Origin of the sequence: Nocardia sp. NPDC059154 (assembly GCF_042755705.1) — a bacterium.
Taxonomy (GTDB): domain Bacteria; phylum Actinomycetota; class Actinomycetes; order Mycobacteriales; family Mycobacteriaceae; genus Nocardia.
In genome coordinates this window covers 135,868-183,744 of sequence record NZ_JBHZCS010000002.1, presented here as the reverse complement: position 1 = coordinate 183,744, position 47,877 = coordinate 135,868, and the positions used below count along the sequence as shown (strand labels likewise).

The 47,877-nt window shown below is 63.2% G+C and carries 93 protein-coding genes and 8 tRNA genes (2 of these 101 cut by a window edge); 7 read left to right on the top strand and 94 right to left on the bottom strand.

The features are described 5' to 3' along the window. The 25 genes from ACFXN1_RS02895 to ACFXN1_RS02775 all read right to left on the bottom strand — a co-directional run. Positions 1-318, bottom strand: partial view of a hypothetical protein gene (locus ACFXN1_RS02895; protein WP_379436086.1) — the 5' portion only. Its footprint begins 66 nt before the window's first position; the window shows 318 of its 384 coding nt (coding positions 1-318); its start codon is at positions 316-318; the stop codon falls past the left edge of the window. Between the two features lie 24 nt (positions 319-342). Continuing rightward, entirely contained in the window at positions 343-519 is a 177-nt protein-coding gene (locus tag ACFXN1_RS02890) for a hypothetical protein (protein ID WP_379436087.1), read from the bottom strand. Positions 520-616: 97 nt separating this feature from the next. Next, positions 617-1,531, bottom strand: a complete 915-nt coding sequence (locus ACFXN1_RS02885; RefSeq protein ID WP_379400279.1) for an IPT/TIG domain-containing protein — start codon at positions 1,529-1,531, stop codon at positions 617-619. A gap of 84 nt (positions 1,532-1,615) precedes the next feature. After that, the gene (locus ACFXN1_RS02880; RefSeq protein ID WP_379436089.1) at positions 1,616-1,993 is read right to left on the bottom strand and encodes a hypothetical protein; all 378 of its coding nucleotides are present in this window, start codon (positions 1,991-1,993) and stop codon (positions 1,616-1,618) included. Then, positions 1,993-2,286: a hypothetical protein gene (locus ACFXN1_RS02875; RefSeq protein ID WP_379400281.1), complete on the bottom strand. Its 294-nt coding sequence runs from the start codon at positions 2,284-2,286 to the stop codon at positions 1,993-1,995. Before ACFXN1_RS02875 ends, ACFXN1_RS02880 begins: the two co-directional genes overlap by 1 nt. Then, positions 2,270-2,608, bottom strand: coding sequence for a hypothetical protein (locus ACFXN1_RS02870; protein WP_379436090.1), 339 nt, complete (start codon positions 2,606-2,608; stop codon positions 2,270-2,272). The genes ACFXN1_RS02875 and ACFXN1_RS02870 overlap by 17 nt, the downstream gene beginning before the upstream one ends. A gap of 32 nt (positions 2,609-2,640) precedes the next feature. Beyond that, complete coding sequence (locus ACFXN1_RS02865; RefSeq protein ID WP_379436092.1) at positions 2,641-3,060, bottom strand: hypothetical protein; 420 nt, start codon at positions 3,058-3,060, stop codon at positions 2,641-2,643. Between the two features lie 3 nt (positions 3,061-3,063). Continuing rightward, positions 3,064-3,345 (bottom strand): hypothetical protein, encoded by a 282-nt coding sequence (locus tag ACFXN1_RS02860; RefSeq protein WP_379436093.1) that lies wholly within the window; start codon positions 3,343-3,345, stop codon positions 3,064-3,066. Between the two features lie 76 nt (positions 3,346-3,421). Continuing rightward, positions 3,422-4,342 carry a P22 phage major capsid protein family protein gene (locus ACFXN1_RS02855; RefSeq protein WP_379400285.1) on the bottom strand — a complete coding sequence of 307 codons (921 nt, stop codon included), beginning with the start codon at positions 4,340-4,342 and terminating at the stop codon, positions 3,422-3,424. A gap of 20 nt (positions 4,343-4,362) precedes the next feature. Continuing rightward, positions 4,363-5,106 carry a hypothetical protein gene (locus ACFXN1_RS02850; protein WP_379436095.1) on the bottom strand — a complete coding sequence of 248 codons (744 nt, stop codon included), beginning with the start codon at positions 5,104-5,106 and terminating at the stop codon, positions 4,363-4,365. A gap of 142 nt (positions 5,107-5,248) precedes the next feature. Beyond that, positions 5,249-5,320 (bottom strand) — tRNA-Gln (locus ACFXN1_RS02845). A gap of 6 nt (positions 5,321-5,326) precedes the next feature. After that, the gene (locus tag ACFXN1_RS02840; RefSeq protein WP_379436096.1) at positions 5,327-6,307 is read right to left on the bottom strand and encodes a phage minor capsid protein; all 981 of its coding nucleotides are present in this window, start codon (positions 6,305-6,307) and stop codon (positions 5,327-5,329) included. An 11-nt stretch (positions 6,308-6,318) separates the two neighbouring features. Then, the gene (locus ACFXN1_RS02835; protein ID WP_379436270.1) at positions 6,319-7,917 is read right to left on the bottom strand and encodes a phage portal protein; all 1,599 of its coding nucleotides are present in this window, start codon (positions 7,915-7,917) and stop codon (positions 6,319-6,321) included. Between the two features lie 60 nt (positions 7,918-7,977). Then, positions 7,978-9,183: a hypothetical protein gene (locus ACFXN1_RS02830; protein ID WP_379436098.1), complete on the bottom strand. Its 1,206-nt coding sequence runs from the start codon at positions 9,181-9,183 to the stop codon at positions 7,978-7,980. Further along, the gene (locus ACFXN1_RS02825; RefSeq protein ID WP_379400289.1) at positions 9,180-9,431 is read right to left on the bottom strand and encodes a hypothetical protein; all 252 of its coding nucleotides are present in this window, start codon (positions 9,429-9,431) and stop codon (positions 9,180-9,182) included. Before ACFXN1_RS02825 ends, ACFXN1_RS02830 begins: the two co-directional genes overlap by 4 nt. A 70-nt stretch (positions 9,432-9,501) precedes the next feature. Next, positions 9,502-10,830 carry a PBSX family phage terminase large subunit gene (locus ACFXN1_RS02820; RefSeq protein ID WP_379400290.1) on the bottom strand — a complete coding sequence of 443 codons (1,329 nt, stop codon included), beginning with the start codon at positions 10,828-10,830 and terminating at the stop codon, positions 9,502-9,504. After that, positions 10,827-11,315 carry a helix-turn-helix domain-containing protein gene (locus ACFXN1_RS02815; RefSeq protein ID WP_379436100.1) on the bottom strand — a complete coding sequence of 163 codons (489 nt, stop codon included), beginning with the start codon at positions 11,313-11,315 and terminating at the stop codon, positions 10,827-10,829. The genes ACFXN1_RS02820 and ACFXN1_RS02815 overlap by 4 nt, the downstream gene beginning before the upstream one ends. Positions 11,316-11,361: 46 nt before the next feature. Continuing rightward, a complete protein-coding gene (locus ACFXN1_RS02810; RefSeq protein WP_379400292.1) occupies positions 11,362-11,535 on the bottom strand; it encodes a hypothetical protein in 174 nt (57 codons plus the stop codon). Between the two features lie 26 nt (positions 11,536-11,561). Further along, positions 11,562-12,299, bottom strand: a complete 738-nt coding sequence (locus ACFXN1_RS02805) for a hypothetical protein (protein WP_379436102.1) — start codon at positions 12,297-12,299, stop codon at positions 11,562-11,564. A gap of 77 nt (positions 12,300-12,376) precedes the next feature. Further along, entirely contained in the window at positions 12,377-12,673 is a 297-nt protein-coding gene (locus ACFXN1_RS02800; RefSeq protein WP_379436104.1) for a hypothetical protein, read from the bottom strand. After that, positions 12,670-12,834, bottom strand: coding sequence for a hypothetical protein (locus tag ACFXN1_RS02795; protein ID WP_379436106.1), 165 nt, complete (start codon positions 12,832-12,834; stop codon positions 12,670-12,672). Before ACFXN1_RS02795 ends, ACFXN1_RS02800 begins: the two co-directional genes overlap by 4 nt. Then, positions 12,831-13,076, bottom strand: coding sequence for a glutaredoxin domain-containing protein (locus ACFXN1_RS02790; RefSeq protein ID WP_379436108.1), 246 nt, complete (start codon positions 13,074-13,076; stop codon positions 12,831-12,833). Before ACFXN1_RS02790 ends, ACFXN1_RS02795 begins: the two co-directional genes overlap by 4 nt. Beyond that, positions 13,076-13,222, bottom strand: coding sequence for a hypothetical protein (locus ACFXN1_RS02785; protein WP_379436109.1), 147 nt, complete (start codon positions 13,220-13,222; stop codon positions 13,076-13,078). The genes ACFXN1_RS02790 and ACFXN1_RS02785 overlap by 1 nt, the downstream gene beginning before the upstream one ends. A gap of 389 nt (positions 13,223-13,611) precedes the next feature. Beyond that, the gene (locus ACFXN1_RS02780; RefSeq protein ID WP_379436111.1) at positions 13,612-14,154 is read right to left on the bottom strand and encodes a hypothetical protein; all 543 of its coding nucleotides are present in this window, start codon (positions 14,152-14,154) and stop codon (positions 13,612-13,614) included. Further along, positions 14,151-14,387 carry a hypothetical protein gene (locus ACFXN1_RS02775; protein ID WP_379436112.1) on the bottom strand — a complete coding sequence of 79 codons (237 nt, stop codon included), beginning with the start codon at positions 14,385-14,387 and terminating at the stop codon, positions 14,151-14,153. Before ACFXN1_RS02775 ends, ACFXN1_RS02780 begins: the two co-directional genes overlap by 4 nt. A 122-nt stretch (positions 14,388-14,509) precedes the next feature. On the opposite strand from ACFXN1_RS02775, the gene ACFXN1_RS02770 reads away from it, so the two are divergent. Then, entirely contained in the window at positions 14,510-15,031 is a 522-nt protein-coding gene (locus ACFXN1_RS02770; protein ID WP_379436114.1) for a hypothetical protein, read from the top strand. Positions 15,032-15,086: 55 nt separating this feature from the next. Here ACFXN1_RS02770 and ACFXN1_RS02765 read toward each other — a convergent pair whose 3' ends face one another. From ACFXN1_RS02765 to ACFXN1_RS02460, 62 genes are all read right to left on the bottom strand, one after another. Continuing rightward, on the bottom strand, positions 15,087-15,296 hold the full coding sequence (locus ACFXN1_RS02765; RefSeq protein WP_379436116.1) for a hypothetical protein: 210 nt from the start codon (positions 15,294-15,296) through the stop codon (positions 15,087-15,089). A gap of 263 nt (positions 15,297-15,559) precedes the next feature. Continuing rightward, positions 15,560-15,910, bottom strand: coding sequence for a hypothetical protein (locus ACFXN1_RS02760; protein ID WP_379436117.1), 351 nt, complete (start codon positions 15,908-15,910; stop codon positions 15,560-15,562). 110 nt (positions 15,911-16,020) lie between these two features. Continuing rightward, positions 16,021-16,254: a hypothetical protein gene (locus tag ACFXN1_RS02755; RefSeq protein WP_379436119.1), complete on the bottom strand. Its 234-nt coding sequence runs from the start codon at positions 16,252-16,254 to the stop codon at positions 16,021-16,023. 29 nt (positions 16,255-16,283) lie between these two features. Further along, positions 16,284-16,472 (bottom strand): hypothetical protein, encoded by a 189-nt coding sequence (locus ACFXN1_RS02750; protein ID WP_379436120.1) that lies wholly within the window; start codon positions 16,470-16,472, stop codon positions 16,284-16,286. Between the two features lie 160 nt (positions 16,473-16,632). Then, positions 16,633-16,706: transfer RNA gene (locus ACFXN1_RS02745), tRNA-Phe, on the bottom strand. 235 nt (positions 16,707-16,941) lie between these two features. Continuing rightward, positions 16,942-17,014: transfer RNA gene (locus ACFXN1_RS02740), tRNA-Glu, on the bottom strand. Between the two features lie 5 nt (positions 17,015-17,019). Then, positions 17,020-17,101: transfer RNA gene (locus ACFXN1_RS02735), tRNA-Leu, on the bottom strand. Positions 17,102-17,106: 5 nt separating this feature from the next. After that, positions 17,107-17,180, bottom strand: a tRNA-Leu gene (locus tag ACFXN1_RS02730). 86 nt (positions 17,181-17,266) lie between these two features. After that, positions 17,267-17,339, bottom strand: a tRNA-Met gene (locus ACFXN1_RS02725). Between the two features lie 209 nt (positions 17,340-17,548). Further along, positions 17,549-17,620 (bottom strand) — tRNA-Trp (locus ACFXN1_RS02720). A gap of 467 nt (positions 17,621-18,087) precedes the next feature. Further along, positions 18,088-18,158, bottom strand: a tRNA-Leu gene (locus ACFXN1_RS02715). A gap of 132 nt (positions 18,159-18,290) precedes the next feature. Then, complete coding sequence (locus ACFXN1_RS02710) at positions 18,291-18,998, bottom strand: tRNA(His) guanylyltransferase Thg1 family protein (protein WP_379436122.1); 708 nt, start codon at positions 18,996-18,998, stop codon at positions 18,291-18,293. Next, positions 18,995-19,513 carry a hypothetical protein gene (locus tag ACFXN1_RS02705; RefSeq protein WP_379436123.1) on the bottom strand — a complete coding sequence of 173 codons (519 nt, stop codon included), beginning with the start codon at positions 19,511-19,513 and terminating at the stop codon, positions 18,995-18,997. Before ACFXN1_RS02705 ends, ACFXN1_RS02710 begins: the two co-directional genes overlap by 4 nt. Further along, positions 19,510-19,773, bottom strand: a complete 264-nt coding sequence (locus tag ACFXN1_RS02700; RefSeq protein ID WP_379436125.1) for a hypothetical protein — start codon at positions 19,771-19,773, stop codon at positions 19,510-19,512. The genes ACFXN1_RS02705 and ACFXN1_RS02700 overlap by 4 nt, the downstream gene beginning before the upstream one ends. Beyond that, positions 19,770-20,384: a hypothetical protein gene (locus ACFXN1_RS02695; protein WP_379436126.1), complete on the bottom strand. Its 615-nt coding sequence runs from the start codon at positions 20,382-20,384 to the stop codon at positions 19,770-19,772. The genes ACFXN1_RS02700 and ACFXN1_RS02695 overlap by 4 nt, the downstream gene beginning before the upstream one ends. Beyond that, positions 20,385-20,654: a hypothetical protein gene (locus ACFXN1_RS02690; RefSeq protein WP_379436128.1), complete on the bottom strand. Its 270-nt coding sequence runs from the start codon at positions 20,652-20,654 to the stop codon at positions 20,385-20,387. Further along, positions 20,654-21,643: a DUF5131 family protein gene (locus ACFXN1_RS02685; protein ID WP_379436272.1), complete on the bottom strand. Its 990-nt coding sequence runs from the start codon at positions 21,641-21,643 to the stop codon at positions 20,654-20,656. The genes ACFXN1_RS02690 and ACFXN1_RS02685 overlap by 1 nt, the downstream gene beginning before the upstream one ends. A 5-nt stretch (positions 21,644-21,648) precedes the next feature. Then, entirely contained in the window at positions 21,649-22,599 is a 951-nt protein-coding gene (locus ACFXN1_RS02680; protein ID WP_379436129.1) for an AAA family ATPase, read from the bottom strand. After that, complete coding sequence (locus tag ACFXN1_RS02675; protein ID WP_379436131.1) at positions 22,596-22,937, bottom strand: hypothetical protein; 342 nt, start codon at positions 22,935-22,937, stop codon at positions 22,596-22,598. The genes ACFXN1_RS02680 and ACFXN1_RS02675 overlap by 4 nt, the downstream gene beginning before the upstream one ends. Continuing rightward, on the bottom strand, positions 22,934-24,031 hold the full coding sequence (locus ACFXN1_RS02670) for an RNA ligase (RefSeq protein ID WP_379436132.1): 1,098 nt from the start codon (positions 24,029-24,031) through the stop codon (positions 22,934-22,936). The genes ACFXN1_RS02675 and ACFXN1_RS02670 overlap by 4 nt, the downstream gene beginning before the upstream one ends. A 48-nt stretch (positions 24,032-24,079) precedes the next feature. Further along, a complete protein-coding gene (locus tag ACFXN1_RS02665) occupies positions 24,080-24,835 on the bottom strand; it encodes a metallophosphoesterase (RefSeq protein ID WP_379436134.1) in 756 nt (251 codons plus the stop codon). Beyond that, the gene (locus tag ACFXN1_RS02660; RefSeq protein WP_379436136.1) at positions 24,832-25,203 is read right to left on the bottom strand and encodes a cyclic-phosphate processing receiver domain-containing protein; all 372 of its coding nucleotides are present in this window, start codon (positions 25,201-25,203) and stop codon (positions 24,832-24,834) included. Before ACFXN1_RS02660 ends, ACFXN1_RS02665 begins: the two co-directional genes overlap by 4 nt. 150 nt (positions 25,204-25,353) lie before the next feature. Further along, positions 25,354-25,518, bottom strand: a complete 165-nt coding sequence (locus ACFXN1_RS02655; protein WP_379436137.1) for a hypothetical protein — start codon at positions 25,516-25,518, stop codon at positions 25,354-25,356. Then, positions 25,515-25,814, bottom strand: a complete 300-nt coding sequence (locus tag ACFXN1_RS02650) for a hypothetical protein (RefSeq protein WP_379436139.1) — start codon at positions 25,812-25,814, stop codon at positions 25,515-25,517. Before ACFXN1_RS02650 ends, ACFXN1_RS02655 begins: the two co-directional genes overlap by 4 nt. Next, positions 25,811-25,963 carry a hypothetical protein gene (locus ACFXN1_RS02645; protein ID WP_379436140.1) on the bottom strand — a complete coding sequence of 51 codons (153 nt, stop codon included), beginning with the start codon at positions 25,961-25,963 and terminating at the stop codon, positions 25,811-25,813. The genes ACFXN1_RS02650 and ACFXN1_RS02645 overlap by 4 nt, the downstream gene beginning before the upstream one ends. A 240-nt stretch (positions 25,964-26,203) precedes the next feature. After that, a complete protein-coding gene (locus tag ACFXN1_RS02640; RefSeq protein WP_379436143.1) occupies positions 26,204-26,620 on the bottom strand; it encodes a hypothetical protein in 417 nt (138 codons plus the stop codon). Next, on the bottom strand, positions 26,620-28,290 hold the full coding sequence (locus ACFXN1_RS02635; RefSeq protein WP_379436145.1) for a TROVE domain-containing protein: 1,671 nt from the start codon (positions 28,288-28,290) through the stop codon (positions 26,620-26,622). Before ACFXN1_RS02635 ends, ACFXN1_RS02640 begins: the two co-directional genes overlap by 1 nt. Continuing rightward, on the bottom strand, positions 28,287-28,511 hold the full coding sequence (locus ACFXN1_RS02630) for a helix-turn-helix domain-containing protein (RefSeq protein WP_379436146.1): 225 nt from the start codon (positions 28,509-28,511) through the stop codon (positions 28,287-28,289). The genes ACFXN1_RS02635 and ACFXN1_RS02630 overlap by 4 nt, the downstream gene beginning before the upstream one ends. Positions 28,512-29,285: 774 nt before the next feature. Then, positions 29,286-29,942: a hypothetical protein gene (locus tag ACFXN1_RS02625; protein ID WP_379436148.1), complete on the bottom strand. Its 657-nt coding sequence runs from the start codon at positions 29,940-29,942 to the stop codon at positions 29,286-29,288. Next, positions 29,939-30,451: a hypothetical protein gene (locus ACFXN1_RS02620; protein WP_379436149.1), complete on the bottom strand. Its 513-nt coding sequence runs from the start codon at positions 30,449-30,451 to the stop codon at positions 29,939-29,941. Before ACFXN1_RS02620 ends, ACFXN1_RS02625 begins: the two co-directional genes overlap by 4 nt. A 43-nt stretch (positions 30,452-30,494) precedes the next feature. Further along, complete coding sequence (locus ACFXN1_RS02615; protein WP_379400318.1) at positions 30,495-30,710, bottom strand: hypothetical protein; 216 nt, start codon at positions 30,708-30,710, stop codon at positions 30,495-30,497. A 268-nt stretch (positions 30,711-30,978) separates the two neighbouring features. Continuing rightward, on the bottom strand, positions 30,979-31,113 hold the full coding sequence (locus ACFXN1_RS02610; protein ID WP_379436151.1) for a hypothetical protein: 135 nt from the start codon (positions 31,111-31,113) through the stop codon (positions 30,979-30,981). Between the two features lie 97 nt (positions 31,114-31,210). Further along, positions 31,211-31,756, bottom strand: coding sequence for a hypothetical protein (locus tag ACFXN1_RS02605; protein ID WP_379436152.1), 546 nt, complete (start codon positions 31,754-31,756; stop codon positions 31,211-31,213). 23 nt (positions 31,757-31,779) lie between these two features. Beyond that, positions 31,780-32,247, bottom strand: a complete 468-nt coding sequence (locus ACFXN1_RS02600; RefSeq protein ID WP_379436154.1) for a hypothetical protein — start codon at positions 32,245-32,247, stop codon at positions 31,780-31,782. Further along, a complete protein-coding gene (locus tag ACFXN1_RS02595; RefSeq protein WP_379436156.1) occupies positions 32,240-33,163 on the bottom strand; it encodes a DNA polymerase beta superfamily protein in 924 nt (307 codons plus the stop codon). The genes ACFXN1_RS02600 and ACFXN1_RS02595 overlap by 8 nt, the downstream gene beginning before the upstream one ends. Further along, entirely contained in the window at positions 33,160-33,408 is a 249-nt protein-coding gene (locus ACFXN1_RS02590) for a hypothetical protein (RefSeq protein ID WP_379436157.1), read from the bottom strand. Before ACFXN1_RS02590 ends, ACFXN1_RS02595 begins: the two co-directional genes overlap by 4 nt. A 254-nt stretch (positions 33,409-33,662) precedes the next feature. Continuing rightward, complete coding sequence (locus tag ACFXN1_RS02585; RefSeq protein WP_379436159.1) at positions 33,663-33,884, bottom strand: hypothetical protein; 222 nt, start codon at positions 33,882-33,884, stop codon at positions 33,663-33,665. Next, the gene (locus ACFXN1_RS02580; RefSeq protein WP_379436160.1) at positions 33,881-34,165 is read right to left on the bottom strand and encodes a hypothetical protein; all 285 of its coding nucleotides are present in this window, start codon (positions 34,163-34,165) and stop codon (positions 33,881-33,883) included. The genes ACFXN1_RS02585 and ACFXN1_RS02580 overlap by 4 nt, the downstream gene beginning before the upstream one ends. Then, complete coding sequence (locus ACFXN1_RS02575; protein WP_379436162.1) at positions 34,155-34,727, bottom strand: hypothetical protein; 573 nt, start codon at positions 34,725-34,727, stop codon at positions 34,155-34,157. The genes ACFXN1_RS02580 and ACFXN1_RS02575 overlap by 11 nt, the downstream gene beginning before the upstream one ends. After that, complete coding sequence (locus tag ACFXN1_RS02570) at positions 34,712-34,972, bottom strand: hypothetical protein (protein ID WP_379436164.1); 261 nt, start codon at positions 34,970-34,972, stop codon at positions 34,712-34,714. Before ACFXN1_RS02570 ends, ACFXN1_RS02575 begins: the two co-directional genes overlap by 16 nt. After that, a complete protein-coding gene (locus ACFXN1_RS02565) occupies positions 34,969-35,250 on the bottom strand; it encodes a hypothetical protein (RefSeq protein ID WP_379436165.1) in 282 nt (93 codons plus the stop codon). Before ACFXN1_RS02565 ends, ACFXN1_RS02570 begins: the two co-directional genes overlap by 4 nt. Continuing rightward, positions 35,250-35,573 carry a hypothetical protein gene (locus ACFXN1_RS02560; RefSeq protein ID WP_379436167.1) on the bottom strand — a complete coding sequence of 108 codons (324 nt, stop codon included), beginning with the start codon at positions 35,571-35,573 and terminating at the stop codon, positions 35,250-35,252. The genes ACFXN1_RS02565 and ACFXN1_RS02560 overlap by 1 nt, the downstream gene beginning before the upstream one ends. Next, complete coding sequence (locus ACFXN1_RS02555; RefSeq protein WP_379436169.1) at positions 35,566-35,907, bottom strand: hypothetical protein; 342 nt, start codon at positions 35,905-35,907, stop codon at positions 35,566-35,568. The genes ACFXN1_RS02560 and ACFXN1_RS02555 overlap by 8 nt, the downstream gene beginning before the upstream one ends. Then, the gene (locus ACFXN1_RS02550; RefSeq protein ID WP_379436170.1) at positions 35,907-36,101 is read right to left on the bottom strand and encodes a hypothetical protein; all 195 of its coding nucleotides are present in this window, start codon (positions 36,099-36,101) and stop codon (positions 35,907-35,909) included. The genes ACFXN1_RS02555 and ACFXN1_RS02550 overlap by 1 nt, the downstream gene beginning before the upstream one ends. Further along, the gene (locus tag ACFXN1_RS02545; RefSeq protein ID WP_379436172.1) at positions 36,098-36,352 is read right to left on the bottom strand and encodes a hypothetical protein; all 255 of its coding nucleotides are present in this window, start codon (positions 36,350-36,352) and stop codon (positions 36,098-36,100) included. Before ACFXN1_RS02545 ends, ACFXN1_RS02550 begins: the two co-directional genes overlap by 4 nt. Further along, positions 36,349-36,474 carry a hypothetical protein gene (locus ACFXN1_RS02540; RefSeq protein WP_379436174.1) on the bottom strand — a complete coding sequence of 42 codons (126 nt, stop codon included), beginning with the start codon at positions 36,472-36,474 and terminating at the stop codon, positions 36,349-36,351. Before ACFXN1_RS02540 ends, ACFXN1_RS02545 begins: the two co-directional genes overlap by 4 nt. Further along, complete coding sequence (locus tag ACFXN1_RS02535; protein ID WP_379436176.1) at positions 36,467-36,967, bottom strand: DUF4326 domain-containing protein; 501 nt, start codon at positions 36,965-36,967, stop codon at positions 36,467-36,469. The genes ACFXN1_RS02540 and ACFXN1_RS02535 overlap by 8 nt, the downstream gene beginning before the upstream one ends. Continuing rightward, positions 36,960-37,295 (bottom strand): hypothetical protein, encoded by a 336-nt coding sequence (locus ACFXN1_RS02530; protein WP_379436177.1) that lies wholly within the window; start codon positions 37,293-37,295, stop codon positions 36,960-36,962. The genes ACFXN1_RS02535 and ACFXN1_RS02530 overlap by 8 nt, the downstream gene beginning before the upstream one ends. Continuing rightward, positions 37,288-37,890: a hypothetical protein gene (locus tag ACFXN1_RS02525; protein ID WP_379436179.1), complete on the bottom strand. Its 603-nt coding sequence runs from the start codon at positions 37,888-37,890 to the stop codon at positions 37,288-37,290. The genes ACFXN1_RS02530 and ACFXN1_RS02525 overlap by 8 nt, the downstream gene beginning before the upstream one ends. Continuing rightward, positions 37,883-38,194 (bottom strand): glutaredoxin family protein, encoded by a 312-nt coding sequence (locus ACFXN1_RS02520; protein WP_379436180.1) that lies wholly within the window; start codon positions 38,192-38,194, stop codon positions 37,883-37,885. Before ACFXN1_RS02520 ends, ACFXN1_RS02525 begins: the two co-directional genes overlap by 8 nt. After that, positions 38,191-38,379 (bottom strand): hypothetical protein, encoded by a 189-nt coding sequence (locus ACFXN1_RS02515; RefSeq protein ID WP_379463472.1) that lies wholly within the window; start codon positions 38,377-38,379, stop codon positions 38,191-38,193. The genes ACFXN1_RS02520 and ACFXN1_RS02515 overlap by 4 nt, the downstream gene beginning before the upstream one ends. A 138-nt stretch (positions 38,380-38,517) precedes the next feature. Further along, a complete protein-coding gene (locus ACFXN1_RS02510) occupies positions 38,518-38,817 on the bottom strand; it encodes a WhiB family transcriptional regulator (RefSeq protein ID WP_379436183.1) in 300 nt (99 codons plus the stop codon). Further along, on the bottom strand, positions 38,814-38,993 hold the full coding sequence (locus tag ACFXN1_RS02505; protein WP_379436185.1) for a hypothetical protein: 180 nt from the start codon (positions 38,991-38,993) through the stop codon (positions 38,814-38,816). The genes ACFXN1_RS02510 and ACFXN1_RS02505 overlap by 4 nt, the downstream gene beginning before the upstream one ends. A gap of 121 nt (positions 38,994-39,114) precedes the next feature. Continuing rightward, the gene (locus ACFXN1_RS02500; protein ID WP_379436187.1) at positions 39,115-39,375 is read right to left on the bottom strand and encodes a hypothetical protein; all 261 of its coding nucleotides are present in this window, start codon (positions 39,373-39,375) and stop codon (positions 39,115-39,117) included. After that, positions 39,372-39,707 (bottom strand): hypothetical protein, encoded by a 336-nt coding sequence (locus ACFXN1_RS02495; protein ID WP_379436188.1) that lies wholly within the window; start codon positions 39,705-39,707, stop codon positions 39,372-39,374. Before ACFXN1_RS02495 ends, ACFXN1_RS02500 begins: the two co-directional genes overlap by 4 nt. Positions 39,708-39,879: 172 nt before the next feature. Beyond that, on the bottom strand, positions 39,880-40,044 hold the full coding sequence (locus tag ACFXN1_RS02490; RefSeq protein ID WP_379436190.1) for a hypothetical protein: 165 nt from the start codon (positions 40,042-40,044) through the stop codon (positions 39,880-39,882). Continuing rightward, a complete protein-coding gene (locus tag ACFXN1_RS02485) occupies positions 40,041-40,934 on the bottom strand; it encodes a hypothetical protein (protein ID WP_379436191.1) in 894 nt (297 codons plus the stop codon). Before ACFXN1_RS02485 ends, ACFXN1_RS02490 begins: the two co-directional genes overlap by 4 nt. 3 nt (positions 40,935-40,937) lie before the next feature. Then, entirely contained in the window at positions 40,938-41,120 is a 183-nt protein-coding gene (locus tag ACFXN1_RS02480) for a hypothetical protein (RefSeq protein WP_379436192.1), read from the bottom strand. After that, on the bottom strand, positions 41,117-41,473 hold the full coding sequence (locus tag ACFXN1_RS02475; protein WP_379436194.1) for a hypothetical protein: 357 nt from the start codon (positions 41,471-41,473) through the stop codon (positions 41,117-41,119). The genes ACFXN1_RS02480 and ACFXN1_RS02475 overlap by 4 nt, the downstream gene beginning before the upstream one ends. Then, the gene (locus ACFXN1_RS02470) at positions 41,470-41,847 is read right to left on the bottom strand and encodes a hypothetical protein (RefSeq protein ID WP_379436195.1); all 378 of its coding nucleotides are present in this window, start codon (positions 41,845-41,847) and stop codon (positions 41,470-41,472) included. Before ACFXN1_RS02470 ends, ACFXN1_RS02475 begins: the two co-directional genes overlap by 4 nt. Next, positions 41,844-42,188, bottom strand: coding sequence for a hypothetical protein (locus ACFXN1_RS02465; RefSeq protein WP_379436197.1), 345 nt, complete (start codon positions 42,186-42,188; stop codon positions 41,844-41,846). The genes ACFXN1_RS02470 and ACFXN1_RS02465 overlap by 4 nt, the downstream gene beginning before the upstream one ends. Continuing rightward, the gene (locus ACFXN1_RS02460) at positions 42,185-42,340 is read right to left on the bottom strand and encodes a hypothetical protein (RefSeq protein ID WP_379436198.1); all 156 of its coding nucleotides are present in this window, start codon (positions 42,338-42,340) and stop codon (positions 42,185-42,187) included. The genes ACFXN1_RS02465 and ACFXN1_RS02460 overlap by 4 nt, the downstream gene beginning before the upstream one ends. Before the next feature lie 245 nt (positions 42,341-42,585). Here ACFXN1_RS02460 and ACFXN1_RS02455 point away from each other — a divergent pair, with 245 nt between their 5' ends. From ACFXN1_RS02455 to ACFXN1_RS02430, 6 genes are all read left to right on the top strand, one after another. Then, positions 42,586-42,843, top strand: a complete 258-nt coding sequence (locus ACFXN1_RS02455; RefSeq protein WP_379436200.1) for a hypothetical protein — start codon at positions 42,586-42,588, stop codon at positions 42,841-42,843. Positions 42,844-42,967: 124 nt separating this feature from the next. Beyond that, positions 42,968-43,117 carry a hypothetical protein gene (locus ACFXN1_RS02450; protein ID WP_379436201.1) on the top strand — a complete coding sequence of 50 codons (150 nt, stop codon included), beginning with the start codon at positions 42,968-42,970 and terminating at the stop codon, positions 43,115-43,117. Beyond that, positions 43,114-43,377: a hypothetical protein gene (locus ACFXN1_RS02445; protein ID WP_379436203.1), complete on the top strand. Its 264-nt coding sequence runs from the start codon at positions 43,114-43,116 to the stop codon at positions 43,375-43,377. Before ACFXN1_RS02450 ends, ACFXN1_RS02445 begins: the two co-directional genes overlap by 4 nt. Before the next feature lie 125 nt (positions 43,378-43,502). Beyond that, positions 43,503-43,664 (top strand): hypothetical protein, encoded by a 162-nt coding sequence (locus tag ACFXN1_RS02440; RefSeq protein ID WP_379436204.1) that lies wholly within the window; start codon positions 43,503-43,505, stop codon positions 43,662-43,664. Next, positions 43,661-43,891 carry a hypothetical protein gene (locus ACFXN1_RS02435; protein WP_379436206.1) on the top strand — a complete coding sequence of 77 codons (231 nt, stop codon included), beginning with the start codon at positions 43,661-43,663 and terminating at the stop codon, positions 43,889-43,891. Before ACFXN1_RS02440 ends, ACFXN1_RS02435 begins: the two co-directional genes overlap by 4 nt. A gap of 143 nt (positions 43,892-44,034) precedes the next feature. Further along, positions 44,035-44,637 (top strand): hypothetical protein, encoded by a 603-nt coding sequence (locus ACFXN1_RS02430; protein WP_379436207.1) that lies wholly within the window; start codon positions 44,035-44,037, stop codon positions 44,635-44,637. A 173-nt stretch (positions 44,638-44,810) separates the two neighbouring features. On the opposite strand, the gene ACFXN1_RS02425 is transcribed toward ACFXN1_RS02430, so the two are convergent. The 7 genes from ACFXN1_RS02425 to ACFXN1_RS02395 all read right to left on the bottom strand — a co-directional run. Next, positions 44,811-45,437: a hypothetical protein gene (locus tag ACFXN1_RS02425; RefSeq protein WP_379436209.1), complete on the bottom strand. Its 627-nt coding sequence runs from the start codon at positions 45,435-45,437 to the stop codon at positions 44,811-44,813. 72 nt (positions 45,438-45,509) lie between these two features. Next, positions 45,510-45,992, bottom strand: coding sequence for a hypothetical protein (locus ACFXN1_RS02420; RefSeq protein WP_379436210.1), 483 nt, complete (start codon positions 45,990-45,992; stop codon positions 45,510-45,512). Then, on the bottom strand, positions 45,974-46,270 hold the full coding sequence (locus ACFXN1_RS02415; protein ID WP_379436212.1) for a hypothetical protein: 297 nt from the start codon (positions 46,268-46,270) through the stop codon (positions 45,974-45,976). The genes ACFXN1_RS02420 and ACFXN1_RS02415 overlap by 19 nt, the downstream gene beginning before the upstream one ends. 32 nt (positions 46,271-46,302) lie before the next feature. Further along, complete coding sequence (locus tag ACFXN1_RS02410; RefSeq protein WP_379436213.1) at positions 46,303-46,638, bottom strand: hypothetical protein; 336 nt, start codon at positions 46,636-46,638, stop codon at positions 46,303-46,305. Continuing rightward, positions 46,620-46,985: a hypothetical protein gene (locus tag ACFXN1_RS02405; protein ID WP_379436215.1), complete on the bottom strand. Its 366-nt coding sequence runs from the start codon at positions 46,983-46,985 to the stop codon at positions 46,620-46,622. Before ACFXN1_RS02405 ends, ACFXN1_RS02410 begins: the two co-directional genes overlap by 19 nt. Then, complete coding sequence (locus ACFXN1_RS02400; RefSeq protein WP_379436216.1) at positions 46,982-47,767, bottom strand: VWA domain-containing protein; 786 nt, start codon at positions 47,765-47,767, stop codon at positions 46,982-46,984. The genes ACFXN1_RS02405 and ACFXN1_RS02400 overlap by 4 nt, the downstream gene beginning before the upstream one ends. A gap of 61 nt (positions 47,768-47,828) precedes the next feature. Continuing rightward, positions 47,829-47,877, bottom strand: partial view of an HIT domain-containing protein gene (locus ACFXN1_RS02395; protein ID WP_379436218.1) — the 3' portion only. 575 nt of this gene lie beyond the right edge of the window; 49 of the gene's 624 nt are visible here — the last part of the coding sequence; the start codon falls outside the window, past its right edge; its stop codon occupies positions 47,829-47,831.

The window sequence follows — 47,877 nt, the reverse complement described above, 5'->3', positions numbered from 1 at the left end:
GTCGTTGACGAGGGTGAACATGAGCTCGATCGGCTCGTCCTTGATCTCTGCCCACACCGCATCGAATGCGTCACCGCAGATCGCGGCCATTAGGCGTCGCAGATCAGACACGTTGGCGTCGCCGCTGGAGTCGATCATTTCCGCGATGGCGGTGACGCGTTCGACGGTGTCGGGTGCGGTGATCAGGATCGGCGGGTCGACAGCGTCGAACGCGTAGGGCGACTTGGCCTTGTGGATCTTGCGGGCCTGATCACGCAGGGTCGCAAATCGCGACTTCTTGACGGCTGCGCGCGGTGCGGTCTTTCTGGCGGTGGCCATGTTTCGTCTCCTGGCGGGAAGGGGTTACTTGGCGGTGGGCTTCTTCTCGGCCGGAGCGGGACGCTCAACGGCCGAGCGGGGCACCGGCTTGGGTTCCGGGATTTGGTAGCCCTGGTTCAGCAGCTGCTCACGCTCGGTCGCGGAGCCAACGAGGCAGTCGCGGCCATCGGGCGCGACCATGCGAACGGGTTCGAATGCCATGGGTTCTCCTGGCTTGAATTCCCGGCGGCAGAGGAGGTTTGGGCCTGCCCCGCGCGCGGCCAGGAACACGCGCGGGGCGGCTGTCAAAGAACGCCGGTTAGGCGTAGGTGACCGCGAACGGTGCCGAAGCGCCGGTGGCGTTGGTGACGACGATGTTCTGCGAGCCCGCGGTCTTGGCAGGGGTGTTGATCGCGAGGGTGAGGTCGTCGATGACGGTGAAGTCGGTCGCGTTGGTGCTGCCGACCGTGACCGCCGTGGTGCCCGTGAAGTGCTGGCCGCGCAGGACAACGCTCTCTCCACCAGCGGTCGCAAGCGACCCGGCAGGCAGGTAGGAGCTGATGACCGGGACCGAGGCGGTGGCGGTGAAGCCCATCTTGGCCAGCAGCGGCCCGACGCCAGGGCCGCACAATACGTTCTTCACGCTGTAGCCGAGAGTCGAATCGATCTTCGCGTGCAAGGTGATGTTGTACTCGAGAGCCTTTTCCTGCGACCAGGACTGCTCGCCGACCTCGGTGACCGTGGCGCGCGGCAGAATCCGCAGGTAGTAGATGGCCTTGGTGCCGCTGCCGTCGATCATGCCGAGAATGACTCGGTTGTAGCGGGTTTCAGGCGATGTCGGGTCGTTCCACTGCAGTTCGTTGGTGGTCGCGTCTGCGGTGTTGTTCGACAGATCAATGCCCGAATACAGTTCGAGGGTCCGCTTGCGGGTCTCGATGAGCGTCATGGACACGCTCAGATTGCGGGTCAGGATGTCGGTACGAGGCGGCTCGAGCGCACCCCACGCCTCGACATCGGAGCTCTTGACATCCGGCTTGAACGACGGCGGATTGTCCTTGCCGATCATGCCCAACGAGGTGAAATCAGTCAGCGCCTGGAAATCGGCGGACACGCCGGAGGTGAAACTAGCAGGGATGGTGGCGTTTTCGTCGCCGATCAACGCGAAGCCCTTATTGGGCCGGCGGATCAGCTCGGGACGCCATTCAGCGATCTGCTCGAAAGTGACAGCAGTCATGAAGAGGGTTCCTTGGTTCAGCCACACCCAGAAACCCGGTGCCGCAGGGCATTCCGGGTGGTGTGGGAGGAAGAAGAGTTGCGCCTACGCGCGGGGCCGCCGGTAGGAGAGCTGCACGGTGGCGGTGACGCCGCGAGCGTCGCGACGGAAAGGCGGGATGTACTGGCCGCCGGTCTTTTCGCTGGCGGTGTCGATCAGGAATCCGCCGGGTTCGGTGTTGCCTGCGAAGCGGATACGTTCCAAGACGGCAGTTTTCAGGATCTTCGACGCGGCTCGGTCGTTGTCGATGCACTCGACATCGACAACCGGGCTGTCCATGATCTCGTCGGCTGCTCCCCCGACCCTGGTCACATAGATGTAGGGCGGCGGGATCTCATCCGATTCGAAAGTAACGACGGGCGCGATGTCGCCGAGCAAAGCCTTCAGCACTTCGTCGAACTCGGGAAATGGGGGCAAGCTCATCAATCACTCACATCATCAATGAAGTCGTGCATGACGTGTTCGGGTCGGTTCCAGCGGGTACCGTGCTCACGGAAACGCGCGTAATAGCCTGAGGCGTAGACGATTCCGGTGAGAATGCCTTCGTCGGGGATCACGCCCGCTTCCACGTGGGTGGCATTGAACCCGGTCCTCCACCGCGAACGGAGTGCCCACCGGTCCGCGCCCTGCTCCGCGACCTCTTGGAGGAATGCTCGTAGTTCGTCGCTATCGACCAGGATGCGTTCGAGGTCGAAATCATCACTGTCGTACTCCATGAGCGCCGTCCTTCGCGATGCGGAATCGCTTGCCGGACGCCCAGCCGGTGAACCCGTTCGGGGTGACAGTGACCGTTCCATCGATGGCGAATTCGTCCGTGTATCCGGGGACTTCGATCCTGTCCGTGGCGAGGACGTCGTCGCTGACCGGTGCAGTGACCTGGCCGAGCATGGTGAGGATCTCCCCCGACTCGTTGTCTTCGGTGATTTTGAGCCACTTCAGGTCACACGGCCCGATCTGATGGCGGGCGACAGCCGCGTCGGCGTAATCGCCTTCCCAGTTCCGGGCATTGGCGGTACCGCGGCGAACCACGGTCAGCATGACTCCATGCGGGTACTTGGGTGTCGCGTAGTTCACCATGTCTGCGGCCTCGTAGAAGCCATGCCCGCCTCGCGGAGAATGTCGAGCGCCTGGGTCGACAAGCGCGACAGCGACGCCGAGATCTCCGCCGCGGACGGGCCGTCCGCGTAAGTGACAGCGCCACCATCTGCGGTCTGCGCCTTGATCGCGATCTGACGACCTGCCGTGCCAGCGTCGGGGTCGATGCCAGCGCGTTTCCACATCGCTGCATGCGCGCACGTCGCGTCACACATGACCTCGATGATGTCGGGGTCGGTGGGCAGTCCACTGGGGTCCACGTGGTAGAGATCGCAGCGAGTTGCCTTGCGCACCAACCTTGATGCCGCGCGGATGAGGCGTAGCGCTTCAGCGGTCTCCGGCGGTTCGTCCAGCCAGCCGTCCATCAGATCGTCCGGAGTGGCGTAGACGAGCATCGGCTAGTTCGCCGCCTTGGAGGCAGCCTTCTTAGCTGGGGCCTTCGTCGCCGGTACAGGCGCAGACTCCGGAGCCGGGGCATCATCGGCCTGTGGGCTCGAATTCTCCTGCGGCGTTTCCGGGTTCACGTCAGGCACCACCTCCACAGGCTTGGGCCGCTTGGCCTCCGCCTCCTGCTCGGTGATCTGACGCCAGTACGCCCACTCCATCAGGTCGGGTCGCGGCACGTCGGATTCGACCAGGAGGTCTTGGTCAGTGCCTAGATAGTCGTAGAAATACGACACAGAGATACTCCAAAAGAATTGGGGGCAAGTCGATCTCCCCCGCCAGCCGATCGATGACCGGCCGGCGGGGTGACGATCAGGAGGCGAGGGCGCCGCGCAGCAGGACGCCGCGGTTGGCGTCGAGGACCTTGGCGCCGAACAGGATGTCCAAGCTGATGACGTCCGACTTCAGCTGCATGTCGTACTGCTTGACCAGACGCAGCGACAGACCCTTGTAGGACTCGATGGCCGCCCAGGTGTTGTCCGAAGGCAGAGCCAGGGTCGCCGACGCGAAAGCAGTCGAGGTCCGGTGGTACGCCAGGCCGACCTCGGTGGTGGGCTGACCGGTGGTCGGCGAGCCCGCAGGCTGCACGATGTTCTGGGTCATGTACGGGTCGAAGCCCATGAGGCGACGGCCCAGGTAGCCCTCACGCAGCACGTCGGTGGAACCGCTGTTCTGCACGAACTTCAGCCAGTCGGTGTTGTTCCACGCAGCTTCGGCGGTCGGGCCGATCACGGTGGAGCGCTCGGTGGCGGGAACCGACTGCAGGTTGAGCAGTCGCTTGGCCTCGATCAGAACCTCGGGCTTGTTCCACTCGGTGCCGGTACCGGTACCGGCGACCTGGGTGAAGCCTGCCTTCATCTTGGCGATGATGGCCTGGTCGACTGCCTGGGCGAGCGCCTCCGACGCGGGACCGAGGAACTGGGTGTCGAAGTCCTCGACGCGCAGGGTCAGATCCTGGGAGGTGATCGCGAACGACACGTCCTTGTGGGTGTCCAGGGTGACGTCCACGCTGGTTTCCGTGGCGTTCTGAACGGTGATCGACGGGGAGGCCGGATCGAAAGTGTTGGCCACGAAGGTCGCCGGCTTGCGGATCTTGACCGTCGAGCCGATCTTGCGGCCGGTCCATTCCTGCGACACATCGGTGTACACGGTCGGGACCATGCACAGCTGTGCGTACAGGTTCGCGAGGACCTGGCGCGCGATGATGCTGGGGGTGAGAAGGGTATTAGCCATGGAGAGGTGGCTCCAAAGAATTAGGACCGTTCACGGGCACGACGCTCGCGCGCCTCCCGGATCAGGTCGTCAACGGATTTCGGCGAACCGGGCTTGGGGGCCGCGTTACCGCCGGTGAGATCTCCGCCGCTTCGGGGAGCCGCCGCCTGGGCGGGCGCCTTTTTGAGCTTCGGATTGGAATCGACTGCGGCCTTCACGATTTCGGCCACCTGGGCTGCGAAATCGTCGGCAGTCGTGTCGAGCTTCTCGATTGCGCGTTCGATCTTGCGGGAATCGAGAATTTGTTCGAGGTCGCCATCGACAGCCTTGGCAGCGTCAGAGATGGCGTCCTTGCGCGCGTAGTTGCGCAGCTTTTCGGCGTAGGAGTCGCGTTCGGCAGCGAAGTCCGCTGCCTGCTTCTCCGCGGCCTTGAGCAGCTCAGCGGGGTCGGGTTCGGCCGGATCGAGACCGAGGGTTTCGCGAAGCTTCTCCACGAGTTCAGTGGTGGCCTTCTTCGCGGCTTCCTGAGCTGCGGTTTCAGCCTTCTCGTTGCCCTTGACGCGGTTGGCGGCGGCCTCCTTGCGGAGCTTGTCCACCTCGCGGTTCAGGCGCGCGATCTCGGGATCGGGTTCGATGGTCTTGCTGGTGTCGGCCTCGGTTTCGGTGCCCTGTACATCGGCACCGGTGTCCGTGGTCGAACCCTCCGAAGTGGTTTCCGTCGAATCGGAAACGACCTCAGCGTCGTGTTCAGTTGTGGTTTCCTGGGCGTCGGCTTCGTCAGCCATGAATGTGCCTCCTGGACACGCAGAAACGCCGCACGGCAACCTGGCCGGATACGGCGTTGAAATGACGAAACCCCCAGGGCCACAGGCCGGAACTGGGGGTCGTGAAGCCGCTAAACGCGGCGGAGATTCAATTGAGAATCGGATCGCTCGCCAGGATTCGAACCTGGACTAACTGAACCAAGGTCAGTCGTGCTGCCAATTACACAACGAGCGAAGAAGTTTAAGCGCGGGTGGCAAATCCGATGCGTTGCAGAATCCGGTTCCTGCGGCGTTCGCTGTTCGTGTTCTTGCGTCGGGTGCGTTCGGCTTCTGACAGCTTGACAGCGCCGGGCGGGTTCGGATTGTCGGCGGTCCACACGCGGATCGTGTGCCGGCAATTGCGGTGGAACAGCCCGCCCGCGCGCGCCTCCGCGAGCGAGCACTTCACCGTCACCTTGACTGGTCGGTCGAGGCTGTCGCGGAAGGTCACAGTGCCTGCGGTGGCGCCGCTGATCGAGAGCACGGCTCCCTCGTAGGGCCTACACAATGTGCAGGCGCCAGGCACGTCCGACACGATCACCAGGTCGTGACCGCTGGCGGTCACGTGTGCGCAGTAGCCGTCGACTTCCGCGTGGGTGACAGCCGATCGGACAACCATTTCCGCATAGGAGACGAATTCGTAACGCCGGCCCTTCGCATCGACTTGGCCGTCGAAACCGCGGCGTGCGTTGCGGGCGAGAACTTCTCGTAGAAGCTGCTCGAGGGTTGTGTCGTCGGTGCCTCGCGGATGCCGGGAAACCTCGTCCACGGTGCGACGGTATATCGCCTCTGCCGACACGGGGACCTGCTGATGGACCTTGGTGAGAGACGCGATGACCCGGTCCGCGAGGCGCTGCGCTTCCGACTCGTCGATGGCCGTGACCGGGGGGTGCTGTGGCCGCAGATCAGCGCGTGCTTCGCGCGCACCACGTCGGAATGCCGCCAGGAGTATCCCGATGACGATCACAGCGGCCTGCGCTCCGAGCCCGACCACGATGCGTGTAAGTCCACGGCGAAACGTAGGCAGCTTCAGCAGCATTCGCACAGCCCACGGCATTCGACCGTTCCAGCGTTCTCCGAAAAGGGTGCGTGCGATGAGCTTCCATATCTCCCGCTCCGCAGTGAGATACAGGCGGGTGATTGCACCGACCTGCCCGTCACCGTAGGAAGGTGTCAATGGCATCAGGCCGCCTCCTACAACCCGTCCGCCTGGTCGGCCTGATTGGAGGTTTGGGGATCAGGGTGAGTCCCGAAGTCGCCAGGCGTGTCAACGACGGCGTTCTCCAAGGCGTTCTCTTCCTGGATCCGCTTGACCTCGTCGGCCACCTCGTCATTGCTCCAGTTCGGGTTGAACATTCGCACAGCGGTCTCCGTGGAAATCGCCTTAGCGGCACGGAGATTCGAGATCGCGGTCGACAGAGACACAGGATCCTGGTCAACGCGCACCGGGAACTTCATCTCAGGATCCGCAGTGAGCCCATAGTTGTGGCCCTGGCCGTAGACCACGGCGTCCAGCTGCAGGGCAGTGGTCGCCAGCGGCTGCATCGCAGCCTGCCAATACAGGATCTTGCGATTGCGGGTCTCGTTCGACTTGTTCTTGCGCGCAGACACTTCCGTCGCGGTCATCGCCGCAGCGTCAGAGTCGTCGAAATCAGCAGCCGAGTACCCGCAGGCGCGCAAGATCTCTTTGAGAAGCTTCTCGCACGTCTTCGCGTGCTCCTCCACACGGATCTGGAACTGCTGCGCCTGGACGAGCTGCTTGGATACACCGTCGTTGAGTTCCATCTGATCGGACGGGACCCCGGTGAAGATATGCTGCTCCGGATCGAAAGCGGCGCCCTTGCCAGGGCCCTGGTCTGCAAGCAAATCTTGAGCCACGAACAGGCGGCCCTTGGCAATGTCCAAATCGCGCATCCAGCTCGACCAGGCTTCGTCGAGGCTGTCGAACAGTGGCTCGACACCTTCGAAATCGCTGCGACCCAGCGCGCTCAGCTGCGGCGTGTTTCGCCACTTCCGCGCAGGCTTCACGTTCGGCACATAGGCGGCGGTCAAACCTTCGACGCCCGTATCTATTCCGGCTTCCTCATCAACCAGGTCGGCGGCCCAGGCCGTGGCGTCGAGGGAGTCCAGCGGCATCAGGCGACCGATCGACCCGTCATCTCCGACATAGAGCGCGTGCTCGATGCGGCCGGGTGAGTGATGCTCGAGGTGCCGCCAGGTGCCGGACTTGTCCTTGCCGACAATGCTCCAGAAGGTGACCTCTTGCAGATCCCCGTACCGCCAAATCGGTATAGCGCTGTCCGGGGCGACAGCGGACAACTTGACCTTGTCCGATACGCCTTGGTCCCACCAGAGCCGGATGAAGACGCCACCCAACGCCGCCTGGATCTCAGCCGCCTCCAAGAAGGTCGCGACAGTTCCCGCGTCATCAAGCAGATCGTTCAGCCGATCCTGAGCGCCTTCTAGGTCGCTCGCGTCGCCTTCGCTAAACAGCCAGCTCGGCGGCTGCCCGAATAGCAGATCCGCCGAAGTAGTGGCGATATCCGCCGGGGCCGGCACATGCAAACGCTTGGTGTCCTGCAAGACTGGGCGGCCCCACCACAAGCGGCTGAGCATCCCGACCACGCCGCCCCGCAGCTGCGAGGGCCGCGGCGCGGGGATCAAATAGTTGGGGTTGCTGTAGATCGATTGCAGGGCGATCGTGTCGCCGCTCCACCATGAGCTGTAGACGCCGTAGTCGTCGTAGGCGGTGTCGTGCGGCTTGGGAGGCCATACCCCCGCATAGTCGGGCATCGCCACAGGGCGCCTCCAAGGAATGGGTTAGCGCGCGGAATCTGCTGCGGCGCTGTGAAGTTAGAAAACGTTGAGGTTCGACCAGCCTCGCTGGTGGTGTTCACCGACGAGCAGGCCGAGCATGCCGGCGGGTGACCACACACCGAACTGGTTGAGCATGTACTCGGAGGACCGCTCAGCTTCGAGGGCGGGGCAGCCGAAGAGGGTCCGCCCTTCGAATTCCTGGCAGTAGAAGTGGTGATAGTGCGCGGTGAAGAACAGCGAGGTTGTGCCGAGCTCTTCAGTGCGGCCTAGGATTTGGCGCTCGATGGCGTTGCGGGTTCGGACTTCGGTTGAGGATCCGCGACCCTTCTCGATGTATCCGTGGGAGAAGTAGCAGTCGACGCCGGAGAGGTTGAGCGTCACCGCGGGGTCACCAGAGCCGATGTGCCAGTCGATGTGCGGGCCGACGCCGTGGGCTTCGAGCTCGTCGAACAGCTTCTTGACCTGCCGAGCGATGTGCGTCGATGCGTTGTCGCCCTGCGAGGTGACGGGCTCCTTGCTGCCGTTGCGAGTCCATTCGCCGTGATTGCTGATCACCGAGGACACCGTCACGGGCAGGCCAATTCGAGCGGCCTCTTTGATCGTCCATACCCGCAGGTCGAAGTCCAGCTCAAGCTGTCGAGACTGGTTCAACTCGATCGTGTGGGGCTGGTTGCCGTAATTGTTGCAGACACCTTCGGTCTCATCGCCCATGAAAGCGACGTGAATCCCAGTGATGTCGTGTTCGGCTCGAAGTGCTTTGGCAGCGACTAGGTGTGCGCGTACTCCGAATCGCCAGTTGTGCACGGCCTGCTCGGTGCCCTTCTTCCCAAGTTGCGGATCCGCGACGAGAAGCACGTAAGTGCCACCGCCCGAGGCGGGTTCAGCGGCGGGAAGGGGGTTCGAGACCAGCTCGTGCCGCCACATGTCCACGATGGCGGGCGAGATGTCGGTGGATCGTCGACGGCGGAATCGGGCGCTGTAGGAGTACAGCTGCACCAGGTCGCGTCTGCCGTCTTCGAGTGCCTTGGACTGCTGCCACGTCGACATGCGGACGGTGTCGTCGACGACCTCGAACTCGTCCGCGTTCAGGTTGAAGAGCGCGAAGACCGTTGTCCAGTCGTCATTGATCGGTGAATCGACAACGACGTTGTTGACTGTCGCTCCGTCGCTGGTGACGTCGATCGAACCCTTGTTGATCGGCTCACGAGCCGGATCAGATGCGAGTGCGTCTGCCAGGCTCACGCGGCGTGCTCCAACTTGAAGCAGGAGCAGCGTTGCCGGAAGTGCTGCCGGAAACGGGTTTCCGCGGCGCCGCATCCGTTACGGACGGCCAGGCCATGAAGATGGGAGACAGGCTTGCCAGCAGCGAGAAACTCGACGATGGCTGCTCGGTCCCGGTCGTCCAGTGTTTCGATCCAAGCACCGGTCTTGCAGAATTGCTTCTGATTTGCTTCGAGTGCTGCTTCGCGCATGTCGTCAGCGAGGGACACGTGGTTCTCTCCTCGTTTCGGTTCATGCACAGTGTATTTGCGGACGCAAACCCGCCAATTTCGCTGTTTGCTATGCCGCGTCCAGATCGGGGTCCTGGAGCTGGCGGCCAGGTAGCGTACCCAGTTTGATGTGCCGGCGCCATTTACGTTCGGCAGTGACAAGTAGATACCGGGTGGCGTCGATGCCGTGATCGTTCAGTTTGATCACTTGGTCTTTGCCCTCGGCGCTGACCTTCCCATCCCAAACGTATGCCGGGATCTCTTTCAGCAGCTCCGGACAGCGGTCAGTGAACTTCAGCCGGCCCGCACCGATCAGGGCGATCATCGTGCGGATCCCGTAGGTGACATCCTTGTTGGCTTTGAGCGAACTGAGACCGTCTTGTTTGAGCTGCACGCGGAAGTCCGCGGCTGAGGAGTCGACAACGACCGATCCGGTCAGACGAGGCGGGTTGTCGGGGTCGTCGCTGGGATGGTGGGCGGTGTCGATCCAGTCCCGAATACCTTGCGACAGCTGGACGTTGGACCATCGCACGGATTCGTTCGACGCCTTATACCGCCATTCGTCCATGCAGTACAGGACGTCGTCAACGCCGTGGCCGATCATCACCGCATGGGTGGGATTGGTTGTGCCATGGTCGACTCCGATGCCGAGAATCCACCGCATCTGCGGCAGATCCTCCCATGCGACCACATGTAGGTCGGGATCGAAACTGTCGAACACCGCACCTTCGGCTGCCACCCATTCACCGCGGATGAACCGCTTGTAGAACACTCCGGTGAATTCGGCCTTCTTGCGTGCGATGTAGTCGGCACCGAGCTGGGGGTTGTCGTCCATGTAGAACTGGAAGACCTTGACGTCCATCCCAGGCTCGCCCGCGCGGTCCATGAACTTCTTCTTCAAATAGTGCTCCGGGTTGTCCGGGTTCGTCGTCGCCAGACAGCGGGCTCCGGGCTCAGACAAGCGGCCCTGCAACTGTGTCCAGAAGTTCTCCGGAATCAGGGTCGCTTCGTCGACCATCGCCAAATACGCGGTGGAGCCTCGAATTTTCGCTTCTGCCGCTTCGTCGTTGGCGCCGACGAGGTGCACGACGCGGCCCAGAATGACCGCGGTGCTCGAGCCTCGCGTGTGGTGCACTTCCTTGGCGAGCAGCCCGTAGAGCTTCTCGTTGCGCATCACCTCGAGGATGTTGCGCTCGATCGTCTGCAACGTCCGCCCGATGATCAGGATGAGCGCGCCTTCCGGGGCGGACTCGACGGCGATGAAGAACGCGAGGATGGAGGCGATTGTCTTTCCGGAGCGGATTGCGCCGGTCCAGATCGTGATCGACGCTGTCTCGCATCCGACGATGGATGCGATCTGTTTGCGCGACATGGGGATAGGCAGTTCTGCCAGGTTCACGCAGCATCGGCCTCGTCGGATTCAGCGGCCTCACTGTCGGCAGCCTCGTGCGCCGAGTGGAGGGCGTGCAATACGTCGACCAGTTGGCCGACCATCGACTTGGCTTCCCCGCTGACGTTGCCCTTGGCGTCCGCCACGGCTTTGAGTTCAGCAGCCTTGTAGCTGCCGGTAAGCCGGGCGCGTTGGTCGATGATCGCGAGGGCGCGGTCGATCTTCCAGGTGTCGCCGTGGGTCGCGTCTTTCCAGATGCCTACCCACATCGCGTCGAGGCGGGACAGCTCGATCTGCAGGTATTCGTCGGCCTTCTCGCGGGTGATGTCGGCGAGCGCGTGCTGGATGTAGTCGGAAATGGTCGACTTGTGCAGCCCCATTTCCTCAGCGATTTGAGTTTGATTCAGCCCGGACAGGCGCAGTTCGAGCGCGCGTTTGCGGCGCTGCTGAACGTCGTGCACTTCTTCGACAGGCTTGGTTTTCTTACGTGCCATTCGGCGGAACCTCCAGGATGCGCGGCGGCTCCTGGCCGGTCCGCGATCAGGTGGTGGGAACGGCTGCCACCTGGGCAAGCCGGGAAACAGGCACGATCAGGGCGTGCCCGTTGGTGAGTGACGTGATGAGCGCACGTCCACGCTCGATGCGGGTGATGCGGTAACGGCCGCGGCCGTCGAAGGTCACCAGGTCGTTGGATCCAAGCACTTCGTGGCGCATTGGCCGTCACCAATCATCAGAACGAGTTAGGCGGCAAAGCCTTTGGCGGCTTCCCACGTCTTGAACGCCGCCACCAGGGCAGCGTCAGCAGCATCGGAGGGAGCCGGCGTGGGCGCTGGTACGGGGCTGGGCGCCACGGTCGGGAATGGGCCGGGCTGCCCGGTCAGCGCCTGGTAGTTCGCGTTGAGGCTGGCACCGTCGATCGCAGCGGGTGAAACACCCTGTGCAGTCAACCAATCCAGGTCAAGAACCGTCCAGACCTCATCGAAGTAGCGTTGGAAGAAGTCGACACTGAGCTTCTGGGTCTTGCCCCACGTGACGCAGGTGAAGCTCGAAGCGTCGTAGGCGCCGATCGGGACGCAATGGCCGCCCTCGACGCGGGACCGAGGGACCACAGTCCACGGCTTGCCCGCGTTGAACTGATCCATCGCGCTGGCAGGGAAATTCATGCCCGTGTAGACGGCACCGAAAAGGCTGATACAGGCGCGGATCGTAGCCAAGTCGGTGGCCTTGATCTGCGCGTACGCGGCGATCTTGTTGCCGCCGACACCGGTTGTGTGCCAGTACTTCAGGGCGTCCTGGAGGGTGGCGCCGACGTCGGTGGACGGCTGGCCAGGTCGGTATCCGGAGATGGCCTCGTACATGGCGAGCACATCACTGTCAGCGACGGGCGCGTCCTGGTGCTGCCCGTACCAGTTGATTTGCTGGGCGACGTGTCCGGCGCCGGCCGCAGTGCAATCGCCCAGGCTGTCGTTCAGCGACACGGGCCAGGACGGCACCTTGGACAGCCAGTCCGCAGCCGCGGGTGGGGTGTAGCCGCGCAGGTGGTCTGAGGTGATGATCAGGCGTGCGGGGCGTGGGTCGTGTGGGAGACGACCGAACGCAAAAGTCTGAGGCAAGACGTTGAGACTCTCAGGAGAATGGTGAACGGATCAACCTGGCGGGGTAGGAGATTCGCGAGGTGAAGAGCGGTGACCGCGATCGCGGTTCGGGTCATGACCGGTCTGCGTTGGATCGCGCGGTCGACACCTTCGGATAGCAGTTCACCGGGTGGCGCGATCAGTTCTGCGCCGACCACAGCCGCCCCGACAGCAAGCCAGAGGTCACCGGATTTGATCCGGGCGCGGAAGGTGCTCATCCGTCCTCCGTGTCGTCCTCGGGGATAAGCACGATGGGCTGCATCGGATTCTGAGAGATCGCCGACCAGAGAGCGGTGACCAGATCGGTGGCTGAGACTTGGACCGGTTCGGGTGTCTCGATGTGGAGTTCGAACCAGAGAAACTTCAGTCGAAATTTCATGGGAACTCCGTGCCATCGGCAACTGCCTTGGTGAGCTTGTCCGGCGAGTAACCTGTCCAATGGGTTTCTCCCGCAACAACAACCGGGGCCTGCGAGTAGCCGAGACTGCGAATGTAGTCGAGAGCGTCGTCGTCCTCGGTGACGTCGACCTTCCGGTAATCGGCGCCGAGCGCGTCGAGCTTGCGAATGGTTGCCTTGCACGGCTGGCAGTTCGGGCGGCTGTAGACAGTGATCTCCGGCATCAGGCGTCGCCCAACTCCTCATTCAGTTGTTCGATGCGTCCGTGCGCGCGAGTAGCTTCGGCGGCGAGCGCGTCCAACGCCCGCTTGACTTCGTGCTGCGCGTCCACTATCCGTCCGACGGCCTCCGCGATTGGATCTTCGATCATTGGAAGCCTCCGGGCGTTGCTGCTGGATATTGTTTGAGGCCCGCCGCGGCGCGGGGTAGCGGGCCGGCGCGGCGGGCTGGTCGCGGCGCCGAGGGCTGCCTGCGACCCGCCACCTAGAAACCCTGCCCCGCCGTGATGCGGGTGGCCCCTTGCCGAATGGGGCACGAGGGTGGTGGCGAAATCTGTTAAGCTTTTGGCTGAACGCCCCAGTGATAATTCGCCTCTGCGTTACGCAAGCGAACTCGCCTCTACTGCGCCTCTGTCAAAAAGGCACGCGAGATACGCGCACTGGGGCTTCGCCATTTCTTGCGGTAGGTGTTCTCTGGGCAGCACCGCCACTACCACTGCGTTACCTCGATGCACGAGGTCGCACTACGCGTATCGCGCAGTTAAGACTTGTTGCGCTGGTCGGAGAAGTCAGACCAGCTGACAGTGATCGAATTGATTTCGCCTGGGGCGCCGACGACGGCGATCGCGGTCGCAGGTTGATACACCAGCTCGGAGAGCATCAATGACGACCGCTGTCCGTTCTCGTCCACTGTGAGGTGGACGTTCTCCCCACGATCAACGAAGGCATCGAGGATGTGCTTCATGGCAGGGTGGTCGGTCGCCAGTTCGGTCCAGGATTCGCCCTCGGCGAACGTGTGAATCAGGTTGAAATCCTTGTCCCACAAACGGCGAATCGCCTGCTGGGGCTTGATCTCGTGCCCGATCTTCACGACGCGGGCGAAGAGGGTAAGCGTCACCTTGACTGGCTCTTCTGCATTCACAGTGACGCCGTGCACGATCACTGGATCGTCGGCGGGCGCGAGTACGCGCTTGCCGTTGAGGCGGATCTCGTTCGGGACCACGACGCCGCCGGCACCGTCACGGCTCGCACGGGAGGTCTTCTCGATGATCTCGATGTCAACGCAATCGGGAATCTCGTTCACTTGCCGCCTTGCTTCCTATGTTGAGCCGAACCTGGGTAGTAATGGAAGACCTCGTAGAAGTACTCGGTCGCCAACCCGTTCGCCTTCTCGATCGACATGTATTGCAGGAGTTGCGTTCTCAGCGCCCGCCATGGAGTAGGGCTGTCAGCCCACTTGGCGAGACCTGGACCCGCCAACCAGTACTCGTTGAGGTCCTTCGACGCACCAACCGTGCCAGGTCGTTGATCGACCACGACTCGTCGCCTCCTTCGCGGTTGAAACCACCTCGATGGATCTAGCTCAGCGCCAAGGGTTTTCGTCCTGAGCCTCGTCACACCTTCGCGGACTTGTGACCCATTGCGGCTACCCTGTGCACGTGGAAATCACAATGGACAGGTACCGCCAGCTCACAAAGCTCGCGACGACGCAGAGTGGGCAGCACTCCAATGAGGCACCCAGCGATGTCGTCTGTGCCGTCGCAGCTCTTGTTGGAGATCGAGACGTCGAGGCCAGCTACATCCGCTACACCCCAAACGGAAAGAGCACGGAGTGGTTCGGGCTGTGGATCATCGGCGGCGGCCTCGCTCACGTCAGCGTCACGTATCGGGAACAGCAATGGACCGCTATCCGCGAGCGTGATCAGAGCCGCGGACGGTATAGCAAACCTACGCAGGTCTGCAGCTGGTACCGCTCGCTGGACTCCATCGACCGACTGACCTATGGCCAGGTCCAGGGGTACCCCACTGGAACTGAGGAATCCTTCAAACTCTCCGGCGACGTGACGCTTCACTTCCGCGATTCATCCACGCCGATCACACTTGGCTACGGTCCCGCCCACCAAGACAGCGCAGACGAGTTGCTTCTGAAGCTGCGCGACTGGGTCGGGCAGCAGCGCTGAAGCAGAAGGAGTGCCGGCGCTCGCTTGGTCAGCAAGCGGGTCACCAGACTCTGCGTCAGGCACTCCTTGCAGGTAGCTCGCCATCGAGATATGCCGCCCACCAGCCGCCGAACGGGATGTAGGGCGCGTCGTGCTTGAAGTAGTAGGCAGGCTCACATGCCGCGTCGTCCCAGTACTCGCGCGGGTCGGCCTGCTGGCGCTCGGAACGCCGCCAGTCACGCTTCTCGCGGCTCCGGCCGTCGCGGACGCAGCAGCGCGCGAACACGACCAGCGCATCATGCCTGACATCCCGGCTCCTGTCGGTGATGCGAGATATGCTCGCGGTGCTGGCTGATCCGGGTCCAAGCAGCCGGGTAGGTCAGACGTCACACTCGCTCCAAGTCCCGGAGCAGATCCTGCCTGAAGCCGCTCCGACAGGGGCGGCTTCAGTGGTGTTCAGGGCGAATACATCGCAAAAAGATCACCGCAGGTCAGCGACTCGCAGCGCCCACCGCGCCAGACAAATCGCAAAGAAATCCCGCCGAACCGCTAACGAGCGATGACCCAGGGTAGACCCGCGCGGGGAGGGACATATCCAGCGGTGTTGTACACGACATCGTGAATCGGGGTGCCGATTTCACGCTCATAGGTCTGCTCGAAAACGTCCGGCTTGCATGGGTAGAAGCCCTTGCTGTCCCGGATAACCCACTCGCCGCAGTCGAGTGGCACCGATGTCCGGTTCGCGTCGATATACAGCATCGTCGAATCCCCATCGGGGTCGACCGCCTTCCACAAGCGCGCGCCCCACTCCGCCAGCTCGTCAGCGTTGTCGCCGGTCCACTGCATCGCCTCAATGACGATGGGACGCTTCCGGTAGCGGCCGGCGGTCACCAGGACCACACGCCGATCGGGGCTTCCATGTGCAACTCCAGAGTGCGGATCGGCTGGTGGCAGAACAGGCGGACGATGGCGGCGAAATCCATGGGGGCTCCTGGCGGGAGTAGTGGTTGTCAGACGCGAGGCGGCCAGTTCCAGTGGCCTGGCGTCGGTTCATCGGCACGCCGAACGGCGGTCTTGAACGACGCGCCGTTGGGATAGAACACGCACAGGTCGACGTAATCCGCGCCGGTATGCGCGGGGCCTCCAACGCCAGTCACGAGGGCAGCGAGCGGTTCGGATAGATACTCGCCGCCCGGAGTGCCGAAGGACTGGTAGTGAACGATACGACCGACCGAAGGGGTCACCTATTTCTCCTGGCTTGGAATGGGTTTCGCTACAACTGGATCGGGTCGCCGATTGTGGCGCCGTTGTCCTCGCGCTGCGCCCAGAAAAGCTCTGGGCTGCCGTTCTCGTCGAGGAACAAGATCCATCGGCTACCGTCTGCCCGTTCGCCTTCGATGAGGCCGGACCAGTCACTGGTGATCGATGGGTGCGCGTAGCGTTCGACGCGGATGTTCTTCATAGATGCTCCTGAAAAGTGTTGCCGGAACATCCATCCGGGCTAAAACTGGGTGTGAGGCCGAATTCCCGAGCGACCTCTACTCAGACCGAACCTACCCACCAGCAGGGCGTCCCGGCTCTCTGTTGACCGACTGGCTTCTACAGTCGTCTGGTCATATTGCCGAACCTGGCAGGAGTCGAACCTGCGACCTCTCGTTTTTCAGACGAGCGCTCTGCCACAACTGAGCTACAGGCCGAGAACCCGCCGAAGTGAGGAAGCTTCCGCTCTAGCCTTGGCGGGCCTAGTTGTTCGTGCAGGGTTAGCCGATCACGGCGGTCAGCACGGCGATAAGGACCTTGCCGGCCAGTTCAGCGACGCCGACCCAGTCGATGGCGGACGAGGCAGCAGAAAGAGTAGGCAGCATTACGGGACTCCTAGATCAGGGGAAGACAACTCGGGATCGAATGGGGCACAGTGCAACAGCGCACAGTGGCCTCGATGGGAATTGAACCCACGTGGCCCTGAGTGAAAGTCAGGGTGCCTAACCAGCACAGCACGAGGTCATGAGTGCGTAAGGAGGGAGTCGAACCCTCAAACCCGAAGGCGCTGGAGCCTAAATCCAGTGCGTATCCCATTTTCGCCACTTACGCGTAGGTGCCCTTCCCGCGATTCGAACGCGGAACTACCGCCTTTTGAGAGCGGCTCCTCTACCCGTTGGGACAGAAGGGCTCGGTCCGGCTGGATGGAATCGAACCACCTGTGCCCGAAGGCGGGAGGTTTACAGCCTCCGTGCACACCATGTGCTCAACCGGTCGATGCGATGGCCGGATTCGAACCGGCGACCTCACGGGTTATGAGCCCGGCGAGCTACCACTGCTCTACACCGCAATGAGGCGGACGCCTGCTGTTTCTAGTGCTGCGCAGGTCGTTTACAGGCACCCATCCGCCCAAGGGCCGCCCGCCATGTAGTCGCCCGCCGAAGCGAACTGGGGAGTCTTACCTCCCTGCTCGGCATCCCATGGTGCCGCAATAACGTGTGCGGCGTGGAGTGTATGCCACTGTTGCCCCGACGACTCTCTGTCGACGGACCGCACTCGCACGGACGGGAAGGATCGAACTTCCGACGCGCGGTTTTGGAGACCGCCGCTCTGCCACTGAGCTACGTCCATTCGCGGGTTCGGCTCACCAACCGTCCGGATGGCTGCCGAACCCGTCTCGCAGGCTACGGGCCTCGCCTGAGCGAGTGATCCCGTATCCCGCTTCCGGCCCCTCCGCGAAGAGGCCAGCAAAGCACGCGCGTTATCCCGGCGATCAACTCGGGCACCGCAATTGCGGCGGACTTGAGACGCGCCCCTCAAGCTCTTTCCAATGTCCTCGGGGGGAGGCCGAAGCCCAGCGTTACCCGAGGCGAAGTAGAGAGGTGGGGAGTTTCCTAGGCTCCGACCGGGGCACGGACCGTAAGGATAGGTACCCGGTGCTGCGACTTGCCCGCTGAGGCATCGGTTTCAGGCCGCTAAGCCCTCCCCTATCAGCCACTTGGCCGTCAGGTTCCCGACATCGCACACATTCGCGGCCCGACCACGCAGGTAGCCGCTCACTCTGTCACCACCAGCACAGCTAGCTACGCTGCGCTTTGCTCCCCGCCCTGGAATCGAACCAGGTACATCCCGCGTTTGGGCGGGCGCTCTACCAGTGAGCTAGCCGGGAACTTTGAAGTTGTTGCCGCAGAACACCCCTCAGCCGGGACGCCGACCGGATTTTGGATAGAACTCTGGCAAGAGTTCACGGTAGCAGCCGCTTTCCCGAAAACCGCCGCCTGAGATAACAAATTGATAACGCTCAACCCGCGAGGGCTGAGACTCCCGCCTCCCCGTCGCGAATCACAGCGTCGAGGTACTGATCGATCGTCTCGTACGTGAACCGGTCATGCCGAACCGTCTTGTTCTTCAAGATGATCGAACCGTTCTTCTCCTGACCAGACAGATCAGCCCAGTTCACGCCCTTCTCCAGCATCAGCATGTCGTGCAACTGCTGACGGTTCTTGCCGTGGCATTCCTTGTGGGAGAAGTGCGCTCGCGCCAACATCTGCAGACTGTTCCGCTCCCAGTCCTGCTGCCGCCACACGAACATGTTCGGCACGTCGTCCCGCGGCACCACGAACGCCCGCGAATCGAACGCTGCCGGTTCCGCGTAGTTGCGCATGGCCAGGTTGAAATGCTTGGTGAACAGGGAGGCCGACAGGGACACAAGCTTGTTCAGCTCGTACCCGAACCAGCCCTTGGTGTCGTGGCTATCGAAGTCGGTGAGCAGGAATGTCGTCTCGTCTGACTGGACGTAGCCGAGCTTGAAACCCTGCATCTCCCGCGCGGTTCCGACGGCGGCCGTGACCATGGCGTCCATCAGCGTGTGGTCGAACGGCGTCTTCATGCCGCGGGTGAACGTGTGGAAGGCTCTGCCGTCCACGCGGATGATCACACACGAACGCGGTGTGAGTTTCTGGTTGTACGGCGCTTCGTACGCCTTCATCCGGTCACCGAGAGTGGTCATACCGTGTTCTCCAATTCCTCGACGCGCTCACGCAAGCGCGCGACCTCTGCTTCCGCCTCTTCACGCAACTGGTGCGGTGACTTACCGCTCTTACGTTGAACTGTCAGCACGAACCGCTCCCCCGTGTCCGGGTCACCGACATGCATCTCCATCTCCAGGTAGTTCACCGCGGACGGGTTGTCCGCGAACATGCGAGTAGCGAGCAGCCCGACCTGGTACTTGATCTCCTCCGGCGTGGATACCGAGATGCCGTCACGCACGCTCGTGAGAAGACCCTCACGCTCGGACTCCAGATGGACCTTCGCGGCTTGAATCTTCTTGCGCGAGGTCGCGTTCTTGTACCGCGCGGCATCGGGAATCCGCATACGCATCACCTCGCGCCCGTAACCGACATGGCCAGCGTTATTGTCGACAACCGCGCCGGGGTAGGCAATGTCGATCACCTTGAACAAGGTCGCGAACACGTCCATCGGCAACGGCAAGCCAATGTCGACAGTCACGTAGTCATCGGTCATGCCGCCTCATCTCGCGTGTGAGTGACGTTCCGGACAGAGGTGATCTCGTCGGCAGGCGCGTACAGCAGTAGTTTCCAGCGCCCTTCGACTTCGCCGTGAAACGTCCATCCGCTGCGCGTACGCGTTGTCGTCTCGCCCGAAAACAACCCGAGAATCGCTTCGTCCGGAGGCAGGAGCACCTGGTGCGCTTGGATGTACTCGATGTGGCCACTCGCCCAATGGATCTCGTAAGTGTCGAGCGGACCATAGTCAAAGCTCATACCGCGACCTCCCATCCACCGCTGGCGAGCACGCCCGCAACGTCCGGCGCCGACCAGCCGGCCGGCTTGAGCACCTTCCCACCTTCGTCACGGATCACTTTGCCGTCCACCAGCTTCCGCATGTTCGAGGCGTGGACTTCCTTCCACAGCGACTTCAACGGCAGCTGCAGGACCGCGGAAAGGACTAGGCACGCGTTGATGAGCAAGGCGATGTAGGCGGAAGTCAGTTTGAGGTCGCGTTCGTTCGCTACCTCGACGAGTCGCGCACAGAAGTCCGCGAGATTCCGCGGGCGAGGGGCATCCAGCACTTCGTCGTAGCCTTCCCAGCATGGCGCGCGGCGAACGTCTGTCAATAGCCCGACGCGGCGCAGCTTCCGGGGAATACACCCGACCCGCAGCCCCAATCCTGCTGTCACGTATATGGTGTCGACGATCCCGTCCGCGGTCGCCACCATGTCCCGAGCCTCAAGGCCAGCGCACAGTTCGGCGACTTCCTCGGCTATCAGCCGGAGCGCGAGGTCGACATCCTCGTCGGCTGGCCAGCCAGGCGAATCCAGGATCGCGACATCGAAGGCTCGGCTGAATTCCGCGACATCTGTCCAGATCGTCATTCAGGCCGCCGCTTTCGTCGCTTCGAGGTCCGCGTACGTCATCGCGCGCAGGACACGTTCGTGCAGGGTGTTCAGGATTCGGCGCACCTCCAGCCAGTCGCCGCGAACGAACGCCAGCTGCAACTGTGTGCCGAGCGCGCCGATCTCGTACTGGACGACCGCGATATCGGTAGAAGTGGGGTGCTTCCAGAGGCGATGCGCCTCCAGCCGGTCAACGTCCACTACCGCACCCACAGACAGGACCTGGTTGCACTCAGTGCATTTCGCCATCAACGCACCTCACTGATTCGAGGCTCGGGGAACTGATCCCAGATGTAGCCGCCGAGCGTGCGCCCGGCCGCCTTCTTGCCGACGCGAGCCATCAACGGCAGGAACCCGTTTCGGCCACCGGTATCGAACACATGCTCGCGACTATTCGGCCGAGGCGTTCCCGTCTCCCGGCGGTAGAAGCCGTTCGGCACCCACTCGCCCCATTGCTTAAACAGGAAGGGCACGTCGGCCTCGACGCACTGATCACGCAAGTCGCGCGCCCAATCCGGGTGCATCGGACGGGCTTTCGGCCCTGACTCGCCGCCCACGATCACCCAGTCCAGACGCGGCCCTACCGTGAGCGATCCGTCCTCGGCGAAGCTGGGTCGGCCGTTGAGCCAGTAGGTCAGCCGCGGGCGGTGCGCTCCGGAGGCATCGAGAGGGCCGTGGAGGTCGATCGGTCCGAGCAGCGGTTCAGCGCTGATGAACCGGACAGCAGCCGGCGTGTCGAGCAGCGCGGGGATCCGGATGTCCGCCCACTTCTGGTTCTCGGTGCTCACACCCAACCAGACATTCGGAAGCGGCCACGGCGCATCGTAGAGAGCCGTGGCTGTCTCCTCGTCCGTCGCGCATTCGAGCAAGTTCTGCCCAGCGTCGTCGAGGAGGTAGCGCATCCGGCCATGCCGTTTGGTGAGGATCTGGAACGTGTGCTGCGGCGCGGCGGCCATGGCGGCGAACACGCGCGCGATGTACTCGCCGGGAACGCTGTTGTGGAACAGGTCGCTCATCGAGTTCACGAACACACGCCGGGGACGCTTCCAACGAAGCGGCTGGCTCAACCGCTCCGGACGGAGCGTGACTTCAAATCCGTTGGGGAACTGCGGTGTACCAGCAAACCGTTTGGCGATGGTCTCGGCATAGCAGTTGTCACACCCAGGCGAGACCGGATCACAGCCGGTGACCGGATTCCAAGTCTCCTCGGTCCATTCGATAGTCGTCTTACCCACGATTCACCTCAGAAGTCGTCATGGTCGGGGATGCCGGCGCGCAGCAAAGGGACACCCAGGCGGTGCCACAGTCGGCACACCTGCAGGCGGTCGTCGAAGACTCCGAGGATCCGGTACCGGTCACGAACCTTGTCGAACAGCTCGTTTTTCGCGATGTAGTCCGGCCGCTTGTCGCCATCGGCCCGCATGTGCATCTCGGTCGACGGCGCGGCTACACGCTGCAGCCAGTTCGCTGTCGCGGTGCGGCACCATTCGGGCCGACCGGTCAGTTGCAGGATCGCGGCGTGTGGCGCCAGCTTCTGCGCTATGGCAACCACGTGAGGGTTCGGCTCATCCTCGCCCACGCGGTCGTATTCGTGGGGCCCGCGGGTGACCATGCGCGCGAGAGTGCCGTCGATGTCGAAGATCCACGCCGGCGGCAAGCTCTCGTCCGGCACGTAGGCGCGCGGGTAGAAGAACAGGTCTGGCGATGGCGTGATCTCTGGCCACTTGCTGCGCGGGAACTTACGCCCGAGCGCGCGAATGGCCTCCTCCCCCACTGATCGCCCGCCCGCGGCTGCGCGCTCATGGTCGCGCGCAACGCATTCATCGACCGTGGCCGCCAGGTTGATCACTTCGAAGTCGGCGCCATTCAATGCCGCGAAGTTCGCCCAGCCGCGCGCCCAATAGGCGCGCAGGTTCATTGCATCCACGAACACGTCGTAGCCCGCGGCGAGCAAGGCTTTCGCCTGGGCGCGTTCGGCTTTGGTGATGATCTCTTCCTGCGCGGGATCCAGTCGACCATGAGCACCGAAGAGAGATGCGCGGGCGTCGTCGCGGGACACGCGCGCCAAGCGAGGGTTATCCGCACGCATGCGCGAGTACAGGGTGGACTTGCCAGCGCCCGGGTAGCCCCGCGGCACATAGACCTTCGGGCGGCGTGGAGCAGCGATGACATCGGCGAGAAGTGTGGTAGTCATCGCAGGCCGACCCCTTCGCTGGTCGGGGCCGTGTCTTCGATGATCAGCATGCTCGCGCGGTCGACCTTGATGAAGCGGTGAACGGCGCTGTCGCCCTTGCCTTTCGTCAGACGGAACCCGACGAAGGTGTTGTAGTTGCCTTTGCCGCGGACTATATAGCCCTTCCAGTTGCGTCCACTCGTCGATTTGAGCCACTCCCACACGACCTCGGTCGCCGCGATCAGCTCGGAGGCGGGGATAGCTCCAGCAGTGTTCGCGCCTTCGCCGACTGTGGCTCGGTAGGGCGTGAAATTTGCTCGCGAACGTCGTCCGCTCAGGACGGAGAATTCGACACTCATGCCGCCTCCTCGCTGTTCCACATGCGAGCGTCACCTTCAGGGCGAAGCTGCTTCCACACCTCTTGATCGATCTGGTGCCACGGGAACAACAAGTTCTTCATCGAGTCAGGCAGATCCGCGATGGCCAGTGCGAACTCCTTGCGGGCATACGATCGCGGGAGACCGACAGATCGGGAGATCTTCTCGTACGCCTGGTCAGCCTCGATGCAGGTGTTGTCATGGCGCGCTTGGAGGTCGTCCCACACATCGGCTACCCACTGGTGGAATTCGTCAGGCAGATCGGCGATCAGTTCCTCGAACGGGCGTCCGGCGGCTGCGTGTTCCCACACGACCTTCTCCGACAGGCCCGTGACAATCCGGTGCAGTCGGATGTACTCGTCCAACTTGATCTTCACGCGCAGGTCCGAGTTGAGGTACCGGATCACGAACCCTTCGGCGTTGTCTCGCACCGGAGCGGCCAGAGCTTCGCGAAGGGTGGCGTACTCGAACCGCTGAACCTTGCGGCCGGGCCAGTCGACCTGCTCAGCCGGCGTGAAGACCCCATCGGCGTTGCCAACACGGCCGAGCAACACCAGGTCGCTGAAGCCGTAGTTCACGACGATGCGGTTCTCGGGGTAGATGATCTCGACCAGGTAGGTACTGTCTGCGCAGATCACGAGATCCAGGAGCTCGTACCGACTGGCGTAGTTGAGCGTGAAGAACTCGGTAGCCCACTTCGCTTGCGGTGATTCAAACGACCCGCGAGTGGCGATAACCGGCTGATCGTCGTACATGAACAGCACGCCGAGTGAGCCGTCCATTTTGTCCGTAACCTCGACTGGCGCATCGAGATCCAGGTCCGGCAGGTGCTCGCCTCGGTACTCGGTGTCGTTGAAGAACTTCCGGAACGGCCGCGCCACAACGGTTCCCGAGTCGTCGACCACGAGGCCGCGGCATTGCAGTGTGGCGTCGTTCCACACTCGTTCGTACTGCGCGGAGTCGTTGTAGTTCAGGATCCGCAGCGGAAGTGTGGGGTGGCGACGCTCTTTGATGTACCCGCGGTCGATCATGTCGGCGAGAAGGTCCAGCCCCATCAGTTGCTGAATGTTGACCATTCCACCACAGTACAATGCATTGCATTGCACTGTCTAGCGTGCACTGCGCTACTCGAGGTGGAAGACCGCCATGTTGTCCGTCACAGGCGCGGAGTCGTCCGCGAGGATGTTGACCAATGTCCGGTAGCCGTGGGCGATATCGTCGAGCGGCGTTGTAAGCCTGCAGTGATAGTGGCCGGCGAACAGGTGCTTCGGCTGCACCTGGTCGACTACGCGGCGGAGAAGTTCCCGATGTTGTTCGGCGGCTTCGATTTCGCGGGCCGGGAATCCGAGAGGGTTGCCTTCGATGCAGGGGATGCGGACGCCGGCGGGTACGTCGTGCGTGATCATGACATCAGCTGGTCCGTCGTCGGTGGCGCGTTGCGCTTCGGCGATGCTGATGGTTTCGCCAGGCCACCATTCGCGGCCAGGTGTACGCCATGGCCGGTCGACCGAGTGAGCGCCGCCGAGTGCAAGGAACTGTACGCCCGACCAGGTCCACCTGTAGGTGCGTGGCAGGTAGAAGATGTTCGGGCGCAACGGGATCGCTGTTCGCCCGTGTTCGGTGACTAGCGCGCTCAGCCGCTCATGATGATCGTGATTTCCGTCGACCCAGCCGAGGACGAGTCTGGTGTCCTCGAGTGCGCGCTGGACGGCCGCGAAGAAGTTCGGTCGCATGTCGAATGCGAAGTCGCCGACGTGCAGGATCGCCTGAGCGCCTTGCTCGGCCGCCCAGCGGATTGCGCGTTTGGCGTGGTGCTGGTTGGCGTGCCAGTCCCCCGCTATACCGACCTTCGCTGGATTGAGCTGCTCCCACGAGTTCACGCCGAGGTCCTCTCGATCGGGTCAACTGGGCATGTGCCCCAGTAGTTGCAGCCGTAGCCGCGAAGGGTTCCGGGCGGTGCGTATCGGCGGGCCATGCCGACGAGCCAGTCCTGGCCCCAGGGGTTCGCGGTGTGGATGTAGAGTTCCGCTGGCCACCAGTTGTTTTCACACATCCACAGCATGATCGGCCGTGTTGTCTCGTCCTCGTACGTCGCTATCGAGGTGCCGAGGTCGTGATCGAGAGACAGCAACTCAAGCGGGTGACCGCCCATCCGGAGTCCGTTCATCACCGCCATCGCGGCCCCACTAGTCTTCGCCAGTAGCCATCCGTCAGGGGCTGGTCGCTCATCGTCGACGAACAGGTTCATCAGTCCAAAACCTCGATCTCATCGGCCCGATGCAACCGTCGAACAGGTTCATCGCAGTCCGAGAATTCGATCAGTACGCATATTGCGGCCGGACCGACATACTCGACGATCCCCACATCGGTCCGGGTGCCGAACGGCACCCGCACCCGATCACCTGGTTTCATCGGCTGGAACCAGCGCGAGCAATGCGAGCACGTCATGACCAAAGTCGGCGATGTGCGGCAGGCCAGGTTTCGGGCTGTTGTTGGTGAGGGCGATGTCGTACTTGGCGACCAGGTCCCAAATGCCGTCCCAGAATGCTTCGGTCGGCGTCATCGTTCGATCCGTCCGTAGGTGGTGCGGATTCGCTTCCAGCGTGCCCAGAGCGGATCGTTGACGTAGGGGTCGCAGTGCGGGCTGCACTGGCAGCCGCGCAGGTTCCGGAACTCCCACAGCGCGATCACAAGCGCGTGCACGCCAAGCGGGAGAACGAGCGTCTTCCGGTAGTACTCGTCGTCACTGAACGACGGCAGAACATATCTGCACCAGCCAGCCCATCCAGGACCAGGTGCGCCCATGTACAGGATCCACATGCGCCCCTTGATGGAACGGCGGGTCGACTTCCAGTTCACGCCGCCTCCACTGCGAAGTCACGGACCAGGCCATCTGCAATGTCCATCGCGCGGGCCCACGTACCCACGAACGCGTACTCGTGCATACGCGCATCCGGCAGGGTGAGAAGCACAGCCCAGCCCTGCGTGCGTCCGTTGATGGCGCGCACAGAGCGGACCTGAATGCGTGTGTATCGGCGGCGACTACTCCGTATCATCGGGCCACTCCCCCATAATCGCTTGGTCGTGCTTGTTGCAGATCCACGAGATCGGCTGCGGCACGGTCGGACACACCCACCGCCAGCCGGTACGGCGACGCAGCACCAGCCGGACCTCGTAAGCCGCGTGCGCGAGGTTGTCAGCGATGCACCAAGCCATCGTGCGGCGGCTACAACAGATGAAGATGCTGGTCACCAGATCGTTGGCTTCCCATTCGGAGTCAAATAGAACGTGCTGCCCGCCAGCATGGTGTGCCGGCCATGTGGCTCGGTCGGCACTGGCATGAGCGGCTTGCCGTCTGACCACAGGGTCACGGCCTCGATCACGACTGTCGGGTTCTGGTGGACCTCGGTGTAGCGTCGCCGCAGTTGCCACCATCGCCGAGGAACAGGAACACGGCGCGGTGGCGCGGGATCGAGGTGCGAAAAATGCCATACGACGTCCCCGCCTTCCGAGAACTGGTACGACTGAGGCATTCCCGTCCCGAACAGCAGATTCTGGTCAAGGTTCGGCCCCGGGTCACCGTCATGGAGCTTGAACTCGACCTCATCGCCAACCTGCTCATCCAGGCGGCGCTGGCGGTCCTTTCGGATATGTCCGGACAGCATTACGCGGCGGCCTGCTCACCGAGCAACCACGGCCAGGCACCGTCGTGTCCGGCTTCGAGCAGCGGAATCAGCTTGAAGCTCGCGTCGCTGAGGCCGCCGATTGTGTGCCGGTACGGTCCGCTCGCCGTGTGGCCTGCCTTGTAGCCCGCGAGGTTCCACGTGTACAGCGGTGTCTTCTCGGGCAGTGCGCGGCCCACGTTGCCAGTCGCGTGCGTCTGCTCATCGGTCAGGATGATGACGCGGTCGTGGCCGTTGAAGTGTGCGCGCAGAGCACCAGCCGTGTCGGTGCCGCCGCCGAGGAAGTAGCCGCCTGCCTTCCACCGCTCGACAGCCTTGAGCAGTGATTCGCCGTCCTTCGTGGGAAAGGTCTTCGACAGCGGAATGTCGTAGTACCCGTATCCCTTCGGGCCGGGCGCGTACCCGCGGAACGCGGCCGAGTAGGACACGACGTCAGCGTTTGCGGCGCGGCGCGCGACAGCGAGACCGAATACGGTTGCCGCGTCCCACCGTTGGAGAGTGCCGTCCTTCGAGAACGTCTCGTCCATCGAGCCGCTGGTGTCGATCATGATCAACGTACGGCCGTGCAAGGCAGAGATGTTCGCAAGCGACGCATCGAGCGCCTGCTCCAGCGCCCACGCCCACCGCAACGACGGCGCCGCGTTATAGGCCGACAAATAGCGCATAGGCAACTGACGGCTCTTCGCAACCTCGGCCGGGTCGGCAAGCTTGGCTGCTACCGCAGCGGCGAGCGCGTTTGACACCTTCGCTTCGTCGAAGTTCCGGAGGTTACGTAGGAGGGCCATGTAGCCCATCGACGGGATGATCGCCTCCCACCGCTTCGCCGTCCACGCGCCACCGAGCAGTGACGGCAGCGCCTCCCACGTCATGCCCGCCGCGTTGAGAGCATCAGCCGCGCTGCCGTGGAGGTCGTGGACACCGAACAGGAACTCCTCAGCCCGCTTCGGGCCCAACGCGCGCAGGGCAGCGTTGTCGCGCACCATCAGCAGCGACGCGGGGATATCTTTGGCGCGGTTGTGGCGGCGGTCGAGGGCATGCTCGTACAGATCGCCCTGCTGCTTGTCGTTCGAGAACGGGTGGACGAGGTCGATGACATCGGCGAATCGCCAACCGTGGCTAGCAGTGTCGTACTTCAGCATCGCGTACTCGCTGTACAGGCGCTGCACCGCATCAGCCACACCGCGGATCACAGGCTTGGGCAGTCGGCGCCCGTAGTTCGAGGTCCAGTACGCGAGCATCTCCCCCGGTTCGTCGGCACGCTGCAGCACAGACCGGATGACTTCCCGGTTGCCGCCGTGGATTCCGGCGTCGATGCGCGCTTTCACGTACTCGGCCGCTCCGACCAGAGATGCCGAGCGCAGGTTCGCTTCAGGACCTCGCAGCCACCACAGCAGTCCGCGCGTCCATTCGCCATCCTTGACGGCCATCTTGCGGATCAGGGTGCGGTAGCGGTCATCTCGCGTGAGCGCGTCCTCGTAGGTGGTCGCCTCGCCCACCATATTTGCGACCGCGAGCAGGAAGAGTTCGCTGCGGGCGTCTCGGCGGGCGCCATCTCCACCTTCGTGGGTTTTGATCTGCTTGCTGGCCTTTGTCTTTATCGGGCCGACCGCGACGTTCGCTGCGCGCGTGCGGGTGGTGTTGAAACGGCTCATGCTGCTACCTCGACTTCTTCCGGAAGATGCGCCCACAACGTGCGCGCCGCAATGGCATAGACCGTGCTCCTGGACACAGCGAACTCATCAGCAAGGGATTTCGCCGAGTAGCCAGCCGACCGCTTCCGCCGAATCAGGTAGACCTGCTTTTCGGTGAGTTTCGCCTGGCCGTGCTGATCTCCATGCACGGGCGCGCCAGGCGGCTTTCCCCGAGAGATCATGTCCTGGACGTTGTCCGCTTGACTGCCCCAGTCCAGATGGCTTGGGTTGCAGCACGGCGGGTTGTCACACGCATGTCGTGCGACATCCAGTAACTCCCCCGTCTTGATGTAGAGGACAAGACGCGGTACTGACCACACTCGATTTCCGATCCGAACTCGTCCGTAGCCGGTCCGATCGTGAGCGCGTTTCCAGTTCCAGCACTCAGTTTCTGGATCTATGTCGCATTGCTCACGCACCTCAGCAATTGATGTCTCTAGCGAGAAGGAGAGTCGCGGCGAACGCAAAAAATGCCTCCCAACTGGTTCCTGGCTTGTGTTGGGAGGCAGTCAGATTAGGGTGCTGACATCAAATTGAGGTAGGTATTTGCGGGTTCGAACCGCGGCTCCCAGTTTGTAGCTGGGAGTTTCATCCAAAGAAGTAACCCACGCCTTCGGACCAGCACCCGTTCTGAAGTTCTCCCGGATCGTCCCGGGTTGCCTTGGGAGGCATCACAGGAGGCGCTGACATCAAGGGCGAAGTAGGTGACGTTGTACGTGTGCCCGGTACACCACACCCAGCGTTTCGGCTGGGTGGCGGGAGTTGAACCCGCTCTACGCGCTCCTCATGCGAAGTAACCCACTTCTATCGGACCAGCGCCCTGTGAAGTTGTATCCCGAGGTCAGGTCGCGGACGGCGGGTTTCATTGGAAGTGAAGTATCCGTCCGCTTCGCACCGGGATTCGATGCTGAGTGCACTCTACACTACTAGATGCAATGCATGCAACTCGCGCGTTCCTACTCCAACACACCTTCGGGCAGACCGGCGCCGATCAGCTGAGCCAGCATCGCGAAATGCTCTGGCGCCCAGGTTGTCTCGCACGAAATACAGCGCGCTGAGGACCGGTCAGCCTGCAACACATACCGCCGCACCTGCTCCCCCGACCCATCATCAGCATGGATCATCGTCTCGCCACACGCTGGGCAGGCAGCCCGCAGCTCCCACATGTGCGTCACCTCGGTCGGCAGCAGCACGCGGGCACGCTCTACCCACGCCAGGACCTCACGCTCCATCCGCCGCAACTCCCCCACGTCCTGCGGCCGCCACTTGTAGTCGACAAGCGCATACAGCCGACGCGCTGTGAGCGGGAGAGACGCTGGCTCGGCGGGGATTTCGGGCCACCACACTGCTACGCGTTGATCGATCCGGATGACAAGCGAGATCGCGTCCGTCCAGCCGGGCGCGGTCGATGCCGGAGCGGGCCGGATGAACGTGTCCTCGATCCGTTCGCCGTGTCGGGCTTCGAGGAGTTCGGTGTAGAGGCTGCCGCGGACGATGCGCTCCGGGCCGTGGTCACGTTCGATCGTGTCGGGGCGCAGTCCGATGAGCGCGTGCACGGCATCTGCGAGAGCGGCCTGGGCGCCGGCGAGTAGTTCGCTTGTCGCTTCGGTCATCCGTGGAGGTACACCTCTCGCGCCTTCAGGACGCGCATCACGTGTCGTGCGTCTTCGAGCGCGTTGTGTTGGCCTTCGGTCTGCTCGGGCGGCACAAACTCGGGTGTGAGTTCGAGTGCCTGCTGAAGGTCGTGGGTCCACATCGGTATGCCAGCGGGAAGGTGGATCATGGATCCCCAGAGTTGGCAGAGGGCGACGTGGTCGTAGGCCGAATGGTCGGCCCACAGTTCAGGTTGCGCTGAGCCGGTCAGGAATTCGCGCACCTCGTTTGCAATCACCCACTTGGGTTTCACGAGGGTCGACGTCTTGTCGATGACGAAGGACCACCGGAAGCCTGTAAGCGTGGAGGGCTTAAGAGGCTGGCCGCCGATCAGCGGCAGCGTGGATACGACGTGACTGCAGAGCCAGTTATCGTTGCGGATGGCGTCCCAGGGTGCCTCCGAGTTGACCGCGTAGTATTCGCGCCCATCCTGGCCGACGATGCCGATGGAGATCAGCTCGATCGTCATGCCGTTCTCAACGAATTCGGTGTCGTAGGCGTAAATCGTGCGGTCAGCGTGCAATGTGTGCCTCTCTCCGTGTCTTCTCGATCTTGGCGGCGATCTTGGCAACTTCGTCAACGGACGCGTTCAGCGAGATCGACGGCGTGGCGATGCTTTTCGGTGCGTTCCGCGCTCGGTCAGCGCGTCGGAGGTAGTAGACCGTGAGTCCGCTGCACGCCAGGATCGCGATGGCCAACAGTAATGTCACGATGTCGACGAAGCTCATTCTGCGCTCCCTGTGTTGTCGCCGAATCCGAGGTCGGCGGGTGTGATCGGCCGGTTGAAGTGCTGCAACGCATGAACGTTCATCAGGGCGCGAATGTCGGAATCGACGAGTGGCGGCCCTGACCACATTTCGCATCCGTGGGAAACACAGTGGATGTGCTGCATCTGGGAGCGGCTACGCATCGTCGATTCCTTCACCGCCGGCGGTGAGCCAGCGAAGGAGCGCCGGCGCGCCCAGAAACCACGCCACCACCACCGCGAGGGCGCAGCTAATTGCAATCCGGTTCATCAGGTTCGTCCTCCGAGTTGAAGTCATCGGAGAAGACCGTCTTCGTTCGAATAACGTTGCGGAACAGGTGATCACGCTGTTCGCTGAAGTCGTTGCTTTCGCCGCTCAACGTCATTTGCCGACTCCTTGCCGATGTTGATCAGAGAGTATCGACGGAGTCAAACCAGAAAGCGCGACAACGCAATAACGTTGCCGCGCTTTGAGTTGCTGAACTATCCGTACGAGCAATTCAGGTGCCAAGCAGGCCCACCATCGGGAACCTGCAGTTCAAGAACCTCGATGAACCGCGCGAGATGCTCCGACCACTCTGGCGCTAACTCGAGCGGCGCCAGCTGGATCGATCCCCAATCGCTGACGCGCTGCACGGACGCTTTCACGCGTACCGCCCACGTCGGATCACCTTCGGAGTAGCCGTACTGATCCAGCTCGACGGGCACGCTCGCAAGCAACGTGGCACGGTGATTCCGGTTAGCGGCGTAGACCTGGTACGCCTCCGAGTTCCGTTCATACTCGGTAACGAAGACTCGCCAGTCGACGAATGACAGGTCTTGGTGGTCCGATCGATTGGGGTGATCGGCTGGCATCGTCATGTGCTCCCACCCCAAACGGCGCGCGAGCTCTTCTTTCCAGTCGGCGGTTTCGCCGGCGTTCTCGGCTTGCTGCCACCATTGCGGGGCGAGGGACTCCCACGATTCGTGGTCTGTCATGCCGCCGAGGTCGTAACCCCAATACAGGTCAGCGCTCGGGCTGTGGCCCATTCGATTCTCCTAGGCTTGATCGGTCACACTGAAAGTTCTTCTGGCCCGCCGCGTTTGGATGCGCGTTGAATCAGCGCGATCCGTTCGTCCCAACCGTCCGGCTTCGAGAAGAACGATGGGTCGCAGGCGTACAGCACGATGTCGCTGCTGATCGGCACTACTGGGGACTGACGCTTCGCCTGCTCCGCCAAGCACAGGTCTTCGATCAGTTTCAGGCGGCGGGCGCTCTCCAGTGCTTCCGCCTGCCAGCCGCGGCGGGACCTCCACACGTGGTCGAGCAGACGGGACTGCGCCAAGCGCTTGTCACGGTTGGTGTCTCGGCGCTTGCGGATCACCCCGAGCTCGGATTCGCTGCCGAGCGCGCGGGACTGCCACAAGCGGCGAGACCTCCACAGGCGCACTACCGCTCGATTCGCGCGCATACGGGCATGGCGTTCGCCGAACAGGACGGCCTTGAACAAGCGGGCCTGATACGGAGTGACGTCATCCATTGGATCCCCCCAAGAGGTTGTTGGTCTCCCACCACTGCTGGTAGGCGTCGGTCAGCCACCGATTGATGGCCGCGCGGTCCGGGTGCTCGGGAAGGTCCGCATGCACGGCAAGGTGATCGAGCTCGGCGAGCAGATGCGCGGCACGGTCGAGCGCCTCGTCCTTGGTGTGCTCGCCGCGGCGCAGCTCTTGAAGCCAGGTACGGTCGGGCTCCGGGATAGGCAGGGTGATGCGGCCAGTGGTCAGCAACTCCACACCCTGGAGACCGAGCCGGACCATGTGGTAGGCGAATTTTGAATCGAATCCGTACTGTTCGACCAGCTCTGGCCGGTTGGTGTGCTTCTTCGACTTGACGCCGAGCAGCTGGTCACGCTGGCTGACGAGGTAACCGGCGAACCGGTGCGCTACTTCCCGTGACAGCCACATATGCCGGCGGGATTGAAGGTCGGCGCCGATGTCGCTGTCGATGACGATCTCCTGCTCCGGGATGAAGGCCAGCAGCAAAACGGTCGGGTTGCCCTGTGCAGCCAAGGCCGACCACTTCCGCAGGCTGTACACGGTGAGGTCGAGGTCGCCGGCGCCGGACCGTACGCCTTCGGGCTGACTGCGGTAGATGTACTGCTCGAACAGCGCCTGGCCGTTCGTGGTGACCGGGATGGTCATGCTGGGTGGCTCGATGCAGACGCCCATCTCGTCGCGGTCGTCGCCGCCGGTGGTGACGCCATGCAGCCCGGATCCGACCTGGCCGAGGAGCACTGTGTTGTGCGCCGCGATGAGCGCGTTGCGGGGGCTGCTGTGGGGGTTGCTGCTGGTCGGGTCGACGGGCCACAGGTAGTTGTTGGCGATCTCGTCGGCCATGCTGTGGTTGTCGTAGTAGTCGCGGATCGCGGCGAATTCGCTTGTGCTGTGCGGGTTCATTCCTTGACCTTTCGGGTGACGACGCGGATGTTGTCGCCTTCGCAGGAGTAGCGACCGCGGTACAGCCAGCCCTCTTCGACCATGGCGGGTGTGAGGGTTTCGTCGAGGTCGCCGTGCCGGCCGTACTTGCGGGCCTTTTCACGCGCATATGCAACGGCTTGGTCAGCGTCGAGGAACACGTCGATATCGGTGTCGAAATTCGAGTCTTCCCAGATGACGACTGCCACCTTCAACAGGTCAGCCATTGGTTTCGCTCATTTCTTCTCTTTGATTCGGTTGGGGTGCTTGCGTTTTCCGGTCCTGGGTTTCAAGGGGCCGGAGATGCGGGCGAGGTCTGATTCGGCGTTGAAGACGGGGAAGCTCGGACTGGAGGGCACAGACAGGACTTGTCCTGTGGCCGGCCATCGGAGGCGGTGGTGGTTGCGTCCGGACCGGCCGACGTATTCCCAGCCGACGGATTGCGCGCGCCGGAGGAGGTCGCGGACTTCTTTCTGGCTGGTCATGCCGCCGGGGCCTGGATTCGCTCGCCTGGGCATTCGTCGGCTGGGTGCGATTGCCGGATGGTCTTGGATCGGCTGTACGGGTGCTGGCCGCAGTCCGGGTCGACGTTCATGTCGTCGACGAGCCCACACGGGGCTTTCGGGCATGGGCAGGTGTCCTCGAGCTGGGTGCCGGACCATGATCTGCCGATGTGCCAGCTTGTCATTCGATGGTTGGTCATGCGGCGTCCTCAACTTCGTTGATGCTGCCGAAACCCCATTCGATGAAGTCGTCGATGTCGAAGCCTGCGAACTTCGCGATCGATACCGTCAGCGCGGCGAGGCAGGTCAGGGTCGCTACCGGCCGGGCGTTCTCCGCGATAACACGTGCACCGGATTCGTCATCGTCCTGCGCTGCGCGAAGGAGGGCGAACGAGTCACGGACGGCGTCTTTTTCGACTTCGGTCAGGTTGTTGCGGGCTTCGCGGTTTTCGGCTTCGTAGTCGTGATTGTCAGGCGGCATGGTTGATGCCTTTCGGGAGCGACAGCTTGTCCAGCGCGGCGAGGTTCGCGGCGGGCAGGGGATCGTCGATCGGCGCGCCGATGATGCGGCAGCCGATGGCCATGAGGATCACGGCGTCGGCTTCGTTGTTGTCGTTGATGTCGATGTGCGGGTAGCGGCGTACCGCGGCAGCGAGCACGGCGTCTTTGCCTGCGTTGCCTTTACCGGTCGCGTATTTGGCGCGGATGGTTGGTTCGACTGGCAGCACGGTGCGGGTGGTGCCAGCGAGGAGGTCGTACATCATCCACCACAGTCCGGACCGGTCGTGCTGGGATCCGGTGACCGATCCGTAGGACGGCGCTTCGACAACGACGAGTGCGCATTCCGGGATGACGGGCATGATGCGGTAGGTGATGGCCCCGAGCCGCTTATATCGCGTCGCCCATGAATCACCCTTCTTGCCACTGGATTCGATGACGCCACACCACGGCGCCAGCCCCGGCGTAGAGACAGCGATGCCGGTCGCGGTGAGCGACAGATCGAGTCCGATCACGGTGTCGTAGCTGGTCATAGTTGCTGCCATTTCACGAAGTCGTTGAAGGTGCTGAACTCGCGCCGGCACTTGGGGCACGTGACGGTGTTGCCTGCGGCTTTCCGTTCGAACTCGGCCTGCACGAGTTGGAGGCATGCGGCGCAGGTGAAGTTCTCTGAGCAGTCGTGCCAGTTCGCCCAGTAATCCGCTTTCGGCGCCGGACCGCACGGCCCGAAGAGGTGGACCAGGCTGCCGCACAGCGGCTCTGGAAGCTCGGGGAGTTCGGCGGCGGTCACAGTGGCACCGCCGTGAAGAGATCTTCGACCGATGTAAACCCGGTTTGGCAGATGTCGCATTCAAGGAAGCGCTGGCCACCCGATCCCAGGTGCTGCTCGCACCTGGCGCGAAGCCGCTCGACGCACAGATCGCAGTAGCAGGCTTCAAAGCATCCATGCTGGTTGTACCACCAGCTAGCGGTCGGCCGCGCTTCGCCGTGCTTCTCGTTCGAACACGGGATCTCAGGGTCGAGGTGTTCGATGCTCTCGACATAGGGCACGGTCTCAGTGGTGGCCATCAGGCGACTCTCCTTTCATGCGTCGGCTGCTTGGAGGTGTGCCAGTGCTTCCCGCACGGGCACTCGTAGGCGCGCACAGGGCGCCGACCGGTTCCGGGTTTGGCGACGAAGTGCCAGATCGCGTTTTCGGCGTGGATCCGGTTGGGGTACTGGGTTTTATGCGGTGTGGGGCATTCGGGCCGGCCACTGTTGATGACGTGGAGGTAGAGGGTGGCGGCGGCTTTGGCGCGGTCGTTGTGGGACTCGTGGTGCCCGCACAGGCAGTACGCGATGTAGCTGCCGCCGACGGGCCGGACTTCGGTGAGGCGGTGGGAGTCAGTCACTCGACACCTCGGGCACGTCCCACCGCGATCCGTCTTCGTGTCGCCATTGCGCGCGCCAGCCAGCGATCAGACGGAACTGCTCGGCCGTGTCCGGCTCGTACTCTTCGAAATCGATAGGGCCGATGCCTTCTTCGTACCCATCACGCAGTTGCCAGAGTCCGAGGATTTTCGTCGCGGCAGTGCAGTGCAGGCACTCTTTCCACGTCCAGACGTCCCCACCGTCCCTGCCGAACTGGCGCATGTAGATCTCGCCGGGGTCAATGCGGCGGGCGCACATCATGCACTGATGGGCCTTGCGCGCCCGAGGGCGCTGGTGAGAAATCAACTCAGGCATCAGGCGCTCGCCTCCCACGTCACGACGCCCAGGCGGTACTCGTGGTTGGTGTCGCGGCGGCACCGAGCCAGCTCGCGCATTGCCTTCTTCTTGTTGGTGAATACGAGGGTGTAGGCGGCCTCCCACTCGTTCTTCGATTCGAGACCCCGAACCAGCACGAAGTACCCGCGCATGGACTTCATCGCGGCGCTCATCGGTCGCTCACCTCCGCCCGGGCAATAGCCCCGTCCAGGCCGTCATCCCAGAACGGGTTGAACACCGTCCGGGTGAGACCGACGAAGATCCCTGCGCAGGCATCACCATGACCGGGGAGCCACTCCTCCGCAGCCCGGTGGCTCTGCAGCCCGGTGAATTTGGCGATGAACTGCATTTCCTCACGGGTGAGGACGACTGTGGCCGTGGCCGGTACTTCGTTGTCGTCCAGAGTGATTGCGGTGACCTTCATCGCCCGCTCACCTCCCGGGCATCGAGTTCGGTGCGGATCGATTCGCCGATGGCACGCCAGCCGACGTATCCCCACATGCCAGCCACGACGGGGCCGACCATGCTCACAAGAGGTTCAGCCACGACCGCTCACCTCCGGCTCAGCGTTGGCGATCTCCAGGAGCACGTCGGCGTGACAGGGCACGCGGTTGCCATTGGCATATTCGAGCGGGCACCAGCAGACGAGGTCGCGGCCGGCCAGCTCGGCGCGGACGTCCTCGATCGTGACGGGCTGGTCGTGGTGCCCGATCCGGATCCATCGGGCGTCGCGCAGGTGCACAACGTCGCCGGTGAGGACCTCTCGGTACAGGGCGACCGCCTCGCCGCGGGTCAGATTGCTGATCTCGCAACGGGTGACACGGTCGCCGCCATGGAAGTAGTCGTGACGCATCCCCGCAGCGGAGATCCGGTCCTCGTACTCCCAGTCGGCACCGGTGACCGCGCCGGGCACGCACGCGAGCCCGTTCGAGCCACCGAGCGTGAATGGGTTGCCCCACTTCGTCGGGCGGCCCACGTACACGGCACCTTCGGGTGACCGCCACCCAGCAGTGCGTTTGCGTTGGATGCGTTCAGGCATGGTCCACCTCCGGCTCCCACAGGACGGTCACGGGCAGGCGGGGCGGGTGGAAGTGCCGCCCCCAGGGAACGGCGCTCGTCGCACGAACCCACTTCCAGAGGGGGTCGTCGTGTACGCGGGTGCAGGAGGCCGCGAACGCATCGACAACGATCGTGCCGATCGGCAGCGCGTCCAACTCCTCAGCGGTCTCGATGACGCGGGCGGGTGGACGCCAGCCAGCGTTGAGGATGTCGTCGGCGATAGCGGCGGCGTCATAGACGGGGTACTCGCGGGCCAGCCGGTCATTGATCAAGTGCCACAGGAAATCCCACGGATCACGTTCAGCCACGGTCGATCACCTCCCGCAGCTCGTAGACGCGGCGATCGACGGTGAAACTGTCAATCTTTCGCAGCTCGGCGGCCTCTCCCTCGGCGCTCTCAAGGGTCGGGTGCACGTCTTCGATCAACGGGGGAAGGTTGGCACCTGGGTAGACCGCGACGGCGTACCCGAGCGGCTCTTGCCGCGCCTCCAGCTCGGCGATGCGGGCGGCGTGTGGCACAGACTCCGATACGCCAACGTCCTCGCGGGAGTAGCACGGCCCGATCTCGTGCTCGCTCAGGACGCATGGGCCGCCATCGGTCGGCTGGCCGCACTTCGGACGGAAGGTGTCTCGGACGACGGCGAGCAGATTCGCCCACGTGTCGGCGATCCCGTTGCGCTCGAGGTAGCCGTAGAAGGCGTTGGTGGGGCAGCCCAGGGCCATCCACAGGTCGAAGGCGTATTCGACCTGCACGGATCGGATGCGTTTCTTGGCTTGCTGCTCCAGCTCGGCGACGCGGGCCTGGGCAACGTCGAGCTCTCGGCTCAATCGGCCAACTACGGTGTCTAGCTCGGCGATTCGAGCCTTCGCGCTTCTCAATAGGATGGCGTCTCGGTCAGGCATGGTCGGCCTCCTCCACAGGTGCGCTCGGAGTCCAGTTCCGCAGCGCGGCGGCGACCTGATCGATCTTGGTGAGCTGGAACCCGGACCAGTGCATGTCGCCCGCGACGATGACCGGCAGGGACTGATAGCCCAGGTTCCGCACACGTTCAGCAGCGTTCTCGTCGGTGCTCACATCACGTTTCACGAACGGGATTCCCCGAGCCAGCAGCGCTTTCGAGGTAGCGAAACACTGGCCGCAGCCCGGCTTGCTGTACAGCACGACTTTCGGGGCGTCGACGTGAATGGCCGTATGGTTGTCGGTCATCGCACGCCCTCGATGAGGTCGGCGATTGCACGCAGCCCGGACGGCCGGAGTCCCCAAGCCGCGAAAGGCGCGGGCTGGAATCCACCGTCGATGACTCGCCCCGCCTCGGTCGGCCGCATGTCGGCCGGGGCATCGGGGTGGTCGAGCAGCACAATGAGGTCGCCGTCGCGGTCGGTGAGAGTCACGGTCGATCCGCTAGCGGTGGTGATAGTCCGGTCAGGCATTTCAGATCTCTTCCTCGTCGATGCTGGGTTGTGGGTTTGTGCCTGCCACGCCGCACGCATCGCTCGATGCATATATCGACATGGTTGTATCCGTGTCACTCATGCGGCTTCGGCAAGGTCGTCGCGGTCCCGGTCGACGTGAATCCGGCCACCCCAAATCCCGGGAACCCGCTCCCCTTTCGCGCGAACCAACTCGTCATGACGCTCATCGCATTCGGTTCGCAGCGGGCAGGAGAAGCAGAGATTGCGGGCTTTGAAGTGCCGATCGTCTTTTTGCTTCTGCGTTTCGCCGTCGACGTAGTAGTCCCACATCGACGCGCGTCGCTTCCGCATCCACTCCTGGTAGTAGTCCTGCCGGCAGACGGCATCGGCCCAGACGTCGTTGATTCTGAGGGTCATTCGCGAACCACAGCGATGATCGGGGCGACTAGCGAGCCGACGAGCACGAGCGGGATGGCGGCGATTGCGCCGAGTATGCGGGCGAAGGGTTTCGACGGTTTCATGGCGTTCTCCAGGCGTTTCAGGAGTGAAGCGTTGAGGGGCGGCCGAGCGTTCTCCCCCGGTTCGCTGGCCACATGCTGATCTTAGTATTGCCTGTATTGCATTGTCTACATTGCACTGCAATTCCTCGCGCGCAACTCGCGAGATATAGGTCTGCCGCACAGCGGTTGTGTCTTTCGCTGTGCGGCAGGAGGGTTATGCGGCGGCGGATGAAAGCTGTTCCGCGTGCACCTGTTCGGCTTTGACGCCACGGGATTCGAGGTAATGATCCTGGTCGGCAGCCTCGTGCGCGCGGAGCTGAGCCAACGAATGCAAGCCCTCGACGTAGTCCGCAAGGGCCTTCTTGGCTTCGGCGCTACCCTTCGGCCCGGCCCAGTCGGCTTTCTCGGCGAGGTCTTCGAGGAGTTCGTAGTGGCGGCTGACGTATCCGTAGTTGTGGTCACCGCGCCGGTTCATGCGGCAACCTCGCTCACCAGGTCAGCGTCGCGGGAATCGTGCGCGGCGAGGATGTCTTCCAGCCAGGCGAGAGCATCGCGGTTGCTGGCGGCGAACAGGCCCGCGGCTTCTTCCGCCCACAGGCCGAGCAGCCGGGCCGCGACGGTCTCGACGTCTTCGACCTCATGGGTGGTGAAGTTGACGACTTCGGTGGCGTCGCGCAGGTTCCCGGGCTCGCGTTTGAACGCATAGCCGCCGGCGAGTCGGATAGCCCAGCCAGCGACGCAGTTCGACCAGCGTGACTGGTCGAAGGTTTCGGGGTTCTCCGTCGCCTGCTGGTGGACGCGGCGCATGAGGGAAATGTTGTGTTGCATTGGGGTTCACCTGGTTTCGGTGTTGATGGGTCTTGGTAGGGGCGGCGCCTGGCAGAGCGGGTCATCCCAGGCGCCGCGCTCCTCCTTCGCGGCTGCCGTCCGCGCGGGTCACGGTGTGGGTCGCGGCGGTCAGTCCGGAAGGCCTATAGGGTCACCAGCGGTAGAGGGCGTCTTCGGTGGCGCTGACGCGGTTGCCGTATCCGAGGGCTTCGAGCCAGGTCGGGAAGGTGTCGAGGCATTCCCATGCGTCGGGGGCCGTGTGTTTGAAGACGGCCCACTCCCCCATCGGCGTGCGATACACGGAGACTCGCTTCACGACAGCACCTCCACGAAGCCGTTGCCGTAACGCTGATCCAGGTCGATGCCGGCGACGAAACTCTCGGTTCCGTCGATGTACTCGCGGAAGCTGTGCAGACTGAACCGAATCCAGCTGTATGGACCATCCCGATGCTCGACAGAAGCAAACCGAACGCCAAACGGGATCTCCGCCACCGTCTGCCAGGTGCGCGGCTCGACGGTCTCGGGCAGAACCTCGGTGTAGATGTTCAGCTCGTCCTTGAAAGCGGCGAGCCGATACATCGAGCCGCTGGCGATATGGAGGCAATCGGTTTCGCGCCGCTCATAGACGTTGTTGGGCACGTAGTCATAGAACCGGGTGCCGACAGGGATGTCGGTCACGCTGCTCCAGGTGCGCGGCTCCGTCAGGCCGACGACGTGGGCCTCCATGATGGGCTCATCGTCTCCCACCATTCGCTGAAGCTCGCCGATCAGCGCCTGCACATCAATCGGGCCGCCGGGCTGGCGCCACTCCCCCTCCTGCAGGACGCTGATCAAGCTCCGCACGCGGGCCGCCAGGAAAGAGGAATCGGGCGCAGGTTCATCGAGGATCGGTGCGTCCGCGATTCCGTCGTCCGCGACGTGATCCTCGATGACCGGGCGGATCTCCAGAGTGGTACGGACATGGACCTCAACAACACGCGAGTGCTGCATGAAGCACGTCTGGAGGCCGTAGCCGGTCAGATCGGTTGAAAGCTGCATCCGAACTGACCGCGCGACATCGGGCGTCTCCCACAGGTACGCGGCCTGCCCGCCAGGAAGCACGCTGTGCACACCGCCCGCTCGGTCCCAGCTGCCGAGGTCGTCAGCCAGCTCGCCGGACGGCAGTTCGATCGCGTATCCCGTTGTCTCGGTAACGGTCTCGGTCATCGGTCAGTCCTCGCCTTCGCAAGTGTGGGAGTAAACGACGCTGCGGGCAGCCGACTCCCCGAACGGGCCGGAGCCCCACAGGTCGTAGGCCATGCCAGTGGTGAACCCGCAGGGCTTGTGGATGAGGTGGTGGAGCTCGAACCAGCCCGACGCGCGTTCGGCGTCCCAATCGGAGGGCAGTCTCATCGGGCGGCTCCTTCGGTAAGGCAGGACTGCATGTAGTAGGCGAGGGCAGCGAACGCATCGATGTCGTTGACGCGCAGCCACTCGACGAGCCGCAGCGCGTGCCGGCGCATGAACTCGGTGTCGTGATCGGTCTGCCACGCGACCAGCCGGGACAGCAGTTCACGGACGCCAGCGGCGGCCAGGTCGACGCGGAGCTTCGGGCCAGGACCGTTCGCGTTGGCCGCGACTCGCAGCAGGCAGAGGCTTGATTCCTTGTCGGGGCAGCCGATTTCGACCGAGTAGCCTTCGCGGTCGACCACGGGCGCGTCACCGAAGTAGGTAACGCGCTCCTGGGCGTCTTCGCGGGTGATCACGCGGGCACCTGGTCGGCGAGTTCGAGCAGTGCGGCGGTGTTGACGACAACCTTCACCATGGGATCGTCGATGTCAGCGCCGAACGGTTTGCAGTCGCTGCCCCATTCGAACGGTGCGCTCTCCTCGACAATCTCAGCGAGGACCTCAAGGGCGTGTTCCCAGCAGAATGCCTGCTGTTCGAGCCCTCCCCAGCGCGGCGCGTCGGTGTCGCGGTCGTAGTCAATCGCCCACCAGTCGACGTGCACGCAGGCGGGGTGCGGTTCGTCGATCCAGCATTGGGAGTCCCCGAATTCGGTTCCGTCGGTGTCGATTTCGACGTCGATCTTCGGGTCAGCGGGTATGCCGAGCAGTTCGCGGACGGTGTCGATGTTCACGCTGCCACCGCCGAGCGTTCGGTCCCGAATGCGCCGTACTGGATGGCCCAGTAGTTGACGGTGACGTCGGTGTCGTGGTCGATGGAGCGGTCTTCGCGGTCGAGGATGCAGCGGACTTCGTCGCTGGCGTGTTCGGCGCAGAAGGTGGCGTCGGTGCCGATCAGGCCGTCCACCTCGTCGTTCACGGTGAACTCGACGTACACGGCGGCGGGCTGCTCGCAGCAGTCGCAGGCGGTGCCGCGGAATTCGGTCGCGTCGAGGTCGACGATGCCGGTGAAGCGGGGCGCCCAGTCGGGGATGTCGAGGACGCTGCGGACCTGGAAGGTGTCGGGGTCGATCATGCCGCCACCTCGTTCGCGAAGTCGGCTTCGGTGTAGATGAATTCGCAGGTGGTGTCGCACTCTTCGTGGCCGCAGTGCTGGCCGGCGGTGCTGTAGCGCTTCTCGTACGTCTCGCAGTACTGCGAGGGGTCGAGGTGGGTGGGGTTTCGCATCGTTTCGCTTTCGGTTGAGGTTCCCGGTGCCAGCCGGTGTTTGATGAACTTCACACTATGCAATGCATTGCGCTGGATTCAATAGCTCGCACTGTGCCGTTACCGAAACGTCATCAACTGGGCGACGCGAGGGTGTGACATCGCCACAACGTGGACCGACCTCGAAGTTTCACGCATGCAGTCCATTGCACTGCATGCCTTGCACTGATATCGTTGCGTCATCGTCACAGCGAAGGAGCCCCGAGATGACCGCCACCATCACCAACCGCCTCAGCTTCATCCGCGGCGGAATGGCCTACCTCAACAGCCGCAGCCACAAAGCCGGACTCCGCGCCGCGATCAAGGCCGCCGGCGTCTACAACCTGCCGAACGGCTCCGCCTCCCGCGACGACGTGCTCCAGGCCGCGCTGCGTGTCTACCCGGAATCGACCTACCGGATGCACGACCGCCAGCTGAACGACGCGGTCATCGCTGCCGCCGAAGCGTGGACTTCCGGCAGTTAGAGCCCTTCCCCCGCGGGCCGGTTCACGGGCACAACGGCGTGAACGAGTGGGGGCCAACGACGTCCCCCTGCGCACTGAACCGGCCCGCACTCCCCCAACACAATCTCTCGAAAGGAACCCCGTAATGGCTGCACTGCCCGATGATTTCGTGCCCGAGAACTCCGATCTGATGACCCCAGAGGAGGAGTACGAGCTGATCCAGATCCTCGAATCGCTAACTGATGACGACCTCATCGAAGCGCCGCGACCGGGCGGTGAGGGAGAGGCGCAGTGAGCGCGAACCAGGGAGCCCGCATATCAGTGACCCAGCGTCCGTCCACGGCCGCCCTCCTGGAGGAGATGGTCCGGACGTCGGGGATGACGAAGGGCGAGTTGTTCAACGTCGGCGTGGACGTCCTGCACTTCATGTGGAGCGCATTGCGTGCGGGCGGCGAGATCGGCGTGAAACTGCCCAGCAACGCCACGTTTCAGCCTGTCGTCGTCCTCATGCCCGGCCTGCATGTGCCGACCACCGATGAACCCACCGCCCCCTGAGCGCCCGGATCTGACCGCATGGCGGCGCCGGCACGAGCTCCGCAAGTCGAATGCGGCGCAACCGATCCCGACCGGGAAGCAGTATCAGCGGCGACCGAAGCATGAGAAAGAACAGGAGCGACGAGATGGCTGAACAGGTGCCGAGTCCGAACGCCTGCCGCTGGTGTGGCATCGACAAAGACACGCATTATCAGCAATGGTCATCCGAGGTGAAGTGGCACCTCTGGGTGGAGCCGACGCCCGAGCAGCGGAAGGAACGCATGTTGAAGAGGACGGCAGCGTCATGACCGGCGACCCGATGGGCGAATACAGCGTTGCGCGTGACGAACTCGCGCATGCCGCGGTCGCGTACGTGCGCGCGATGATCGACCCGCGCGAGCACCCGCACTCGGCAGCCGCGGCCGAGTACGCCGAAGAACAGATGTGCCTTGCGGCGCGGCAGGTTGTGCGGGCGGTCGAGGCGCTGCCAGCCGAACGGCAGCCGGTGGGATGGGATGCAGCCCCGACGCACTGACGCTCCTGCGTCGATTCGAGTTGTCAGACACCGCTACTAGACTGCGAAACGGAACGGTACCCGCGTGCGAACCTGCATCGGGTGCCGTTGCTGTAGTTGCTCATTCGCTTCTCCCCTGGCCAACCACTCAACAGAGAGATCCAATGCCCGACCCAACCAATCTGATTGCAGCCCTGAGTCTTGCTACGTCGATCGGCGCCGCGGGATTCACCTGGTGGCAGGCGTCGACAGCCAAGGCTGCTTTGAAGGCCGCAGAGCTGTCCGCGGAAGCTGCCAAGGAGTCGGCTCAGACCAGCGCGACGCTCACAGCAATCGAGAAGGCTCGGTACAAGGTCGAGCGTCGACCAAAGTGGTATGTGATTGTCGAGAGGTCGAACTACCCGGATGTCGCGCGGCTCAGGCTGAAGCTGGAGGCGGGCGAGGTCGACAGGGTGACCGTTGAGATTGCGAGCCCTAATCGGCTCCAGTTCAGCGCTCAGCAGCAACCGTCTTTTACAAGTGGCAAGGTCCATTCGCCTGCGCTCGCCGAGTTTGGCCCACTGCAAGTGGAGGATTCCGCGTACTGGTACACCACTGAGCCCTCTCAGGGCGGATGGGTTAAAGGTCCGATTCGGATCACTTCGCACCTCGGCGACATCGTTTGGGAGACTGAGCACTACATCGACCAGGCGGACACCAAACAATCGGCCTTTCAGGAACGGCTCCCGCGCAACTTTGACAGCGACATGGCGCCCGCAGAAGCCTAGTAACCGAACCCAATCGAGCCCCGGACCGCGTGCGTCGGTCCGGGGCTCGTTCGGGGGTAATCGCCCGCCCTGATCGCCTCAGTTTGGTTGACCGAGGAACGCTACCAGGGTCAGTGCTGCAACTGCCATACGAAATTGCCTGCGTAAGCCCACCTCGATGGCGCTTCGGAAGATTAGCCGAGCTGGTGCCACTTGAATCGTCGTCGCAGCTCGCTTACCAACAGATCGGCCAATGAGAGAAACTCGTAGGCATGGCTCTCGGTAAGACCGCCTGTGTAGACGGCAATCCGCTGTAGCTTTTGCATCGCGGCATACGTTGACCCGAACCACTCCGGAAGCTGACGTCCCTGCACCGCGTACGTCACGATCGTCTTCGGTGGCAATGGATGATCCTCAGAGTCGCGGAAGTCCCAATCCGCCGCGATATCCTCAAGTTCCGACTGGACCTCACCCCAAGCCAGAATCACAGCGCCATCTGGGTCTTTGTTTACCTGGTCCCTCAGACGCAAAGTCATCGGTTCAACCGGGACGGTACCCAGCAGGCTTGGAGCGGAGACTGCGGGCGAACCATCGTTGGCTGTTGCGGTTCCCTCCTCGACTGCCGCTTCCTTATCCGCCTGCTGGATCGGCTTAACAGCCTCTTCGACCGCCTTCTCCCATTCCACCTCAAGGAATTTGGATACCGATAGCTTCTTCGGCTGGCGCTTGAACCATGACTTGAGTTCGCGGCCAAAGTAACACAGTGCGAAGACGGTGACCGCCGGCCAAATGAGCGCCTTCGCGAACGAGAGCCATTCCACTGGTGCAACCTACACCGAGGCCCCGAGACACTTGGGCATGGGGGCCGTTAAGGTCAAACTGGGGCGGCACGCTCAACGAGTAGCAGCGATCTCCTGGACGGGAATCCCGGCTCGTTCGGCCCGCCTCATGCAGTCGTACGTGCCACGTGAGCCAGGAAGCGGAAATCCACGGCATTCGTCAGCACCGAGGTCAACCATGTGCTGGTTCCGCAGCGGCCCCGCAGTTGCGCAGCGTTCGCCTGGGCGTCGAGGACGATGGCGGCAGTTGTTGTCGCAGTGGCGATTCCAGTCGGCGGGGTGGGGTTCGGCGACGATGGTGTATTCGGGGTGGCGGGCGGCGATGATGGGTGAGCGTGCCCATCGGTCGGCGATGGCGTCGAGTCCGGGTGGGCGGCGTGGTCGTCCGTCTGGGCAGTCGCCGTGGACGACAACGAGTGTCGAGCCGACCGGCAGTTGGACGAGCACATCGGTGAAGGCGTGGTCGACGGCGTGCCAGTCGTTCCAGTTGCGGCTGCCGGTGGCAAGTAGCCGGAAGATCACGCCGCGGCTGTCCACTTCCGCGCCAGTTGCTTCCGCTCCGTCAGGTTGAGAACCACGCCGCGGTCGACTACTTCCGTGACACGTGCGGCGGGTGCGTGAAACGACTCGATCGGGTCTTCGCTGGACGGCTGCCACTCCCCCACGAGTTCGACGCGGTACAGGTCACCGTCCCAGATTGACGCATAGTGCTTGGCGTACAGGCGGTCTGGGGTCGCGAACACGCGGTCGGCGTGCCGGGTGGCGTGGTTGCGGCGGCGCCGATGCTGCGGCTGGAAGAGGTCGCCGGCACGCAAGCCTGGCACTCCGCCGAGGTAGAGGTGTCGGGTCAAGCGGCGTCGCTTTCTGGGGTGTCGCGCCAGTCTCCGATGTAGCGCCGCTTCTGGTGCCACATGCGGATCGACATTGGGTTCGTCACGGTCTCGACCCCGGTCGGCAGCAGGTCGCCGAGAGCGTCGATGTAACGTGCGGCGGTCTCGGCAGCATGGTGGCGAGTCTGGCAGCCGTCGAAGGTCGGATAGCCCCAGGAATCACCGCAGCAGCACTCGTAGCCGCCGAAGAAGTCGGCGTTCTCGGTACACCAGTGCTCGGCACGGATAGCATTGGCGACGATCTCGATCGCCTCGGCGCGGATCTGGTCTGCGTTCATGCTGCGTTCTTCCATTCGGTCACGTACCGTTGCTGCCGAGTGCAGGGCTTAGCCATGGAAGTCACAACGCCTGTGGCGCTGACGTTTTGGCCGGCCCAGCCGTCCTCAAGTTCCCGGAGCTCCTGCCCGGTCGGTAGCAGATCGCCGAGGGCGTCGACAATCGTCGCGGCTTCTCGCCGGTACGCGCGCCGTGTGTAGTCGTGCTCGGGTGCCTCGTCGTAGGACGGCGGGCCGGGTTGAGGATCACAGCCAGGGATTGGTGGCATCTCGTTGACGGCTTTCCGCCATGCTTCGTACTTCCAGCGCGCGAGCCGGTCAATCGCCTTGTCCCGGATTCCGTCGCGGGTCTCCTCGGAGTTCACTGCAGGATGCCGGCCGCTTTTGCGGCGTCGACCCAGGTCCGCCACTCGTCGACCATGACGTCCGCGAATGCCAGATCGCTCATGCTGGCTGGGTCGTCGACCCGCTTCGCGTCGAGGTTGTCGATCAAACCTGGGATCTCGAGGTCGTCCATTTGGTCCCAGAACGGTGCGGGAACGAGGGTGAGCACCTTGACGAACACCGCGTAGCGTTTCAGTTCCTTCAGCGTCGCAACGACTTTGGACCGATCCGTCGGATCGTCGTCGGTCACGATCACCACGTACAGCGGGGAGGTGGCGGTCTTGGCCATGTCCAGCACGGCGTTCAGTGCCCGCGCGAGGTAGGTGCCGCCCATGTCGTTGGGCCGGTATATCTTCCGGTTCACGATGTCGGCGTAGTTGGCCAGGGTCACTTCGACGGTCGGCCACAGCTGCGAATCGAACGGGATGACGGGGATTTTCCCGTCGCCGTCGATCTGCAGTGCGAAGGCCAGGGCGCGGTCGACGAGGGTCTGCACCATGCCGTTGCGGTAGCCGCCACGCATCGAACCCGAGTGGTCGAGGATCAAAACTGCTTCGGCTCGGATGCCGTCGAGTCCAGCCTTGGACAAGGAGATCCCCGCCTTGTCGAACTTCTTGACCAGGTCGACGCCGGCAGCAGCCACGGCGCCGCGGTTCGTGGCGGGGCCAGACCCTTTCGTCAAGGTCACGGCACGCGGCGTCGTCGCGATTTCGGCGGCCAGACTGGCGGTGGACTGGGGCTTGCTGCGGGTGAAGATGCTCATTGGTTCTCTCTTTCATTCATGTTTGCGATCCATTCGTCGAGGCTCGCTATCACGTTCTCGGTCATGCGGCCTTCTTCTGGTTCGTCCACGGGAGGTGAAGACCGTCGCCC

Coding starts and splice junctions, on each gene's coding strand:
- ACFXN1_RS02690 (WP_379436128.1), bottom strand. CDS start 20,654: ATGGCGAAATGCACTGAGTGCAACCAGGTCCTGTCTGTGGGTGCGGTA.
- ACFXN1_RS02675 (WP_379436131.1), bottom strand. CDS start 22,937: ATGAGTGTCGAATTCTCCGTCCTGAGCGGACGACGTTCGCGAGCAAAT.
- ACFXN1_RS02875 (WP_379400281.1), bottom strand. CDS start 2,286: ATGGAGTACGACAGTGATGATTTCGACCTCGAACGCATCCTGGTCGAT.
- ACFXN1_RS02750 (WP_379436120.1), bottom strand. CDS start 16,472: ATGAAGAACATCCGCGTCGAACGCTACGCGCACCCATCGATCACCAGT.
- ACFXN1_RS02440 (WP_379436204.1), top strand. CDS start 43,503: ATGGCTGAACAGGTGCCGAGTCCGAACGCCTGCCGCTGGTGTGGCATC.
- ACFXN1_RS02710 (WP_379436122.1), bottom strand. CDS start 18,998: ATGACCACTCTCGGTGACCGGATGAAGGCGTACGAAGCGCCGTACAAC.
- ACFXN1_RS02795 (WP_379436106.1), bottom strand. CDS start 12,834: ATGAAATTTCGACTGAAGTTTCTCTGGTTCGAACTCCACATCGAGACA.
- ACFXN1_RS02790 (WP_379436108.1), bottom strand. CDS start 13,076: ATGCCGGAGATCACTGTCTACAGCCGCCCGAACTGCCAGCCGTGCAAG.
- ACFXN1_RS02800 (WP_379436104.1), bottom strand. CDS start 12,673: ATGAGCACCTTCCGCGCCCGGATCAAATCCGGTGACCTCTGGCTTGCT.
- ACFXN1_RS02880 (WP_379436089.1), bottom strand. CDS start 1,993: ATGAGCTTGCCCCCATTTCCCGAGTTCGACGAAGTGCTGAAGGCTTTG.
- ACFXN1_RS02465 (WP_379436197.1), bottom strand. CDS start 42,188: ATGATCGACCCCGACACCTTCCAGGTCCGCAGCGTCCTCGACATCCCC.
- ACFXN1_RS02535 (WP_379436176.1), bottom strand. CDS start 36,967: ATGCCTGAACGCATCCAACGCAAACGCACTGCTGGGTGGCGGTCACCC.
- ACFXN1_RS02590 (WP_379436157.1), bottom strand. CDS start 33,408: ATGGCTGACCTGTTGAAGGTGGCAGTCGTCATCTGGGAAGACTCGAAT.
- ACFXN1_RS02545 (WP_379436172.1), bottom strand. CDS start 36,352: ATGAAGGTCACCGCAATCACTCTGGACGACAACGAAGTACCGGCCACG.
- ACFXN1_RS02510 (WP_379436183.1), bottom strand. CDS start 38,817: ATGACCCTCAGAATCAACGACGTCTGGGCCGATGCCGTCTGCCGGCAG.
- ACFXN1_RS02555 (WP_379436169.1), bottom strand. CDS start 35,907: ATGCCTGAGTTGATTTCTCACCAGCGCCCTCGGGCGCGCAAGGCCCAT.
- ACFXN1_RS02660 (WP_379436136.1), bottom strand. CDS start 25,203: ATGAACCTGTTCGTCGACGATGAGCGACCAGCCCCTGACGGATGGCTA.
- ACFXN1_RS02450 (WP_379436201.1), top strand. CDS start 42,968: ATGGCTGCACTGCCCGATGATTTCGTGCCCGAGAACTCCGATCTGATG.
- ACFXN1_RS02500 (WP_379436187.1), bottom strand. CDS start 39,375: ATGAACCGGCGCGGTGACCACAACTACGGATACGTCAGCCGCCACTAC.
- ACFXN1_RS02705 (WP_379436123.1), bottom strand. CDS start 19,513: ATGACCGATGACTACGTGACTGTCGACATTGGCTTGCCGTTGCCGATG.
- ACFXN1_RS02810 (WP_379400292.1), bottom strand. CDS start 11,535: ATGCGCCACGAAGTGCTTGGATCCAACGACCTGGTGACCTTCGACGGC.
- ACFXN1_RS02610 (WP_379436151.1), bottom strand. CDS start 31,113: ATGACGTTGAGCGGCGAAAGCAACGACTTCAGCGAACAGCGTGATCAC.
- ACFXN1_RS02435 (WP_379436206.1), top strand. CDS start 43,661: ATGACCGGCGACCCGATGGGCGAATACAGCGTTGCGCGTGACGAACTC.
- ACFXN1_RS02525 (WP_379436179.1), bottom strand. CDS start 37,890: ATGCCTGACCGAGACGCCATCCTATTGAGAAGCGCGAAGGCTCGAATC.
- ACFXN1_RS02460 (WP_379436198.1), bottom strand. CDS start 42,340: ATGCGAAACCCCACCCACCTCGACCCCTCGCAGTACTGCGAGACGTAC.
- ACFXN1_RS02575 (WP_379436162.1), bottom strand. CDS start 34,727: ATGGCAGCAACTATGACCAGCTACGACACCGTGATCGGACTCGATCTG.
- ACFXN1_RS02620 (WP_379436149.1), bottom strand. CDS start 30,451: ATGACGATCGAGCTGATCTCCATCGGCATCGTCGGCCAGGATGGGCGC.
- ACFXN1_RS02520 (WP_379436180.1), bottom strand. CDS start 38,194: ATGACCGACAACCATACGGCCATTCACGTCGACGCCCCGAAAGTCGTG.
- ACFXN1_RS02785 (WP_379436109.1), bottom strand. CDS start 13,222: ATGATCGAAGATCCAATCGCGGAGGCCGTCGGACGGATAGTGGACGCG.
- ACFXN1_RS02670 (WP_379436132.1), bottom strand. CDS start 24,031: ATGGTCAACATTCAGCAACTGATGGGGCTGGACCTTCTCGCCGACATG.
- ACFXN1_RS02700 (WP_379436125.1), bottom strand. CDS start 19,773: ATGAGCTTTGACTATGGTCCGCTCGACACTTACGAGATCCATTGGGCG.
- ACFXN1_RS02430 (WP_379436207.1), top strand. CDS start 44,035: ATGCCCGACCCAACCAATCTGATTGCAGCCCTGAGTCTTGCTACGTCG.
- ACFXN1_RS02585 (WP_379436159.1), bottom strand. CDS start 33,884: ATGACCAACCATCGAATGACAAGCTGGCACATCGGCAGATCATGGTCC.
- ACFXN1_RS02615 (WP_379400318.1), bottom strand. CDS start 30,710: ATGAGCTTCGTCGACATCGTGACATTACTGTTGGCCATCGCGATCCTG.
- ACFXN1_RS02550 (WP_379436170.1), bottom strand. CDS start 36,101: ATGAGCGCCGCGATGAAGTCCATGCGCGGGTACTTCGTGCTGGTTCGG.
- ACFXN1_RS02865 (WP_379436092.1), bottom strand. CDS start 3,060: ATGCTCGTCTACGCCACTCCGGACGATCTGATGGACGGCTGGCTGGAC.
- ACFXN1_RS02410 (WP_379436213.1), bottom strand. CDS start 46,638: ATGGAAGAACGCAGCATGAACGCAGACCAGATCCGCGCCGAGGCGATC.
- ACFXN1_RS02565 (WP_379436165.1), bottom strand. CDS start 35,250: ATGGCCACCACTGAGACCGTGCCCTATGTCGAGAGCATCGAACACCTC.
- ACFXN1_RS02815 (WP_379436100.1), bottom strand. CDS start 11,315: ATGGCACGTAAGAAAACCAAGCCTGTCGAAGAAGTGCACGACGTTCAG.
- ACFXN1_RS02885 (WP_379400279.1), bottom strand. CDS start 1,531: ATGACTGCTGTCACTTTCGAGCAGATCGCTGAATGGCGTCCCGAGCTG.
- ACFXN1_RS02605 (WP_379436152.1), bottom strand. CDS start 31,756: ATGGGCCACAGCCCGAGCGCTGACCTGTATTGGGGTTACGACCTCGGC.
- ACFXN1_RS02695 (WP_379436126.1), bottom strand. CDS start 20,384: ATGACGATCTGGACAGATGTCGCGGAATTCAGCCGAGCCTTCGATGTC.
- ACFXN1_RS02635 (WP_379436145.1), bottom strand. CDS start 28,290: ATGAGCCGTTTCAACACCACCCGCACGCGCGCAGCGAACGTCGCGGTC.
- ACFXN1_RS02630 (WP_379436146.1), bottom strand. CDS start 28,511: ATGATCTCTCGGGGAAAGCCGCCTGGCGCGCCCGTGCATGGAGATCAG.
- ACFXN1_RS02680 (WP_379436129.1), bottom strand. CDS start 22,599: ATGACTACCACACTTCTCGCCGATGTCATCGCTGCTCCACGCCGCCCG.
- ACFXN1_RS02890 (WP_379436087.1), bottom strand. CDS start 519: ATGGCATTCGAACCCGTTCGCATGGTCGCGCCCGATGGCCGCGACTGC.
- ACFXN1_RS02835 (WP_379436270.1), bottom strand. CDS start 7,917: ATGCCCGACTATGCGGGGGTATGGCCTCCCAAGCCGCACGACACCGCC.
- ACFXN1_RS02840 (WP_379436096.1), bottom strand. CDS start 6,307: ATGCCATTGACACCTTCCTACGGTGACGGGCAGGTCGGTGCAATCACC.
- ACFXN1_RS02655 (WP_379436137.1), bottom strand. CDS start 25,518: ATGACGCCGACCGAAGCATTCTGGGACGGCATTTGGGACCTGGTCGCC.
- ACFXN1_RS02495 (WP_379436188.1), bottom strand. CDS start 39,707: ATGCGCCGCGTCCACCAGCAGGCGACGGAGAACCCCGAAACCTTCGAC.
- ACFXN1_RS02640 (WP_379436143.1), bottom strand. CDS start 26,620: ATGCTGTCCGGACATATCCGAAAGGACCGCCAGCGCCGCCTGGATGAG.
- ACFXN1_RS02855 (WP_379400285.1), bottom strand. CDS start 4,342: ATGGCTAATACCCTTCTCACCCCCAGCATCATCGCGCGCCAGGTCCTC.
- ACFXN1_RS02455 (WP_379436200.1), top strand. CDS start 42,586: ATGACCGCCACCATCACCAACCGCCTCAGCTTCATCCGCGGCGGAATG.
- ACFXN1_RS02485 (WP_379436191.1), bottom strand. CDS start 40,934: ATGACCGAGACCGTTACCGAGACAACGGGATACGCGATCGAACTGCCG.
- ACFXN1_RS02850 (WP_379436095.1), bottom strand. CDS start 5,106: ATGGCTGACGAAGCCGACGCCCAGGAAACCACAACTGAACACGACGCT.
- ACFXN1_RS02870 (WP_379436090.1), bottom strand. CDS start 2,608: ATGCTGACCGTGGTTCGCCGCGGTACCGCCAATGCCCGGAACTGGGAA.
- ACFXN1_RS02600 (WP_379436154.1), bottom strand. CDS start 32,247: ATGGATGACGTCACTCCGTATCAGGCCCGCTTGTTCAAGGCCGTCCTG.
- ACFXN1_RS02625 (WP_379436148.1), bottom strand. CDS start 29,942: ATGACCGAAGCGACAAGCGAACTACTCGCCGGCGCCCAGGCCGCTCTC.
- ACFXN1_RS02595 (WP_379436156.1), bottom strand. CDS start 33,163: ATGAACCCGCACAGCACAAGCGAATTCGCCGCGATCCGCGACTACTAC.
- ACFXN1_RS02480 (WP_379436192.1), bottom strand. CDS start 41,120: ATGAGACTGCCCTCCGATTGGGACGCCGAACGCGCGTCGGGCTGGTTC.
- ACFXN1_RS02580 (WP_379436160.1), bottom strand. CDS start 34,165: ATGCCGCCTGACAATCACGACTACGAAGCCGAAAACCGCGAAGCCCGC.
- ACFXN1_RS02400 (WP_379436216.1), bottom strand. CDS start 47,767: ATGAGCATCTTCACCCGCAGCAAGCCCCAGTCCACCGCCAGTCTGGCC.